Consider the following 55,410-nt stretch of genomic DNA (forward strand, 5'->3'; position numbering starts at 1 on the left):
ATATAGAGTTGCTCTTTTTTATTATATCATCATTTCATCAAATCTCATCACAGCTCCTCACCATTACTCCTTCCCAATCAGCCTTGTCAGAGTCGTCTGCCCGTCCGATTTCCTCCTACAATTCTAAAAATAAAAAGAACCCTATCACTAGAATAGGGCTCCTTTAAACAAAAAACTAAAGGATATATAAAGATCCAGAAGAAAGATCCAGAAGAAACATCTATTCAAATAGTTGAAGATACAAAAGGTAACTATTTTAGGATAGAAGAAGCCAGTAATACAGACTACTTAACAGAAAAAATACTTCATTTAATAGTGTTAGCTATTGACTATAAAACAGGAATCTTTTTCTTTTTTTGAAATTATAAGGTAAGGGGTAATATTCCAGACGTGTTGTTAAAGAAGAGCTGTTACGTACTATGATATAGAGAGAAACTCTATCTTTCTTGGATGGGTTCGATGAAAAAGTCTTTTTTTATTTTTCTGTTGGGTTGTTTTCCTCAAGAAAGGTGGTAGATAGTAGGTTGTATGTTAGGAGCTGATATTCTCACTCTGCAATCTCCTTTAAAGAAAAGTTTATAATAACCTTCATCATTGGTTTTAACGTCGTACTTTATAGTGTCAGGAGTGGTTTCTATATATTCAATAGAAAGTTTATAATTTTTTATAATATTCTTCTGTTTATCATATACTGTCCCCTCTATAGTTCTTCCGCAAGGGGCTTCATATACAAATAAATAATAACTATAGGCTGCTACTATCACAAGAAAAATGATATAGAAGAAGAAAGAAATCTTAATTATTTTGTTGATTATATGATTCATAACTGATTGTATAAGATAGTGCAATTGGTGCTTTTTTGAGGGATTTCCTGAGAGTAAAGAAAAGTGTGGCTATTAGTTGAGTATATTGATATGCTTGCGCTTTTAAAATACCCCTTGTTGTTCGTTCTAATGGTGTAGGTTGTTTCACCTTCTTTATAGGATGTATTCTCTAACAGAAACTCACAATTCGTTATGGGATTATGTTTTTTATCATATACATATATTTCTATTGTTGCATCGCGAACATCCCTATCCATATAAAAGTAAACAAGATTAAAACCCACTATAAAAAACATAGAGAGTAGATAGATAGCTATTTTAATTATGTTAATCAAGGTGTTTTTCATTTTTTCTTCAATACCTAAATTCCTCCCAACCATATTGCCAATATTCAGGATTAGGACTAAAATCTCCATCTCCTAAATCAAAATCTCCAGAGCAGGGAATACGATATTCTCCCCAAGAGGCTACCGAAGTTTTTTTAGTAGTATAACTCGTCCAAGTGCCAAAAAATTGGTAGTTTCTTTCACCATCATCGTGGAAAGGAATATAATAAACGGGAGCTGCATTTACTTTTTTAAACCACATTACAATCATCTTTCCTTTAAAAATGCCAGTAGCTGTAAGATTTTCGTCTTCTGTTAATTGGTATGAAAAAGTTGAAAAACCTTCTACTTCTCCCTTTTTAGGGAGAGGAGGATCATCGTCAGCTGGTTTGGTAAATTTGTAGTGAGAAAGTAAAGAAAAAGTTCCTTTGAAAGTTCGTTTGTTTTTATTCATCACAGTGCTAAAGCCCTCTACCTCATATACATTCTTGTTTTCTTCACTCTTCTTTATGGAAGTGAAAGTGATGCGCAAGCGTTTATAATTAGCTCCTATAAATCCTAAGAAATTATCTTTTTTACCATTTAAAACTTTCTTCATATCAAGAGGAGCGGTATATTTTTTATAAGGGACATCATAAGTTGTTTCCTTTACAACATCCTCAAAAGTACAAGGTTGCGCATATATCGCGCTACATAGCAACACTAATGTATAACAAAACCATCTGTTTAGTAATTTCTTCATATTTTTCATTTTCTTTATTTTTCACTAAAAGATTTTAGATCAAATGAGGGTGTCCGAAAAGTTTTATTTATGTGGGCGTTTGCAAAACGCCCGTACATAACATACTCTAAAAGTAATTGATTATCAGTTTTATAGACTTTGTCAAAGTCCAAGGACTTTGACAAAGTGTTGTGACGCAAAAGTGATTTTGAGACTTTTTGAAAAGTGCCTGTGTAGCGATGGGGAATTTTACCTCTTTTTAATTCTACTCTTGTGAATATAGCCTATTTCATTGTCTTTTGTCATTACTTGCCACCAATTTCCTGTGGTATCCAGTACTCTTATGGGTAGTCCTGAATCTACTGTAGCTATAATTTTAGAAGAAGTACTCTTACCTTCTCTTACATTGGTATAACCATCTGGGTCAGAGATATAGTATTCATAAAATTCTAAGTATACTTCAATATCTTCCTTGTCAGATTTTGATCTTTTAGGGTCTTTAAGAATCTTTAATATAATCTCTTTTACCTCTAAATCCCCTCTAAGCACAAGGTATTCAAGAACAGGACCATCAACATAATGAAATTGTTGATAGGTATATTTGACATCCCATAACGCAGATTTGTATGACAAAATACGAGCTTCCTCTAATTCTTTTAACTTTTGATTGAGATTTTTGTCATTTTTAAATAGCATCTTCATTTTTTGTTTTAAAGTATTATTACTCAAATCCCATTCAGACAATTCATCAAAATAGTCATCAGGATCGGCTTTAATTTTATTAGAATTCTTGTATAAAAACTCTAAAAATTCCTTTTCAGTATCAAAATCTCTATGATGCTGTGCTCTGCATTGAAATATGCAACTAATTAATAGTATTAATAGTATTTTTTTCATTTTATTTTCAATTCTTTTTAATACCTAAACTCCTCCCAACCATATTGCCAATATTTAGAATCTGGATAGAATGTTCCATCACCTCCATCAAAATCTCCAGAGCAGGGAATACGATCTTCTCCCCAAGAGGCTACCGAAGTTTTTTTAGTTTTATAACTTGTCCAAGTGCCAAAAAATTGGTAATTTCTACTTCCGTCACTCTGAATAAATAGTTCAGTATATACAGGTTTTTTATTTATTTCCTTGTACCAAAGAACAAGCATTTCTCCCTTAAAAACACCTGTAGCTGTAAGATTCTCGTCTTCTTTTAGCGTATATGAAAAAGTGGAAAAACCTTCTGCTTCTCCCTTTTTTAGAGGCTCATCCTCATCAAAAGCGGGTTCTGTAAGTCTGTAATGAGACTGCAAAGAGAAAGTTCCTTTGAAAGTTCGTTTGTTTTTGTTCATCACAGTGCTAAAACCCTCTACTTCATAGACATCTTTGTTTTCTTCACTCTTTTTTATAGAGGTGAAAGTGATGCGCAAGCGTTTGCGATTTACCCCTATGAATCCTAAAAAGTCATCTTTTTTACCATTTAAAACTTGCAACATATCAAGATGAATGTTGTATTTTTCATAAGATACATTATGTGTTGTTCTCTCTATGACATCTTTGAATGTACAAGGTTGTGCATACATTGTGCTACATAGCAACACTAATGTATAACAAAACCATCTGTTTAGTAATTTCTTCATATTTTTCATTTTCTTTATTTTTCTTAAAAAAGAGAATTTATATATTTTTTACTTGACAAGTGAGAGTCGTCTTCTGCATTTTTTACCTTCTTTTCAAATAGAAACTGCCATTTTCCACTCTTCTTTTGATAATATTTTCCTATAAAAGGGAATGAGATGCTAAATTCATCATCACTATCTACTCTTACATATTTCATAGGTACAAAAAAACCTATTATCCCCCAATTTTTCTCATTTTTTATCATTTCTTTCAGTATTTTGTCAATTTTCTTATTATCAGTGTCTGAAAAATAGTGGTAATCATACAATTCATTATATAATGGCTTTAGTTGGTTATTTTTCTCAAAATTCTTCAAATAATCAATATCTGATTTTAATCTTGGTATATAATAAATTGTAAAATGTCCTACTTTTGGAATCATATAAGATGACATAGGTATTTTATCAGATATATCAAAATAGATTTTTTCTTCTTTATTGAAGTATCTTGTTATACTATTGTTATTTTCTTGTGCTCTACAAGAAAATAATATGAAAAATATACAGCTTACTAAAAAATATTTTGTTTTCATTTTCTTTATTTTTATAATAAAAGATTTAAAATCATAGACTTTGCCAAAGGTCGTAGCACGACAAGCAATTAAAACTTTAGCAAAGTGTTGTGATGCAAATTTTGCAATCTAATTCTGATTGACTGTAATTTTATTCCCGAAATCGATACTCTTCTACTAAACTATCGATATATCTATCTTGTAACCTATGGATTTCTTGTTCTATTTCATCTGTAATAGTATATGTTTTTCTTATTGACCATTTGCCATTTTCTAAAACATAAGCATCTTCCTTATAAGGATATTTAGGATTATAAGATGTCTCTAAATGTGGTGTGTATTTCAAATATTTTTTACCTATAATGAAGATAACTGCATTGAAATGTTTGTTGAGCTCTTCTATCGATAACGATGATATTTCTTGTCTTACTTTTTCCCAACAAGGCTCATTATCACTGCATTTAGATGTAATGGCATAGGTATCAAACCTTTTTGTCTTGGGAATTAGAATGACATTCGCATTTCCTAATTCATTCCCTTTGTAAGGACAACCATAATACGGAATTTGATAATAGCCCTCTCTGGGATAAAACTCATCATATTTAAAGATTTTATATAACTCTTTTCTATTTATATTGGTTGTATCATTTTTATTTTCTATAAATGCTTGGTAATCCAGATTTATTTCAGGAGTATTTTCCTGAGGATTTTCTTCAGAGATGATATCCTCATTTAGCGGAACTTGCTCCTCAAGAGGCGCGTCTGCTTTATTATTTTGTTGAGAATTACGGCAAGCCACCGCAATTATTAAAATTAGTATAATGATTTTTTTCATCTTTAGGGAGTTTATTTAATTCTCTTATTTCTTAATTGTTCCAATCGGAATTCTTTAAAATTCTTGTAGAAAACGAAATCTTCAGGGAGCAGTTGGTATTTAATATTCCATACAATAGTATCTTTCTGCCTAAAAAGAAGGAAACGTTCATAGCTGCGATTATAACTATTTTTAAAATTTAGAAAAGGATATACTTTAGCATTATTGAGAAATGCTTCAGGTATTGATGAAAAAAGACTATCTGCATTGAAAGGGATATCCACTATAATAGAATTTTTAAGCTGAACGCCCTCATTATAATTTTCTTTATAGATTAAATATCTATTTTTAGTAATTTCAACTCTCTCTAATGCTACTTTACCAACATTTATAGGAATGTCAGGTTTCACATAAAAATATTTAATTTTCAGAATTTCATTTTCATTGGATTTTTGTGCTTTCTCTATGGTATTTTTGTTGCTTTTCTGTTGTTGGGTAGAGCAAAAAAAGAATGAAAAAGCGATTAGTAACAAGTAAAATCTCATCTGTTTAGGAATTTAAAAGCTAATATGCTGACAAAGGTAATGATTTTTTAGTGGAAATCAAAAAAAATTAATGTGAAGAGCTAATTCAATTAACAATTGACAAGTAAGAATTAACATAAGATGGTGCGGAGGGATTGGCGGCTGGCGCTGCTGGGTTTTGTGGATTGTGAGGCTAAATAGGGGTAATTTATAGAGATAAGCTCCCACAAAGCCAGCGAGCTGGCGCAGCTGGGTATGTGAAACACGAATTTTCACGAAATTGGGGGTGTATAGAACTCTTTGCTTTGTATTATCTCACGAATTTTTACCTGACGGTGAATTAAAAGTCTTAATCAACTTTGCCAAAGGTCGTAGCACGACAAGCAATTAAAACTTTGGCAAAGTGTTGTGACGCAAATTTTGTAATCGAATTTGGTAATTGTCATTTACTTTTTGAGTTTGCTCAGTGGGAATTTCATTGGGATTTTGTTTTCTTCTCTCCTTAAACATTCGTTGATTGGGTATGGTGTATAGAGAAAATTCACAAAAAAAGCTTATTAGAGAGAGAATTAGCAATACAATTATCTTTTTCCATCCCATTTTCATAAAAAATATAGAAAATAGAAGAATGAAAGGATACACTAATATTATCCAAAAAAAACAAGCGAACAATACTGTCATTATAGCTGAAAATAGATAATCAAAACTGAAAGAAAAATTTTCATACCACATTCTATTGAAAAAGCGATGTGCTTGTGGATAGTTGTAATATACAGCAGTTAGAAATATAAATACCAGAAATAACACTACTTGTGCTTTGTATATATTGTGACTGTATTTTCTTAAAAACATAAATACTCAGAAATTATTTGAATGAAAAAGCTGCTAAAATTCAGGGAGTTTGGGCAAAGATACAAAAATAAATGGATTATTTGCTTTTTTGTATGGGAATAGGTAGTATGCGGAATTTTAACGGCTGAGGCTGTCCGAAAGGTTTTATTTGTGTAGGTGTTGCAGCACATACTTAGCTATCGCTGACTTTCCTACATAACATAATTCAAAAACAACTGATTATCAAGGTGTGAATTATGATGAATTGAACAAATAGAGAATACTATTAGGATAATAATAAAACACCCCAAGGCATTGTGCTTTGGGGTGTTTTATTATTCCTATAAATCAGTAGTAGTTTCAGCCTTTAGGAATTTATCAATAGTAGTGTAACGATAAACCCCCATTGTATAAGCTTTTCCTCTACCTTCTCCTTTGTGAATGATATTAATTTGAGGAAGTTCTTTTTTTCCTATATCTTCTGGGATGACTTTTCTTAGGAGATAAAACTTGCGTCTATCCCCTCTATAAGTAGTATCTCGTTCTTTAAGATATTGAGCTACTTTTTCATTGTTTTTTGCCTCTTCATTCAAGTCTGTATTGTCTTTTACATTTTCTATTTTGAATAGGCTTTTGATTGCTTTTTTATGATAGAAAGCTAAATAACCACTTTCTTTGCTACTTCTTTCATTTTGACAAGCATAAAAAAGGTATTTTTCTGCAATGTTTTCACCAAAACCACCTGCAGCTATTTGTACCCTTTCTTCAGGTTTATCAAGTAAGTTAAATTCTTCAAGCAGTTTTTCAAATTCAGTGATAAGAAAAGATAGTACTTCTGACTCTGGTTTTACTATTTCATTCTTGAGAATGTCATTTACTCGTTTCCAATTGATCCAAAAGAGTCGCTCTACATCATTAACTTTGTCCTTTAAAATTTGAGGTTTTTTACTATCGGAAGTGATGTAGATAATGTAGGTTTTTGGGTGTAATTGGGCATTTTGAATGAGTCCATTAAGTTGTTTTTTATCAACTTTGTTATTTCCTATTTTACTTTCAATGAATATTCTGAAAGAAAAGTCGCACTCTAACAAACCATCATATACATTATTTTCCTCACCTGTTTGAGTAGTAATGTTGATTTCCTTTGATGGAAATTCAACTTCTTCGATACTTGCTATAAAATCGGAAATGAACTCTGTGCCGCCTATTTTTAAGATTTGTAAAAGGGCAGCAGTTACTCTATTTTCGTTTTGGGAGTAACTTCCAAAAATAGAATGATTTTCTATTTTACTCATACTATTATTGTTTTAGTTATTACTTTATGTTTGATTGTGCAAATATACTGATTTATTATATATCTGCATTCATATAATTTTGTTTACCAATAATTTTCCAGAAGAATTTTAAAACCCACCAAATTACTTTGAAAGGGAATAAAAGAATCCGTAACAAAATTGATGTTTTCTTTTTAGGAGGTGCATTCTCATCCCTCCTTTGAAGCGTTTTTTCGTGTGCATCTCTACATCTTGAAGAGCAATAGACGTTATCACTTGCTATCCATTCAATGACATTTTCTCTTGAAGATCTTACAATCCTCCCATCTTTTAAAGGTTTTCCACACCATTTACAATGTAACATAATTAAATATAGTTTTTAGTGAGTGCCTACTCTAAATGGTTTTCGGCTTCCCCAATGTTTTACAAAAATAGTTTGCGGGCATCCCGTTTTACTTAGCTCGTTGCCCGACCAAAGGCATAGTGTAAAGCAAAAGGAACGCCCGCATACGCGAACGCTTCCGTCTTTACTTTCTGTACACTATTGAAAAATTGGTCGTATTTCGAGCTTAGAAAATAAAAGCGAAACGCTACTAATATGTTTATTTTGTGTTTATCTAGTTTTTACTATAAAATATGTTTTATGAGTTTCTGCCAGCAAATATACAAAATAAAATGATAAGTACGTCCTTTTGCCTTGTTTTTTTAGCTATGAGGTAAGAGTTAAGAGGTAAGAATGCTTTGTTTGTACTTGATGATATGTAGCTCTTTTTCAATCTTTTTGGCTTTTTTAATGCTGTCGTTAGTGCCTTTTGACTGTCCGTCCCAGAAGGCAAAAACCACTTCAGCATTTTCAATAATTTGGGTGTTGCGCACAAGGGTAGCCCCACGCCCATACTTTCGATAGTCGGGTTTGAAAACGAGGAGAGGAATACCCATCTCGGCAGCAAATTGTGCGGCGAGAGTGTCGGCTCCTTTAGCACCACCCGATACGATATTTTCGGGTTTTTCGTGCGTGTTGATATACGCTAAAATACTTTCTTTCAGTAGGGTGTAATCGCTAAAATCACGTCCCCCAACAATGGCTATATTCATATAAATCGTTATTTGTTGGGGCAAAAGTCGATAGCAAGGGCGACAAAAACTGTCGCTTGAAGAAAAAAGTTTGTATATTTGCAAAAAAATAATAAAATGAAGAAGTTTTTAAGACACCGTTTTATTGTGGAACGCCTGCGTATGAAGCCTCATTCGTATGAAGATTTGATAAGAGCTTTACAAAAAAGTGACGAATATTGCGATCTTGAGATGTTTACTGATCGTACTTTTCTCCGTGATAAACAAGATATTGAGAAAATCTACCACATAAAAATTGAGTATAACAACTCTCTTAAAGCATACGAAATCACAGAAGATAACGACCTCTATACTCAGAATTTATTAGAAGCGTTTGATGTGTTTAGAGCGTTGCAGAATTATGGCAATCTTTCTGAGGTTATTCAGTTTGAAAAGCGATTGCCTGCGGGTACGGAATATTTGTCGCCGCTGCTTAGGGCTATCAAAGAAAAGCGACAGGTAGCGTTGCATTACTATAAGTTTTGGGATAAAAACAAACAGCCGGTGGTGCGCACGATAGAGCCTTATTTGCTGAAAGAAGCGCAAAGACGTTGGTATGTATTAGCGTGGGATGTGGAGAAAGAAGCGTTGCGGGTGTTTGGCTTGGATAGAATTAAGCACTTAGACGATGAGCGGGGGGTGAAGTTTCAGCATCCTGTACCGGAGGGCGTAGAGCACTTTTTTGACGATAGTTTTGGGGCGTGGATAGACAACGAGCGTACGCAAGCGGAAGAGGTGGTGCTCGCCTTTAAAAAGTTACCTACCGACTCGCTTTTTGTGCCTAACCCCGCTGAATACCTCAAAGCGATGCCTTTGCACTCTTCGCAAGAGGTGATGAGTGAAACTGAAGATGAAATTGTGCTCAAACTGCACTTGAAAATTACTCCCGATTTTGTGAAGGAAATACAATCGTACGGCAGTAGGGTAGAGTGGAGGTAAACAATTGTACGAGTGGCTCAAACTGCCAAAATGGCACTGTTTTTGTAAATGGCAAATTGTTTGCTATCAAAATACGAAATAAATCTAATAAGAATCATTATGAGTACTGAAGATATTAACAAAGACGATTTTGAATTTGAACAAGACCCTGTGGATTACACTCCTGAAGAGGATATGTACGAAACAGTAGAAATTCCTGAAGATGAGGACTTTTATGACTCCGATGAGGACGAGATGCCTTTTGACTTAGAAGACGACGACGACTCTTTTGAAGAAGAAGAAGAACCTGAAACAGAAGAAGAATCGGAAGAGCCTGAAGCAGGAGAAGAGGAAGAACCTGAAGAAGAGGAAGAGCCAGAAGAAGAGGAAGAACCTGAAGAAGAGGAAGAAGAGTCTGAGGAGCCTTTTGAAAAAGAAGAGTCTGAAGAAGAGGAAGAAGAGTCTGAAACAGAGGAAGAAGAGCCTGAAACAGAGGAAGAAGCGCCTATAGAGCAACCTCCGGTAGAGGAAGATCCTGTTCCAGTAGAGGAAGAACCTATTGAACAGCCTCCATTAGAAGAAGAACCTGCTCATACTTCAGAACCTACTGATGAAGAGCAGATTATGTATAAAGACCCCAACGAACCTGAAAAAACGGATGAGTATTTCAACAAGGAAAGAGATCGCTATTTGCGTTTGTTTGCCGAGTTTGACAACTACCGCCGTAGAACTATTAAGGAACGTGAGGAGTTAATCGCTACTGCAGGAAAGGACATTTTGTCAGCTATGTTGCCTATAGTAGATGATTTTGACCGTGCTTTGGTGGAACTCTCTAAAACAGCAGATGAGAATACGCTACAAGGGGTGAAACTCATCTACAACAAACTTATCAATACACTAAAATCTAAAGGTTTAGAGCGTATGGACGTTGCTCCAAACGATGTATTCGACAGTGAAATTCACGAGGCAATTACGCTCATTCCTGCACCATCGCCTGAATATAAAGGCAGAATAGTGGATGTAGTGCAAGCAGGCTACAAATTAGGTGATAAAATAATACGTTTTCCTAAAGTAGTAGTAGCACAATAAGAAGGTTAAAATGAAAAGAGATTACTACGAGATATTAGAAGTACAGAAAACAGCTACGGCTGCCGAAATAAAAAAAGCATACCGCAAACAAGCATTAAAATATCACCCTGACAAGAATCCTGGAGACAAACAAGCTGAAGAGAATTTTAAATTAGCTGCTGAAGCCTACGAGGTGCTCAGCGATGAGAACAAACGCGCTCAGTACGACCGCTTTGGTCACGCTGCCTTTGAAGGTGGTATGGGAGGCGGTGGTTTCTCAATGGACGATATATTCAGTCAGTTTGGCGATATATTTGGCGGTCATTTTTCAGGGAATTTTGGTGGTTTTAGCGGTTTTGGAGGCAGCAGTCAGCAGGTATATGTGAAAGGTGAAAACTTGCGTATACGTGTGAAAGTTACCTTAGAAGACGTTGTAAAAGGTACTGAGAAGAAAATAAAAGTACGCCGCAAAGTAAAAGCTGAAGATACAACTTACAAAACTTGCCCAACGTGTAATGGTCGCGGACAGGTGGTGCGACAAGTGAATACAATGCTTGGTATGATGCAAACGGCATCTACTTGTACTGCTTGTGGCGGCACTGGTGAGGTGATTGATAAACGCGGTGCTGATACTGATTCACAAGGTTTGAAAACGGTTGAAGAGACTATCTCTATCAATATCCCAGCAGGGGTGATGGAGGGCATTCAGCTCAGTATGAGTGGCAAGGGGAATGAAGCTCCTGTGAAGAATAGTGTGCCTGGTGACCTTCTGATTCTCATTGAAGAACAAGAACACGAAACCCTTAAACGCGAAGGGGATAACTTGCATTACGATTTGTATATCAGTTTTCCTGAAGCTGTTTTAGGAGCTACTAAGGAAATAGAAACGGTAACAGGCAAGGTGCGCATCAAATTAGAAGAGGGCATACAATCGGGGAAAATACTGCGTTTGCGCGGTAAAGGTATCCCTAACTTGCAAGGACGCGCAACAGGTGATTTGATTGTTCACGTGAATGTATGGACTCCTAAACACTTGAACGACGAGCAAAAAGATTTCTTTAAAAAGATGCAAGAGGATGAGCATTTCAGTCCTAAACCTGATAAGAACGACAAGTCGTTCTTTGAGAAAGTAAAAGAAATGTTTTCGTGAAAATGAATGACGAGAGACGAGAGACGAATGACGAGAGACGAATGACGAGAGACGAATGACGAGAGACGAGGGAGGGAAAATCTCAGAGAGACTTGGAGGATCTCGGAGGGGGATTAGAAAATTAGATGTAATGAATAAAAATGAGGCTATCTATTGTTAGATAACCTCATTTTATTTTTATAAACTTTTTAGAAAGTTTCTTCTATAAAAAAATTATTAAATTCTTAGAAGAAGTAACGTTTGAAAGCTTCGATAGCGGCATAGTCGGCGAAGCCTAAATTGCGGTAACGACGAGCGGTTTCGCTGTTACGAGCTTCGGCGCGTTGCCAGAATTCGCGCAAGTCGTCTCCTTGGAACATAGCACCATCTTTTTGAGATTGATGGAAGAAGATGGCTTGACGTTTTTTGAGTACTTGTGTGGGACTCATAGGGACTGCCATTTCGATTTCGTGGATATCCCATTCGTGCCAAGCTCCACGGTATAACCATACCCAGCAGTCTTTCATATAATCTTTGTGTTTTAAGTTTTTCAAAGCAGCAAAGATAGCGTCAAGACATACTTTGTGAGTACCGTGAGGGTCGGCGAGGTCACCAGCGGCATAGATTTGGTGAGGTTTTACTTCTTCAATCAAATCCATAATGATTTTGATATCGGCTTCACCTATAGGGTTCTTTTTCACGCCACCTGTTTCATAGAAAGGCAAGTTGAGGAAGTGTACGTGTTTATCAGGAACTCCTTCGTAGCGTGTAGCAGCCAATGATTCGTGGCGACGGATGTTGCCTTTGAGTTGGCGTACGAGGAGGCTATCGATTTCGTTGGATTTTTTGTTGGTGATGTTGCTAATAATCTCGTTGATTACGGCTACTTCGGCTTTGTTTTCTTTGGCTATATCTTTGAATACTTCGGCGAATTTAAGTGCTTCGTGGTCGGATACGGCAAAGTTACCGGAAGTTTGGTAAGCGACGTGTACTTCGTGACCTTGAGAGACTAAGCGGTCGAAAGTACCACCCATAGAAATCACGTCGTCGTCGGGGTGAGGGCTGAAGATGATTACGCGTTTTTTGTGAGGATGTTCGCGTTCAGGGCGGTTTGTATCGTCGGCATTAGGTTTACCTCCTGGCCATCCAGTAATGGTGTGTTGCAAGCGGTTGAACATAGCGATGTTCAAATCGTAAGCAGGACCTGATTCAGCCAAGAGTTTGGACATACCGTACTCGTTGTAATCGGAATCGGTGAGTTTGAGGATTGTTTTATTAAGGTGTTCGCAAAGCCAAACGATAGCTTTCGCTTTGAGGTCTTCGTTCCACTGTACATCGGTAACGAGCCAAGGGGTTTTGATACGGATGAGGTCGGAAGAAGCTTCTTCGTCTAATACAAAAGTAGTGTTTTCGTGGAGTTGTAGGTAGCTTGAAGGTACTTCGGGGGTGATATCGCCTTCGACGGCTTTGGCTACGATAGATGCTTTACTACTACCCCAAGCAAGCAATACGATGCGATGAGCTTTTAACACGGTGCGTATACCCATTGTAATGGCTTGACGAGGTACATTGTCGATACCGTGGAAGGTTTCGGCGGCGTCGGCGCGTGTGATATGGTCGAGGGTGATGATGCGGGTACCGGAGTTGCGGTTAGAACCAGGTTCGTTGAAGCCGATGTGGCCTGTACGACCGATACCGAGGAGTTGGAAATCGATTCCGCCGCAATCTTGGATTTTTTTATCGTAATTAGCGCAGTAGGCTTCTAACTCGTCGTGAGATACGGTTCCGTTAGGGATATTGATATTTTCTTTTGGGATATCAATATGGTTGAAGAGGTGTTCGTGCATAAAGTACCAATAACTTTGTATATCCTGTTTTTCCATTGGATAATACTCGTCTAAGTTGAAGGTAATTACGTTTTTGAAGCTAAGGCCTTCTTCTTTGTGCATACGCACAAGTTCGTCGTAAACTTTTACTGGAGAGGATCCAGTGGCTAAGCCTAATACGCATTTTTTGCCTTCGGCTTGTTTCTTTTTGATAAGGTCGGCGATTTCGTGTGCGACACTAATTGAAGCGGTTACTGAGTTCGAGAAGATGATGTTGTGGATTTTCTCGAAACGAGTTTCCTCAACGGAGCCGGCGGGCTGATGAGCGATTGATGAAACTTCTTTTCTGATATGTGTTCTCATTTTTTATTGATAAATGATGTTATAATAATTTCAGATTTGACCCTGCAAAGGTATATCTTTTTTATGATTTATACAAAAAAAATTAACATTTTATTATAATGATGAGGGACGAATGACGAGGGACGAATGACGAGGGGCGAATGACGAGGGACGAATGACGAGGGACGAATGACGAGAGACGAGGGCCCCCGAACCCCCGAAGGGGGACAAGCCGGAAAGGGGGGTGGTGGGAGGAATGGGAGTAGTGGGAGTAGTGGGAGCGGTGGGAGCAGTGGGAAAGGTGGGAATGGTGAGAGGGGTGGGAGGGGTGGGAGCAGTGATTTTGAGGGTTTTTGGATTGCTTTGTGATGTGAGATAAAAGAAGGTGTCCGAAAAGTTTTATTTATGTGGGCGTTTGCAAAACGCCCCTACATAACATACTTCAAAAATTATTGATAATCAGAGTAGTCAACTTTGGCAAAGGTGCGAGCCGCACGGGCAGGGGATTGACGATGCAAATTTTGTAAAGCAATTCTGATTGACTATAATTTTGATTATAAGTGAGGAATGGGGGACTTTAGCACTGAGATTTATTCTTGTTTGGGGTGATCGGCGGGGGCATTGTAGCAGTTTTGTTGGCATACTCCCCAATAATCGATGTAGAATTCACCATAAATTACCCCCAAAACTTTACTGCTATTTGTGGTTACTTTTATAAAATTGTTATCGTGACTTATGATTCTGTCATAGCGAGGGGGTATTTCCGATCCATCTGGTCTCACAAAACCCCACCTGCCACCTACAAAAAAAGGTATAATCTGGTTAATACCCAACCCTGAGTTAAAATCCATTGTTTCATTGGATAGGACATCGTATTTCAAAGAAGTAATGGCTTTTCCGTTTTTATCGATGAGCTGCCACTTATTTTTCTTTCGCACGGCAAGATATTTTTGCCACGCCCTTTTTTGGGTGTTGAAAGTAATTTTTTGTGTAGCATAATTGATACTTCCTTTTTCGTATCCAGTTTTTATTTTATCTTCATTAATTTTTTTGATATCATCGTATATAGGCGGCAATATTTCTTTTCCTTCAAGGTTGATAATACCATAGCTATTCCCTACTTTTACGACACTAAGTCCGCCGTAACTGTGGCTTATTTCATCGTATTTTATAGGAGTAAGTTCTTTTCCTTGGTTGTTTACCCAACCGTATTTGTTATTTTTCTTTACTGTAAAAATTTGGTAATAGGTTTCATCAAAAAAGGTGTACTCAAAGGTGTCTTCATTTTCACCTTCGGATGTTTCATATCCTACATTTAATCCTTCTATTGCATCGTAAATAGGTTTGGTGAGGGATTTTCCAGTTATTTCGTTGATGATTTGCCATTTTCCTGCTGTTTTAGCAAAAGCAAACCCTTGAAAATCTCTTTTTAAATCGTCGTACAGTGGAGTTATGAGGATATTTTTGTCGGTTATAAGTCCTTTTTTACCATTTTTTGTTATTAAGAATCGATGATGAGCGCAATGTCCTAACGAATCGTACTCAAAGGGTATCACTACTTGTTGTTTGCGATTGATAGCACCCCACTTTCCTTGTTTTTTTACACTTGCGCAATTGTTGATGAAATAAAGGGCTTCCTCATATATAGGATTGATGAGCACTTTGTACGTGATGGCATCGGCATAGCCTTGTTTGCCGTTTTTCCACAGTTTTAGTAGCTCATAATTTTCGATTGTTTGTATGCTATCGTAAATGGGAGGGAGTAACACTTCTTTTGTAAAGGTTTTTACAATGCCCCATTTGTTTTTTTGTTTTACAAAAAAGGCTTCATTATCATCGTCTTCAGAAAATCCATAGAAAAAATCTTTGATATCTTCATATTTTGGTGGCAAAGCCATTTTTCCTTCACAGGTGAGCAATCCCCATTGATTATCTTTTTTCACCTTTCTGTAATAATGATTATCGAGGTTATTTACAATAGCTTCGTATACAAACGGAATGGCAATATTCCCGTCGGTATCAATGGCACCCCATTTATTTTGTAGGCGTGCTATGGCTATTGCTTTTTCCTCACCAAAATCTTGAAATGTTCCGAGTGTATCGTATTTTATAGGGATATATTCTTCGCCTTTGGTATTGAGGTAGCCCCATTTGTTGTTTTTCTTGACGCGAGCACATTCGTAATACTCATCATAGGCATCAAACAGCTCGTATTCATTAGGAATGCTATCTTGGGTTTTGAGGTTGAAAGCTCCCCACTTATCATTGTGCATAAAAGGAATGATACCGCAATTAGGGTCGGCAGGCTTTTCTTCAGAACTGATAAACTCGGTTCCCCACCAATTATATACCTCCCAATGATGGTTCAAATAGCCATACAACAAAGTATCTTTAATTATAAGATCTTCGTACAAAGGAGTTAATAATTCTGTACCTTCCAGATTAAAAAGGCTAAAATAATTCTTTTCATTTCGTGCAATTATGATGCCTAAACGGTCAGAATCATTCACAGACGACTGAAAGTTATAAGCAAAAGGAGCCATCTCAGTTTTATCACAATTGTGGTAATGATCACAATTTGATGGCCAAACCCTATACAAAGCTTCTTTGCCGTTAAGAGTAAGGATTGCAATTACCGGATTGATAATATTTTCAACTTTTTTGTATTTAGCAACTGTAATATGTATATTATCGTACTTAGGAGGAAATATTACCTTGCCATCATACCTTGCTAAGCCCCATTTATCACCTTTGTTTATATAGACAAGTTGCTCATCTTCATCGGCTATTCTTATTTCATCGTATTGAGCACCCCAATCGTTGATGGTAAATTCGGATTGAGGTGTGTTGCTGTTGGAAGGGTGGCAAGCCCAAGCTAAGGTAAGTAAAAATAGAGCAAAGAGTTTCATTTTTTTTAGAAATTTGGTTTTAGTTGTTGTTTGTTGAAATAGAAGTCTTCGATGACTTTAATGACTTGGTCTTCGGTGTCTACCAAATGGAACAAATCTAAGTCTTCGGGACTGATGTTGTTGAATTTTTCTAACAATATTGTTTTTATCCACTCTACAAGTCCGCTCCAATAGTCTGTGCCTACTAAAATGATAGGGATTTTGTCGATTTTATGGGTTTGTACGAGGGTGAGAGTTTCGAAAAGTTCGTCGAGGGTGCCAAAGCCACCTGGCATAGCGATGAAGGCTTTGGAGTATTTCACAAACATTACTTTGCGCGCAAAGAAATAGTTGAATTTGATGTTCTTGTCGTGGTCAATATAAGGGTTGTTGGTTTGCTCGAAGGGCAGGTCGATATTGAGTCCGGCAGATACGCCTTTGTTGAGGTGAGCGCCTTTGTTTCCGGCTTCCATAATGCCGGGGCCTCCGCCAGTGATGATGCCAAAGCCTTCGTCGACTATTTTTTGGGCAATACGCACGGTGAGGTCGTAGTAGGGGGTTCCGGGATTGATGCGTGCAGATCCGAAGATGCATACGCAGGGGCCTATGGAGCTCATTTGTTCATAACCGTGAACAAATTCACCCATTATTTTAAAAATAGACCAAGAGTCGTGTGTTTTGGTTTCGTTCCAAACTTTAGAATGTTTTTTCATTTGAATTTTGAATTAAGTGTTAAAAGTTAAAAGATGGCCCCCCACATACTCTGCTCTCGCAGACTTCCCCGAAGGGGGACTAGCCGCAAAAAGTTATTGAATATCAGTGTAATCAATGGAGTTTTCAGAGAAACTCTGAAAATTTCCGAGTGACGAATGCCGAGTGATGTTGGGCAGCTGGCGCTGCAAGAGTTTTTTTGCCCACGAATTTCACGAATTTACACGAATTTTCGCCTGACGGCGAAGGGAGTGAGAAGTGAAAAATCTGAGGTCTCTGAGGGGCTCTGAGGGGCTCGGAGAGACGCTGCGAGAAATTAGTAAATTAGCAAATTGGGGAATTAGCAAATTAGCAAATTAGTTTATAGTTTCATTGTTTTTACTTTCAAATTTTTTGAGGTCGTTGCCTTTGAGGGCGTTTTCGACGAGCTCGGGGAGGCGATCGGGGGTGCAGGCGAAACAAGCGATGCCGAGTTTGCTGATTTCCTTGCCGAGTTTTTCGTCGTAATCGGGACGACCACTATCGGAAAGAGCTAAGAGTACCAATACTTTTACGCCGTCCTGATGCATCTCGTTTAGACGACGTAGTAGTCCGGAGCGCACTCCACCTTCATAGAGGTCGGATATGAGGATGAACATCGTTTTGCGGGGGTTCTCAATGAGTGTTTGGCAATAGGCTACAGACTTATTAATGTCGGTTCCTCCACCCAATTGCACGCCAAAGAGCATATCGACGGGGTCTTGACGGCAGGCTTCGGTGAGGTCGGTTATTTCGGTGTCGAACACTACTACGTGAGTATCGAGGGCGGGCATACTTGCAAAGATGGAGCCCATTACCGATGAGTAGATAATGGAATCGCACATAGACCCACTTTGGTCGATGTCGAGGATTACCGTCCAGTTTTTCTGTTTTTGAGTGCGCTCAAAGAAATAGAATTTTTCGGGGATGATACGCTTGGTGGCGGTGTCGTAGTTTTTGAGGTTGCGCTGGATGGTTCGTTTCCAATCGGTTGATGAGAAATTGGCGATGGGGGTATGTGCTTTTTTGTTGAGAGCGCCCGTAACGGCACGGCGCAGGTCTTGCTCCATACGTTTCATTATCTCATTGACGACTTCTTTGACTAACTCGCGGGCGGTATCTTTGGATTTGGCGGGAATCTGGTCTTTGAGTGCCATTAGAGTGCCGACCATAGAGATGTCGGGCTTTACGTTTTTGAGGGTTTCGGGTTCAAAGAGTAGTTTGGTGAGACCTTTGCGTTCGATAGCATCGGTTTGAATGACGCTCACTACATCGGGGGGGAAGAAGGAACGTACATCGGTGAGCCACTTGGCTAAGTTAGGGGCGGAGTTGCCCAAACCTGCCGAGCGTTTGCCGCCGCCGTTGCCATTGCCGTCGGTATCGTCGTAGAGGGCGGCAAGGGTAGCGTCCATCAGTGATTGCTGTTCGTTGAGTGATACTTCACCCAAAGCATTTGCATCTTGACCCAAGATGAGTCGCCAGCGTGTGATATTTTTGTCCATTAGAGTATATAAAAGATGAGACCTATTTGTAATACATTAGAACTGAGGCTTGTGCCATCGGTGGTTTTTGCGTCCTTTAGCAAAGGTGAGAGGTTGTACTGCACGAAGAAATTCAGAGCATTATAACCAAAAGCGGCAAAGGTTTTTAGTTGGAATTTTCTAACGATGTCGGGGTTTTGGAAGGAGGTGTCGATATCGTTGGCGGTGTACAGGCTTCTGCCGCCTAAGAGATAGGCGATGCGCATTCCTGCGTATACTCTCCAGAATTTGTGAGATGTGGGGGTGGAGGTACGGAATCGGAATTCTAAAGGCATTTCGATGGCGTGGGTTTTGAAATAGTTTTTGCTGATGTTCAAATCGCGGAAATGTTCGACTATTTCGTAACTGACACCTGTTGCGGTTTTGTTGGCTACCATATTGTTATACACCACATCGTAAGCATAACCTAATCCGATGCCAAAGCCGAGATTTCGTTTTTGGTTGATGGGAAGGTCGCGGATGAAGCCTAAGTGGATGCCGTGGGAGAGGTTGTGCTGCACGACACTGCTGGCTTTGCCGGCGAGATAATCGTAGGTGAGACCGACATAGAATTGGTCTTCGAGATAATGAGTATCGACCGTTGAGGGGTTGGCAGTTGAGCTTTGTGTAGAGCCAATCAAGCCGTCGTCACTATTTTCTTGAGCATAAGTGAAGAGGGAGAAGTGAAGGGTAAGGAGTAATAGGATGATATTTAGTTTATTCATTTTTTTTCTTTGGGTTTATTAACTTCGTTTTCTCGAAATTCATTGACATAATTTTCTAAAAGAGTTATATCAATACTTTCAAAATCAGATTTATCATAAATAGAGACAAAAAGTACAGATTTTGTATCATTTTCTTCTTTAATACTGATAATTATTTCGTGAGTGATAACTCTTGCTCCCCCACTTTTTCCTTTGTTTTTAGAAGAAATATTCAAACGTAACTTTTTGTATCCACCTCCTAAATTCACGCCTAAGAGGGGGTTTGTTTCTATTTCTGTTTGGAGTTTCAGCAAGTCTTTGGATAGACTTTTATATTTTTTTAATAAAGCTTTAGCTTCTTTTTCAAAACTTTTTAGTACATAAAAATTATAGTCCATTGATAAAACTTTCAAAAGGGATGGCTTCTTTTTTTCCAGCACGTACATCTTCAGCCTCTTGCATTGCATCAAAAAGTTTTTTCTTAAAGGCCTTTTGCTCTTTGATCACAGCTTTCTCTGATGTAATAGTTTCTGTATTTTGTTTTTTTACTTCAAAAATTTCGACGAAATCGAGACTTTCTATGAAGTTTAAAAAAGCATTCAATTTTGAACCTTGTGCCCTAATATTTATTATGTATTCCATAGTGTTCTTGTTATTTTGAGGCAAAGATAAGAAATAATTACGAATTACGAAATACGAATGACGAAATATGAGGGAAGAATGACGAGAGACGAATGACGAGAGACGAATGACGGTGCGAGCCGCACGGGCAGAGAATGACGAGAGACAAATTACGAATGACGAATGACGAGAGACGAGGGTGGGGATAGTGGGAGAGGTGGGATGGCCCCCGACTCACTTACTCGGCAATTGCCGACAACCCCGAAGGGGGACAAGCCGCAAAAGTGATTGCTATTTGTTTTAGTGAGAATAAATGAGGAAAGACTAGGAGGGAGTATCTAGGAGGTGCTCTGAAGGTCTCGGAGGGGGCAGAGAATGACGAGAGACAAATTACGAATGACGAGAGACGAGAGACGATGCGAGCCGCACGGGCGATTAGTGGGAGCGGTGGGAATAATGGGAGGGGTGGGAGTACTGGGAGGGGTGGGAGGTGTGAGCCGTACGGGCGGGGGATGGGAGGGATGAGAATAATGGAGAGACTCCCACAAAGCCAGCGAGTTGGCGCAGCTGGGTATGTGAACACGAATTGACACGAAAAGGGGATTGTATAGAGTAGTTGGTATTAGATTATCTCACGAATTTTCACCTGACGGTGGTTTGTTTTGTGAGTATATTGTGATATGTTGTTGGGAGTTAATGTTTTGTTATAAGGGACTGGGGTTGAGGTAATGATTTTTGGAAAGGTGTTCTTTTAGGGCTTGTTCATTATTACCTATTCTCATTGTGAATTCTTGGAAGCTCTCAGTTTCTTGAGGAATATGCAATCCTATTTTTTCTAAAATTCTATTTTCGGCATTCCCGTCTATATAGAGTTCTTCAGAAAAAAAAGGTTCGTCGCTATCTATTTTGCTACAAGGATAAAGTAGAAAACCTCTATTTGTTTCAAAACGGTACATATACGTAATCGTTTTGTAGTAGATGCTCGTCGCTTTTTCTGAATCGTCCTCGTAAAATTTGTGTCTATCTAAAGGTATATATTTAGCATCTCCTACAAGTTTTGGAGAGCCACTTCTGCTGATAAAATCGGGGTAGATAGGTTGTTTGCTATTTTTAAAAAGGTATTTTTTTCCTTTACCTGTGAGATTTTCAGGATGTTCAAAACCTTCGTTTAAAAAAGTGTTTAGGTATTCTTCCCACAGCCAAGCGCCGTCAAAAAGGAGTCCGTGTATTTTATCTTTTTCTTCGCCGAATGTCAGTTTTTCGTGGTTTAGGATGTTCAAACATATTTTTTGCAGAGGAGCATACTCTGTAAAATAAGGATGTACAAAGGGCTTGGCATTTGCCATTATCACTTTACGCCGAGCATTTTTGTTATAGGTGTTTTGAGTGTGAAAAACAAATTGGCTAACCATAGTTCGCATTTCGGCATCTGTATTCAGCAAGGTATTGCCTATAGGATGTGTTTTTAGGTACTCAATAGTATGGCGGATGAGTTGCGATAGAGGATTATCGTAGCTATGTTCTTTGGTTGTATAAGCTATTTTGCCTGCAAAAGGTAGGTTTTTAAGTAGATGACGTTTTACATCTATAGTTCCTTTTACATTTGTATCATTATATTGCTTGCGTTGGTAAGCTTTATAAAGCCCTTGTGCATAAGCTTTTTTTAAGCAAAAAGGAAATAAGTAGAGCCAAAAATCCCAAATAGTTTCTTCGTTGTTAGGGCTCTGTTCAAAATTAAAGATGTTAGTAGCTAATACTTTTTGCAACATATAGTGCAAAAAGAAATCATTCTTATCATCTTTTGCAAAACGGGAAGTGATAGTAATCTTACTTGTGTTACGCCCTACAAATCCCATTATGTTGTTAGTATACAACTTGTCTCCTTCAATCTTGAAAATAGGTTTGTTGAGATATTTTTCCAAAGACTGAGGGAAAACTAACAAATTAGGATTTTCACTCAGTAAGTGTGTTATACTATGATTGGCAATAGGGGTTAGGTGCGCTATATACTGAGAATTAAGCTCTTTTCCTTTATAATTATTGTCCGTTATCCTCATTACCAAAGAAAGCATTTTTTAATTTTTCTAACTCGTTTTTTCCATTAGGCATACCACGTAAATATTCCTTTAGTAAAGGTTCTATGCGATAGTCCCATACATTTTCTAATTCTTCATCTTGAATACAATTGCCATCAGTATCAAGAAAATAAGCACCCCCTATATGGTAGGCACTGCTGAAGCCTGCTATATTTTCGATAGCCTCATTGAGTTTTTTCATAGCTTTTGTTATTGGTTCAGTCAGTCCCATATTTATAGCGCTTTCTTCGGCAGTAACTTCTATCCAAGTGAAGCGGCGGCGCATAGCAAAATCAAAACTTTCGACACTTCGGTCGATATCATTCATACAGCCGATGATATAGACGTTTTCGGGCACGTAGAAAAACACATCATCACCTTGCATATTTGCATATTGAGTTTTGACGGCTCCTTTTACACCTCTGTAAGTAGGGTCGATACTAAAAAAGAGCTCTCCAAAAATTTTAGAGATTTCACCTCTGTTGATTTCGTCGATTACAAAAACGTAGTTTTTATCATTTCCTATTTTTTCGGGTTTGAAATTATAAGTATTTTTGAAATACTCTGCTACCGATACTAAATAAGGTTTCCAATCTCTTATCACACCATTGTAAAGATAGGCTGCTATCATTTCTTTGGTGATTGATAGACGTGTACCAACTTCTGTTTGAGGAATAGCCACACAAGAGTTTTTACTATTAGCTTCTAAGGTAAAAGGCTTTTTTTGGGTTGGTGTAGAAAGTGTTATAGGATTTTGTAATAAATCGTCTATAAAGTTGTTATACAACACATCAAAGTTATCTTTCTTTTTATTAGCTTGTTGGCAGAATTTTTTGAAAATGCCGTCTTTTAATTCAAAGCCAACATTTCCATTGTCGTTATTAGTAGGGCGGAGGCCTTCTACAAAATCGGTATAGTCATAAGAAGGGTGAAATTGTACAAAGCCAAACTGAGGGTTTTTTGCTAAGGCTTCATCGTCTTCCCCTATCATTTGTTTAGCTATTTCTTTAGCTAAAAAAGTTTTACCAGTACCAGGGGCACCTGTAAGAATGATGTTTTTAGAGCTTTTCAGTTTTTGAACGTATATCTCATATTTATTAGCTTTTTCAGTTGTTTCTGGCTTTAGCTTGATATATAGACTGTAATATTTATCAAAAAAATGTTGAAGTTTTTCATTAGGTTCTTTGTCATCAAAGAGTCCTATATCTTCAATAGGTTCACTTATCTTTAAGTCTTCCCAACTTCCTTTTTCATCAGCTTTTCTCTGGTATTTTTCTATAGCAAGAGTAATTATTTTGTCTGCAGATTCATTCCAACGGGCTATAATATTTAATCCTGTTCCTTCCCAATGTAAATAGTTTCCTGCGCCTGTATAAGAAGGAGGGTATGTACTTATAGCAATTTTCCCATTAGTATAATTTTCCCAGTTTTTTATCTGATTTTGTATCAAGTTTCCGTTATAGCCTTGCCCACTCTTTTTAAAGCTACCACTTTCTTCAAAAGGTTTGATGTATTTATCATAGCCTCTATTGTGTTTGTTATTTGTAACGCAATACTCTAAGTGCGCTACAAAATACTCTAATAATTGCTTGAAATTTTTGTAATCGTTATTCATATTTGAGTTGTTTAATTTTTTCTAAGTTGTTTTTTCTTCTAAACGAAAAGTCTTTGCTGATGGCATCTACATATTTGATGATGTGGACGGTTTTCTGTAGGATTGCGGGCTCGTTACTGGATTGGAGGAGCAATTCGGAGATGATTTCTAACGCCTCGGCATCGTTTTCGTATTCTGAAAGGAGGGTTTCGGTGGGGGTGTTGAAGAAGTACGTGAGATGGTGCTGAGTGTATTTTTCAGTCAGCAGCTCTAATTGTTTGCGTTCTTCTTCTTTGGCTGCCTTGGGGTTTAGTAGGGCAGTGAGTTCCTCAAAGAAACGGTCGATTTGGCGTTTGAGATAGTCTTTTTCAATCATAACAGGGGAATTACGATGATGGTAGGAGGTGCGAGCCGCACGGGCAAGGAATGGGAGCGGTGGGATGGCCCCCGAACCCCCGAAGGGGGACAAGCCGCAAAAGTGATTGCTATTTGTTTTAGTGAGGGGTGAATGACGGTGCGAGCCGCACGGGCGATTAAGGACTTTGACAAAGTGTAGCGATAGTAAGTGAATGGTTATTTAGGGCAAAGATAGGGATAAAATGTTAATTGGCAAAATAAAAGGAGTTAAAGAATGTTGGGATTCTTTAACTCCTATTTTTTATTTTCTGATTTCTATTTTTAACGTAAGTTCGATATAAGTAATTTTTTGATAGTCATTAAAATATTTTAAACTCCCACAAAGCCAGCGAGTTGGCGCAGCTGGGTATGTGAAACACGAATTTTCACCTGACGGTGAATTATTTTATGAGTATATTGTGATACAAAGTTGTAAATCAATATTCTGTTATATTGAACTGACGTTATTTTATTAATAGAATGAACTTAGGTTTTCTTTGATGGTGGCGCTGTTTTCCAACGATTTGAGGATGCTTTGTGCAGCACGCTCGGTACGGAGATTTTCAACGGTTTCAGCTTGGGTTCTGTAATCGGTGATTGCAGGGGCTATAGTCGCTGAGGTGAGTTGGATTACATATACGGCGTTTTCACCATCGATGGGTTTAGAGATTTGACCTTGTTTGAGTCCGAAGGCGGCTCCTACGACTTTGGGTTCGCGACCTTCACCTATAATAGTTGGGTTTTTCATCACGAGACCTGTAGCGCTTTTTACTTCAGTTTTGTTAGCTGAAGCGATGGCTTGGAGGCTGTTGCCTTTGGCTTTTTCTTTTAAAATAGCGGCTTTCTTTTCGCGGATGAGGATAGGTTTTACGATAGGAGCGGCATCTTGTACAGAGCTAAGTCCTTCTTCACCTTGTTTTACTAATTGAGCGACGATGTTGTTGCTTCCGGCGTTGAATCGCTTGATGTCACCTACTTTGGTGTCCTTATTGAACAACCATTGTACGATGGCGCGGTTGCTACCTAAACCGATGATTTGGTCGTCGTTTTTATGGAGGTTATCGGCGCGGAGTACTGAAAGGTCGGATTTTTTGGCGATGCTTGCAAATTCTTTTGGATTTTGAGAAGCTTTCATTTCAAAGTTAGAAACTTTAGAGAAAATCTCGCTTACAGTGGCTTCAGAAGGTTCTACTGCACGGCTGATAGTGGCGATGTTTACGGCTTCGGCTTTGTCTGTAACTTTTACAACGTGGAACCCAAAGTCGGTTTCAACAAGCCCTATGTTGCCAACGGGATTAGCGAAAGCAAATTCTTCAAAAGGTTTTACCATTGCGCCTTTTCCAAAGAATCCGAGGTCTCCACCGCTATAGGCAGCACCAGGTTCTTCAGAGTTTTCGCGAGCGAGTTCGGCGAAATCAGTTCCTGCTGTTTTGGCTTTTGCCAAGAGTTCTTCGGCTTTAGCCTTAGCTTCTTCCTTAGTACGAGTGGTATTAGGAGTAGCGGCTTGGCTTCCTTGGTAGGCGATGAGGATGTGGCTTGCTTTCACGGCTCCGGCGGGCTCTTTGGCAACCATACGGCTGAGTTTGATGTTGCCGTCTTCTTCGTAAGGACCGAATACTTTACCTACGGGAAGAGCGTAAAGAGTATCGGCGTAAGCAGAGCGGATATTGTCTTTATTTACGAAAGTGCTATCGTAAGGTACGTTAGAGTTGCGATCGACGAACTCTTTGATATTCTTAGTTTTAGCAAATCCAGGGAGGGTGTCGTTGCTATTGGTTTTGCTGTTGTACACGACTTCGGGTTGTAAGAGTTTGAGCAAGCTTTGTTTTTCAGCTTCCATATCTTTAGCTGAAGGTTTTTCGGCAGCGACGATGTATTGGATGTTGCGGTAAGCTTCTTGTTTGAATTGTTTTTCGTGTTTTTTGATGTAATCTTGAATCTCGCCATCGGTAACGGTAATATTTTTATCGTCGATGCTGCTGTATTGGAGGGCAACATAGTTGATATCGGCGAGGTCTTTTTCTTGGTGGTATTCCATTTCGGCTTCGGTATTGGTAACGCCGAGTCCAGCGCGGATGAGGCTGAAGTACATTTGTTGTTTAGCGCCCTCTACGATAGCGTCTTCTTGCATTTTCCACTGAGCATAGGCTTCGGGGTTGGTGCTTTTGAGGGTCGCTAAGTAGGAAGTGAATTTATGGGGGTCGAACACGCCGAGTTCATTCACGAATTGAGGGTTTTGCGCTAGAGGGGTTTTAGCGAGGATAGCCAAGATTTGGTCTTTTTCGACACTAAGGCCGAGTTTTTCGATTTGTTGGTTGAGGAGGATTTCTTGGACTTTTTGTTCCCACACGTATTTAGCGGCTTCGATGCTGCTTACTTGTCCGTTAGCTTGACGAGTAGCGTTTTCGACTTGAGCGCGGAAGGCGTCGATAGAGACATCTTCGCCGTTTACGGTACCTATTTCGTTAGGCATGTGGTTGCTAAAGCGCCCTTTACCGATGAAATCGGAGATGATGAAAGCGAAGAGGGCGAGCCCTATAATCGCGATAAGGAATACGGTTTTACTTCTAATCTTTTCGAGTACTGCCATTGTTTATATTCGTTTATAAAAGTATAAAATTGTTTGGTGTTATTAATCAAACGGCAAAAGTAATACTTTTTGTGGAAATGCAAAAATATTTTTAAGATTTTTTTATAAGATAAGAGGTAAGAGGTAAAAGGTAAGAAATTGTTGTTGAGTGGGGTAGGGGTGATTTTATGTTTTTTTGATGTAGTTTTTTGTAAGTAGGGAGGGGTTCGTTGTGTCTTCGTTACGTGTTCGTTGTGTGTTCGAATGAGGTGCTTTTTTTGCTATTTGGCAATTATTTTGTACTTTTGCCCTTTGATATATAAAGATATGAAGACTACGACTCTTTATAAATACTTGTTTATAGTATTGTTTTTCGGCGTACGACTTGTGTTGGCTCAGCAAGGTGTTGAAGCGCTTTTCATCAAGGAAGGGGTTTTACTCAAGTGTGAAGATGCTAAGATACCTTCAGATGGCTATATAGCGTTGCCTCATACGGTGAAAGCAATTGCAAATGAAGCATTTAAAGGTTGTACGCGCTTGCAACGGATTAGCGTCTCGGGTGGGGTAACCACTATTGGGGATCGCGCTTTTGCGGGGTGTAATCATCTTACTAAAGTGGAGATGCTGCCTAACTCGGTGACGGCTATTGGGGTACAAGCGTTTGCTTTTTGCGTTAAGCTGAAGGATATTAACTTACCTAATACGGTAGCGACGATAGGGGAGGAGGCTTTTAGAGGTTGTTTTGCTCTGGAACGCATTGAAATACCCGAGTCTATGAGTCTTATTGGCAGCAGTGCTTTTATGGATTGTTCGGGGCTCAAGCAGGTGAGTTTTTTAGGTAGCGCTCTTAGTGTGATTCCGTCGCAGTTGTTTTACCAGTGTAAGGCGCTTGTGCAGGTGACTTTGCCGCCGAGTTTAAGGCATATTAAGAGCAGTGCTTTTGCGTATTGTGAGTCTCTTCCTGAATTGGTGTTGCCTGAAGGATTAGAGAGTATAGGCGACGATGCTTTTGAGTATTGTAAATCGCTTAAGGGGATAAGTATTCCTGATAGTGTGTTTTTTATTGGAGCAAGTGCTTTTCATAGTTGTAGTGCTTTGGCAACGCTGAAATTGCCTTATGGTTTGCGACATATATTAAACGATACTTTTTTAGATTGTACGAGTTTGAGTTCGGTGGTAATTCCGGATACGGTGGAGAAAATCAATATGCAGGCGTTCAGGAATTGTAGTTCGTTGATTGCTGTGCAAATGCCTTTGGCTCTTACTGATATTTTCTATGGAGCTTTCTATGGGTGTAAGAATTTACAGTATATTGATTTACCTGAAAATGTTAAATATATAGGTGTGTTTGCTTTTGCTGAATGTGTTAGCTTGCAAACAATAGAGTTGCCTCGTGCAGTGGTAGATGTTGCTGCTAAGGTTTTTTATAATTGCGCCAATCTTACTGAAGTAAACTTGTCTAAATTTACTACTTCTATAGGGGTGCAATCATTTTATGGGTGTGCAAACTTAAAAGAGTTAAAATTGCCTAATACAGTAGAAAAGATAGATTTGGCAGCCTTTGAAAATAGTGGTCTTGCTGAATTGCATTGCCGTGCACTCACTCCGCCAGTAGTGAATCGCAGTTTTGGATATAAGGGGAAAGTGGTAGTGCCATATCGTTCATTAGAGCTCTATAAACAAGCTGAAGTATGGAAAGATTGTATTTTGGAATAAAAAATATTCTAAAAAGTTTGGTAGATTAAAAAAATCACCGTACTTTTGCCACCCAAAAGCGCACATAATAGGGCGTAATATTATTCATTAATAATACTAATAAGTTATGATTCAATACGTTAAAGAGTCTTATGAAGAGCTAACAAACCATGTTACGTGGCCTAATATTTCAGATGCACAGAAGGAAATGTTGGTAGTAGTGGTATTTTCTATTCTATTTTCTTTAGTAATTTGGGGAATGGATTCTTCATTTGAATACCTCATAGGTAAGTATTTTGAATTTATGAAATAAAAACAGCAAGAATGTCTGGATTAATAGAAAAAAAATGGTATGTAATTAAAACCGTTACCGGTCAGGAGAACAAAATAAAGAACTACATAGAGAACGAGACCTCACGATTGGGGTATGCTGACTATGTAGAGGAAGTGTTAGTGCCTACTGAAAAGGTGGTTCAAGTGCGTAATGGCAAGAAAATCACCAAGGATAGAGTGCATATGCCTGGCTATGTAATGGTGAAAGTTCACTTAGCAGGTGAGGTGGTGCATATCATTAAGTCTATCCCAGGGGTAGTAGGTTTCTTGAGTGAAACCAAAGGAGGTGACCCGCTGCCATTGCGCAAAGCTGATGTAAACCGTATGCTTGGTCAAGTAGATGAATTAGCTGAAACAGTAGAAACAGTAGCTATTCCGTTTGAAGTAGGTGAGATGGTAAAACTTATTGATGGTCCTTTCAATGGTTTTAATGGTACTATAGAACGTGTGAATGAAGAGAAACGCAAACTTGAAGTGATGGTAAAAATCTTTGGGCGTAAAACACCTTTAGAACTCAGCTACACCCAAGTAGAAAAATTGTAACAAAGTCCTCGTAAAAGAGGTATTTAAATAAATTATTAATTATAAACAATGGCAAAAGAAATTAGTAAAGTAGTTAAACTACAAGCTCGGGGAGGTCAAGCGAATCCTTCGCCACCAATTGGACCCGCATTAGGTGCTGCCGGTGTTAATATTATGGAGTTCTGCAAGCAGTTTAATGCTCGAACACAGGACAAACAAGGAAAAGTAATTCCTGTAGTTATCACCGTTTACAAAGACAAGTCTTTCGACTTTGTTATCAAAACTGCACCTGCTGCTGTTCAGCTGTTGGAAGCCGCTAAGGTTAAAGGAGGTTCCGGAGAGCCAAACCGTAAGAAAGTAGCAAGTATCACTTGGGAACAAGTGAAAGCAATTGCAGAAGACAAAATGCCTGATTTGAATGCATTTACAATCGAGTCTGCAATGAGTATGGTTGCTGGTACGGCACGTTCAATGGGTATATCAGTAACAGGAGAAAAACCTTTTTAATCGCAAAGCAATATGGCAAAATTAACAAAGAAACACAAAGAAGCTCTTGCTAAAGTTGATAGAAATAAGCTCTATTCACTCAAAGAGGCTTCAGCATTATTGAAAGAAATCACTTACACTAAATTTGATGCTTCTGTAGATATTGCAGTGCGTTTAGGCGTAGACCCACGTAAAGCAAACCAAATGGTACGCGGTGTAGTTACACTTCCTCACGGGACTGGTAAAGACGTTCGTGTACTTGCCTTAGTAACTCCAGAGAAAGAAGCTGAAGCTAAAGCAGCTGGCGCCGACTATGTAGGGCTTGATGAGTATCTACAAAAAATCAAAGACGGCTGGACTGATGTAGACGTAATCGTTACGATGCCTGCTGTAATGGGTAAATTAGGTCCTTTAGGGCGTGTGCTTGGTCCTCGTGGCTTGATGCCAAACCCTAAAACTGGTACTGTTACTATGGAAATAGGTAAAGCTGTACAAGAAGTGAAATCTGGTAAAATCGATTTCCGTGTAGATAAAACTGGTATCGTACACGCTTCTATCGGTAAAGTATCATTTACTGCTGATAAGATTGTAGACAACGCCAACGAGTTGATTCAAACATTAATAAAAATGAAACCTACCGCTGCTAAAGGTACGTATATGAAATCAATTTATCTTTCATCTACTATGAGCCCAAGTGTAGCTGTAGATCCTAAAACAGTTTAATTTGTAGTTAAAAACCGAAATTATGACAAGAGAAGAAAAATCATTAGTAATAGATAATTTAACTGCACAGTTAGCTGATAATAATGTTATTTATGTAACAGATTTAACTGGTTTGAACGCTCAAGATACAACGGCTTTACGTCGTGCTTGTTTCAAAGCGAATATCAAATTAGCAGTTGTGAAAAATACCTTGCTTGCTAAAGCAATGGAAGCTTCAGAAAAAGAATTTGGTGAATTGCCAAATATCCTTAAAGGAAACACTTCATTGATGTATGCTGAAGTAGGAAATGTACCTGCAAAACTCATCAAAGAATTCCGCAAAAAATCAGAAAAACCTATTCTAAAGGGAGCTTATGTAGATGCGGCTGTATTTATTGGCGACAATCAATTAGATGCCTTAGCAGCTCTTAAATCTAAGAATGAAGTTATTGGTGAAATCATTGGCTTGCTCCAATCACCTGCCCAAAACGTTGTTTCAGCTCTCAAATCAGGTGGCGGCAAATTGGCTGGTATCATCAAAACTTTATCTGAAAAGTAAAACAGAACACACAGAATTTATTTTTAAACAATTAAACAAAAACGATAGAAAAAATGGCAGATTTAAAAAATTTCGCAGAACAATTAGTAAACTTAACCGTTAAAGAAGTAAACGAGCTTGCTCAAATCTTGAAAGAAGAGTATGGTATCGAGCCAGCTGCAGCAGCAGTAGCAGTAGCAGCAGGTCCAGCTGCAGGTGGTGCTGGTGAAGCAGCCGCTGAAAAAACAGAATTTGATGTATTCTTGAAATCAGCAGGTGCTAACAAATTAGCGGTTGTTAAATTAGTAAAAGACTTGACTGGTCTTGGACTTAAAGAAGCTAAAGAAGTAGTAGACGGCGCTCCTTCAAAAGTAAAAGAAGGTGTTTCTAAAGAAGAAGCTGAAGGGCTTAAAAAATCTTTAGAAGAAGCTGGTGCTGAAGTAGAATTGAAATAATTTTACTTATAAACCCTATAAGGTTTAGGTCTTTTTCAATGGCAAAAAGGCCTAAACCATTTTGTAATTTAAGGCAACAATACAACAACGATATTATGGTAGAGAATAGATATTCTTGCCAAATATAAACATAAAAACAAAATGAGCAAACATCTTGAACGTTTAAATAACATCTATTGGAGTTTCTCTAAGAAATATTACAACACTGTAGAAGAGTTTAAAAAGGATATCGAAGAGTATAATCTTAGCTGTGAAAATGAAAAAGAATGGCGATTGGACGAGCTTGTAGTTGATGAACCTAAGATTGAAATGCAATATATGGCTTGGGTAGATCCAGAACACATACTGCCTAACGAGGAACTGATGGAAGATGATGATATCTTTGAAGAAGAACCAGATGATGATGAGTATGGTTATCAGGTAGAATTAGCAGCAACTTTGCTTCCTGATAATGGCAAGAGCTTTTTGGGGTATGAACTCTTAATGAAAGTACATAACCAACAGGCAAATAAAGAATTAGGAGACCACGTATTTTATGAAGGTACAGAGATAGAAAGAGGAGAAAATGGAATAGCTATATTGCCTATCTACTGTGGTAGCTAATGACTAAAGATAAATAAAGAACAACTTACTACTAACACACTAAATAATAATATTAAAGTAAAGAAAATGCTTACGAATCAAACCGCAAGAGTCAATTTTGCTTCTGTGAAACACGTTCCTGAATATCCTGACTTTTTGGATATTCAAATCAAATCGTTTCAAGAGTTCTTTCAGATGGAAACCAAGTCGGAAGACCGAGTTCACGAGGGATTGTACCATACCTTTAAGGAAAACTTCCCTATATCCGATACTCGTAACCAATTCGTATTGGAGTTTCTCGACTATTTCGTAGACCCTCCTCGCTACTCTATACAAGAGTGTATTGAGCGTGGTCTTACCTATAGTGTGCCTCTGAAAGCCCGATTGAAGCTCTATTGCACCGACCCTGAGCACGAAGATTTTGAAACTATCGTACAAGATGTGTACTTGGGAACTGTGCCTTATATGACTTCCAGCGGAACTTTCGTTATCAACGGTGCTGAGCGCGTGGTAGTTTCTCAATTGCACCGTTCTCCTGGGGTATTCTTCGGTCAGTCATTTCACGCTAATGGTACTAAACTCTATTCTGCACGTATCATTCCTTTCAAAGGTTCGTGGATTGAGTTTGCTACCGACATCAACAATGTGATGTACGCTTATATCGACCGTAAAAAGAAATTGCCCGTAACTACACTTTTCCGTGCGATTGGTTTTGAACGCGATAAAGATATATTAGAAATATTCGACCTTGCCGAAGAAATCAAAGTTTCTAAAACAGGGCTTAAAAAATACATCGGTCGTCGTTTGGCTGCTCGTGTACTTAACACTTGGCACGAGGACTTCGTAGATGAAGATACCGGAGAGGTCGTATCTATTGAGCGTAATGAGATTATCCTCGACCGCGATACTGTACTCGATGAGGATAACATTCAAGAAATCTTAGATGCTGATGTAAAAACTATTCTTCTTCACAAAGAAGATAGTCAGGCTACAGACTATACCATTATCCACAATACTTTACAAAAAGACCCTACCAACTCTGAAAAAGAAGCGGTAGAACACATTTACCGACAATTGCGTAACGCCGAACCACCCGATGAAGAAACTGCTCGTGGTATTATCGACAAGTTGTTCTTCTCAGATCAACGTTATAATTTGGGAGATGTAGGGCGTTACCGTATCAACAAGAAATTGGGCTTGGATACTCCTATGGAAAAACAAGTGCTTACCAAAGAGGATATCATCACCATTGTAAAATATTTAATTGAGCTTATCAACTCTAAAGCAGAGGTAGATGATATCGACCACTTGTCTAACCGCCGTGTGCGCACGGTAGGAGAGCAGTTGGCAGCTCAGTTTGGTGTAGGTCTTTCTCGTATGTCACGCACTATCCGCGAACGTATGAACGTACGTGATAACGAGGTATTTACACCTATCGATTTGATTAACGCTAAGACTCTTTCATCTGTAATCAACTCGTTCTTTGGTACAAACCAATTATCTCAGTTTATGGATCAAACGAACCCATTAGCCGAGATTACTCACAAACGCCGTTTATCAGCTTTAGGACCTGGAGGTTTATCACGTGAACGTGCAGGTTTTGAGGTACGTGACGTACACTATACTCACTATGGACGCTTGTGCCCAATTGAAACCCCTGAGGGACCAAACATCGGTTTGATTTCATCATTAGCGGTATTTTCTAAAGTAAACGGTATGGGCTTTATAGAAACGCCTTATCACAAAGTTACTAATGGGAAGGTAGATCTTAAAGATATGACCTACCTCACTGCCGAAGACGAAGAAGGACTCAAAATTGGTATGGCAAATATTGCATTAGACGATAAAGCTAATATCATTGAGGAAAAAGTGGTTGTAAAAGAAGATGGTGACTTCCCTGTAATCGAACCTAACGAAGTACAATATATAGACGTGGCGCCTAACCAAATCGCTTCTATTTCAGCTTCTCTTATTCCGTTCTTGGAACACGACGACGCGAACCGTGCGTTGATGGGCTCGAATATGATGCGCCAAGCAGTGCCTTTGTTGAAACCAGAAGCTCCTATTGTAGGTACAGGTTTGGAACGCCGTATAGCATCGGATGCTCGTGTGCTTATGAATGCTGAACGCGATGGGGTAGTAGATTACGTGGATGCTGAAAAAATCATCATTACTTACGATCGTACTGACGAAGAAAAACTCGTGAGCTTCGACCCTGATGAAACAGTATACAACCTTATCAAATTCCAAAAAACTAACCAAGGTACTTGTATCAACCTTAAGCCAATTGTAGAAAAAGGCGAACGTGTGAAAAAAGGACAAGTGCTTTGTGAAGGTTATGCTACTGAAAACGGAGAGTTAGCACTTGGTCGCAATATGAAAGTAGCGTTTATGCCTTGGAAAGGGTATAACTTCGAGGATGCGATTGTAATCTCAGAACGTGCTGTACGCGACGATATTTTCACCTCTATCCATATTGATGAGTATGCACTTGAAGTGCGTGATACTAAGTTAGGTGCTGAAGAACTTACCAATGATATTCCTAACGTATCAGAAGATGCTACTAAGGATTTGGATGAAAACGGTATGATTCGCATTGGTGCTGAAGTACGCCCTGGTGATATTCTTATAGGTAAGATTACTCCAAAAGGTGAATCTGACCCTACTCCAGAAGAAAAACTCCTCCGCGCTATCTTTGGTGATAAAGCAGGTGATGTGAAAGACGCATCTCTAAAAGCCTCTCCATCACTTTACGGGGTAGTAATCGACAAGAAATTGTTCTCTCGTGCAGTAAAAGATAAACGCAAACGCAGTAAAGATAAAGAAGATGTAGCGCAATTAGAAGCCGACTACAATGCTAAATTTGAAGCACTTCGTACTAAATTATTAGAAAAATTATTTAGTTTAGTAGCTGAAAAAACTTCAGAAGGGGTAGTAAACGACCTTGGAGAAGAAATTGTACCTAAAGGTAAAAAATATACCAAAAAAGTACTCGAAGGTATTGAAGATTATGCTCATCTTACTTCTGCAGGATGGACTAATGATAAACATATCAACGGACTTATAGATGACCTCTTGCACAACTACCGCATTCGCGAAAACGACTTACAAGGTATGTTGCGCCGTGATAAATTTACCATCGCTGTGGGTGACGAATTACCTGCAGGTATCCTTAAATTAGCTAAGATTTATGTGGCTAAGAAACGTAAGTTAAAAGTAGGGGATAAGATGGCAGGTCGCCACGGTAACAAGGGTATCGTAGCACGTATCGTTCGCGATGAGGATATGCCATTCCTTGAAGACGGAACTCCGGTAGACATCGTGTTGAACCCACTTGGGGTACCTTCACGTATGAACATCGGTCAGATATATGAAACTGTATTGGGTTGGGCAGGACAAAAACTCGGTAAGAAGTTTGCAACTCCTATCTTCGACGGGGCATCGTTAGAGCAAATCAATGAGCTTACCGATGAAGCAGGCGTACCGCGTTTCGGTCATACTTACCTATACGATGGTGGTACTGGTGAACGTTTTGACCAAAAAGCCACTGTAGGTGTGATTTATATGATCAAACTCGGACATATGATTGACGATAAGATGCACGCGCGTTCTATCGGTCCGTACTCACTCATCACACAACAGCCATTGGGAGGTAAAGCCCAATTTGGTGGTCAGCGTTTTGGAGAGATGGAGGTATGGGCTTTAGAGGCTTATGGAGCATCTAGTACCTTACGCGAAATCTTAACAGTAAAATCCGATGACGTGGTAGGTCGTGCTAAAACTTACGAAGCGATTGTAAAAGGTGAGACAATGCCAGAACCAGGCTTGCCAGAATCTTTCAACGTATTGATGCACGAGCTTAAAGGTCTTGGATTGGATATTAGACTTGAAGAGTAATGATTAATTATTAATGGTTAATAATTAATTGTTGAAATTATAATAAAATTCCAAACTATTGAATATTCAGTAGTTTGGAATTTTTGTTTTTATAGGAGTTAGGGAAAAGGGATGGTGATTTAGAACTCTATTATATTGTAGTTTACTCCTAATCCTATATAAGGACTTAAGCCGTTTTTAGATAATCCATAACCAGCGTTTACTCCTAAACCAAATTTCTTTTGTTTTGGTAGTTTTACTACTTTTTTTTCATATTCTATAACAGAATATGGATTTTCATTAGAAATATATAAAATTAAATTATTTTTTTCTTTGTGAGTAACTACATTAAACCTATCTATTGTGTGTAATTCTAATGCTGTAGAATCTTTCTGCATCTTTATAGAACCATAAACTTGTAATTTATTTGTACCACCATATAACATAAAATCTGATCGATACACAGGTAACAAAGTGTCATTTACAACTATAGTATCTGTTTTAATAATTTCTTTAATTTCTGTTTTTTGAGTTGGCTGAGGGCTTTTATATTTCTCTAAAAGTTTTTGTAACTCTTGTATTTTAGCATTTTTGCTATTTAGTTCGGTTTGTGAGATACAAGTTTTATTAGAGTTAGTTTTAGAATGCAAAACGTTATACTTGTCTTTGTAATAAGACAAGGAATCGTTTAATGAGCTAATAAGTTGCTGTTTGTCATTTTGTTGTTGCTTGTATTGGATGCCCAACAAAAGAATGGCACAGCTTGTAATGCCAAAAGTTAGTAATTTTTTCTTCATTGTATGTTAGTTTGTAAGATTTTGTTTTTTTATGTTTTCATTTAAAAGTCTTAAATTATGTTGGGCTTTGGTATCTCCTTGCTCAGCGGCTTTTTCATACCAATAGGCCGCTTTAGAGAGAGATTGTTCAACACCTTCTCCTTTTCGATAACAGAGAGCTAAATTAAATTGAGCTCGGGGTAGACCTTGTTCAGCCGCTTTTTCATACCAGTAGGCAGCTTTAGAGTAACATTGTTCTACTCCTTTTCCATTATTATAACAGAAAGCTATATCAAGTTGAGCCATAGCATCTCCTTGTTCAGCAGCTTTTTCTAAAAGTTCTATTTCTGTTGGTGTGTTTTCCATTGTGTGTGTTATGAGGAAAAACTTTGCCAAAGAATCTAATAAATATTTTCTTTGGCAAAGAGATGTTATTTCATTTTTATTTTATAGTCTCCTCTCTTAATACTATTTATGTCATTACAAGCTTCATCAAAAAAGTTATCACAAGCTTTTCTAAACCAATATAAAGCTTGTTCTTCTGAACGTTCTACTCCCCGTCCCCATCGATAAGCATTTCCTAAAGCCCAACAAGCAAAATTATCTCCTTGTTCAGCAGCCTTTTCATACCAATAGATTGCTTCAGAATAGGATTGTTCAACTCCACTACCTTGATTATAATGAGAACCTAAACTACTTTGAGCTCTAGCTAATCCTTGTTCAGCAGCTTTTTTAGTCCAATAAAATGATTTAGAATCAGATTTGTCAACTCCTAATCCCCATTGATAACATAGAGCCATCTTGTATTGTGCCTCTGCATATCCTTGATTTGCAGCTTTTTCATACCAGTATGCGGCTTTTGGATTCTTTTGATTCCAATAATAATCTCCTAATTCTGTTTGAGCTTTAACATTTCCAGATTTAGCTTTTGCTGTAAGGTTTTTGATGTTTTGTGTATATCCAATAGAAAAGAGCGATATACATAAAAATAAGAATACTTTTTTCATTGTTATAATATTTTATTTAGAATTTCACAAGCTTTATCTTCAAAGTTATCACAAGCTTTTCTAAGCCAATACAAAGCTTGAGATTTAGATCTTTCAACTCCTTTGCCCTCATAATAAGCTAAGCCGACCATTGTCTGAGCTTTTTTGTTTCCATGATAGGCAGCTTTTGAAGCCCAATAAAAGGCTTTTGAATAAGATACTTCAACCCCTCTTCCAGAAGAATATAGCATAGCTAATATAATTTGAGAATCTTCATCTTCTTGCAAAGCAGCTTTTTCAAACCAATAAGCAGCCATAAAATCTGATTGCTCTGTTCCTTTGCCATAGAAATATAATGTAGCTAAATTGTGTTGTGCTTTTGCTAAACCTTGTTGAGCAGCCTTCTCAAACCAATAAAAAGCATTGTAAAAAGACTGTATGCTTGCTGTCCCATTAGTGTAGCAATTTCCTAATATAAATTGAGCTAAATCATTACCTTTTTTAGCTGCGACTGTATACCATTTAACAGCTTCTGAATTAGATTGTTCAACACCTTTACCTTCTAAGTAACAATTTCCTAAAGCTAATTGTGCATTGGTATCTCCTTGATTAGCTGCTTTTGTGTACCAATAAACTGCTTTTTCAAAAGATTGTTCTACATTTTCTCCATTCTCATAACAACTTCCTAAAAAGCTTTGTGCTTCGGAAATTCCTTGATTAGCGAGAGTTATTGCTTTTCTAATATTTAACTCTTGTGCATATCCTATAGAGCCAAATGATATACATAAAAACAAGAATACTTTTTTCATTTTCAAAACTTATTTAATAACGGTTTGATGTATATAACCTTCATAATAATCACCTAAAATGTAGCATGATATATAATACCAGCTTCTTTCTTTTTTCTTTATATAAATTTGTGTTTCCTTTGGAATTTGGATAATAATAGGAGCTTGTAGAGAAGGATATTCTCTGAGATTTATTACCTTTTTAATATAAAGAGCTGTAGAGATTTCATTGCTGTAGTAGCTGTTATAGTAAGTTTTCTTTTTAATACCTGCACATACTCCACAGCTTCCTCCACTATTACAATAATTGCAACTATTACAATTTCTACAAGCTCTACAATAAGCAGAGCCTATACACCTTCCTCCACAGCAAGCTTCATCTACTTCATTTGCTTCTGAGTGTTTTGCATTTACCTCTGTACAACTTATCAAAAAAATTACGAAAAAAAGTTGTAAGGATAGTAATAAAATAATTTTTCTACACATATTATAGTTTTTTAATTATATTCTGAATTATTGCAAGCTTTTTTTTAGCTACTAAATAGCCTTAGGATATGATCTTTCAATGCCTTTCCCATCATAGTATAAAATACCTAAATTAAGTTGAGCTTTAGGATGTTCTTGATTAGCAACTTCTTCATACCAAAAAGCAGCCCTTTCATCAGACCGTTCTATAAAACTTCCTGATGTATACATCATTCCTAAAGAACATTGCGCATAAGGTTCTCCTTGTTCAGCAGCTTTTTGATAGTAAAAAAAATCTTTTTCAAGAAATTTTATAGCACCTCCTCTTCCTACTTCATAGCGTCCTGCTAATTCAGTTTGAGCTTTAGCGTTACCTTTGTCAGCTTTTTCTTTAACAGAATAGAAATCTTCTTGTTCTATTTGTCCAAAACTAATGATGCTTAATGATAAAAATAAAATAGTAAAAACCTTTTTCATTGTTTTTCTCATTAATTTACATAATACTTGTTCATGCTAATTTTTCATATATATTGTAAGAAAGTTTTCTGAAATCTTATAATTGTTCTTGTCAAATTTTATATGATTAGTACATTTTACAGTTTCCTCTTGAGTTTCATATTTATAAATTTCTATCATTTTCAAAAACTCTCCTTTTTTGTCTAAGATTGTTTTTTCCAAAAAATCTATATAAAAAACTTTTATCTCTTTAGCTTCTTTATCATACTCAAAGATTATCTTATAAAAGTCAAATTCTTTTTCATATTTACCCATTTGAATTAAAGAATCAATATCTTTTTTATTAAGAGTAGCATCTTTAAATATTTCTTCTGTTTTGTTATTTTCATAAATAGGTATAGAAATAGGTTTTATCTCTATTACATTGGAATCATTTTCTTGAAATAGCCGCAAAGCTAATTGATGTCTAATATTCATTGTTTTTAAAAATTATTATTTATTAAAGGTTTTTAAAAAAGATGTCTTTATAACATACAGTTGGATTTTCTATATAATTTTTAGGTGTATTTAACACTGTTTTAAGCTTTCTAAAAATAAAATATATTATTCTTGCTAAAAAGAAAGTCCCATTCCTATTAATAGATTACTATTTCTGATATTTTTATCTCTGTATTTCACTAAATCTACAAAACCTTGACGATAGACAATATCTAATATGGCGTTTCCTAATCTAAATTCTATCCCAATATTAGCACCTATATCAAATTGAGAAAGTTTTTTTAGAGGATACTCATAATATTTTTCATCTCTTTCATCAAAAACACTTACGATATTATCATCAATTCCTTGAATTTTGGAGTAGTAAAAACCAGCTTTAGGAACAATAATATTTTCTGTTTTTGCTATTTTATATTTAACGTTTAAAGGTAAAATAAATTGTTCTATTTCTCTTTCTTCCTTCTCTAAAATCATCCGTCCTTTGTGATGAGTTAAACCAGCTTCTAAAAAAAATTGTTTTTTAATTTTGACTTCGAAAAGAAAAGAAAAACTAGGCTTTTTTATTTTTTTAGGAGTTAAATTAGCGTCTACTTTTACGAGGAAGTGAACTTTTACATCAGGATCTTCTCCTCTAAAAATAGCGTCAAACAAATCCCATCCTCCTCCATGATAACCATCGTTAGAATAGTAACCACCGCCTCCGTAATAACCACCACCTCTTGAAAAATCAGGATTATAAATAGTTCCTTCTAAAAATTCAGGTTGGGCAGTCTGATAACGTTGTCTTGTTGATGCACTATTAGAGTCCTCACTTCTTCCTGCATCTAATCCCATTTGAAAACCTCTATTATAACCATCAGTATAGCTATTCAAAGATTCTCCTATTGGAGGGATTGGAGGAATTGGAGGGATTGGAGGAATACAACCAAAATCTTTATTATGACACCATCCTTTTTTATATCCAGCTTCAAATCCTTTTGTGTAGTCATTTTGAGCAGATAAATTGCTGTAAATAAATAGTGTTATAACTATAAAAAATACTCTTTTCATTATTTAAAAAAATAAAATTTTACCTACTCTTTTCAGGCTTTTCGGTTGCCGCCTATTTGTTTTTCATTCACTTCAAAGCATAAAAAAACGCGGTGCATTCCTTGTTTACTCATCACAGAAGCCCGACCAAAGGCACACTACAAAGTAAAAAGGAATGCCCACGTAAACGTAGGCACTTCCACTTCACTTTCCTGTAGTGTAAAGAAAAATTGGTCGTATTTCTGTAAAGGAAAATGTAAAGCGAAACGCTAATATCTTTTTATGTCTTTAAATGGCTATTTAACCTCAGTTAAATAGTGTTTAAATTGTTCTCGGTTGTCTAATTTTGGTGCATAGTTACGGTGAATTTTTATACTATGCAAATTTTTTAACATTTATTTTTTAGATGTATTTTGTAAGACGCTAAAAATCAAATGAATTTAAATTATTGTTAATGTGTAAAACTGACCTTTGTTTTTGTGAATATGTTGATTTTTACTATCTTTGTCGCCTAAAATTAAACATTATGGCTACCTACAAATTACCCTATTTCGGGAAGGTTACCCTTTCTGAAGATGACGATTACCACGAAATAGAAGATGTGGATATCAACGGCTCCTCAGTGTCAATCACTATTGATTGTATGGGAGAAACACCCTCTAAAGCTCAGGGGACAGCTATACAGCAATTGTTAGAACACTTGCCTGAACTCGACCAGCAGATTCGCAACGAATTTATAAAAGTCTATCGCTCTGGCGAGGAATCTATGGTGAAAGATTATGTGCAAATAGTAGAAGAAATGGCTGATGAGCAGGGGGAAGAATTGCTCACAGCACTTGAGCTTACTAATCTCAATATCTCCCTTTTTGCGACAGAGTTTGCGGGTTTCGACTATACTTTACCAGAAGTTACCGATGAAATTCTTGTAGTAATGGTAGATGAAGACAGAAAAATCATACGCTTTACGATTGAATCGTAAGTTATTAGCACGTGCGGCTCGCACCTTTACAAAAGGTGCGAGCCGCATGTACAAAAAACTTTTGATAAAGTTTAAATTGTTAGTTGCTTCTTGTTACCTGTTTATTGTAAATATACAATGATGCCGCTGCAAATACCCCCAAAGCACAAATCACATACCAGAGTTTTGCAGGTTCATAAGTATCCCATAACAATTGAGTGATTTGCGACTGACTGAGTCCTAATTTCTGACTTGCCAACTCAAAATATTGAGTTTTAGTGAGATTTTCAGGCATTTCAATAGCGCGTTTGGCTAATTCTTTTTTTAGTAAACCGTATTTATCAGACCATTCAGTATACAAATGTCCTGAAAAGAAACCTGTGAGGTAATTTCCTGCAGCTACTGGCAAAAACACCGTACCTTGATAGAGCGCCTCTTTGCCTTTAGGTGTAATTTGAGCCACAAAAGCCGATAAGGTAGGGCTGGAAGCCATTTCACCTATCGAGAAAATCACGGTGCCTATAATGGTGAACCACGGATTGTTGAACATAAAAGTAAGCGTTACCCCTAAAGTAGCGATAACTGTCCCCCTAATCATAGCGCTCACGTGGCTCATTTTGGTCACAAAATACGATACAAGCACTTGAAAGAAGATAATCATAAACGAATCTATGTTGATAAACCACTCGGCTTTCACCTGTCCTTCAGAGGTGAGGATAGTGCCCAAAAAAGTTGATTTTTCATTAATCCACGCACTCAATGCCGATGAGTCTACCCAATCTTCAATAAAGTTAGGCAGGGTGTAAAACAGCTGGTTGAACATCGTCCAAAAACCTACCATCAAAAGCAATAGTACGGTAAGTCGGCGGTCTTTCAAAGCCTCAACGATATGCATCAGTGATTCTTTGATTTCGGTGAGTAAAGGCTTTCTAATTTTTTGAGCGAGTTTGGGTTCTTTATAGAGGAATAAAGCTACTAACACATTGATAGTCATCACTACAGCTCCTTGTATAAAGATAATGCGCCAACCGTATTCGGTGCGGAGGTAGGACGACATTGCAGGACCTAAAAAGCCCCCTATGTTCACCATCATATAGAAAATTCCAAACCCCATAGTGCTGGTGGTCTCATCGGTATTACGCGCTACAATACCATTGACTACAGGCTTAAAGAATCCTGCTCCAACAGCCGATAAGAGAAATATAGAGTACACCGCTGCATAATCGGTAACTTCTCCCATCAAAAAATAGCCTACCGCTGTAATAGCACACGAAATTACTAACGAAAGTTTATAGCCAATACGGTCGGCAATCACTCCAAAAATAGGAGGCAAAAGGTAGAGTATAGCCGAAACGTTTGCCATTATACTCGCTTTTTGCAAGTGGTCAAACCCAAGTCCGCCCTTATCAGTAGAGGCAACTAAATAAAGCCCCAAAAGCGTAAAAATACCGTAATAAGCCCAGCGTTCCATCAGCTGAAGGAAGCTCGCTACCCAAAAAGTAGGAGAAAATTTATTTAACATAGTTCGTAAGTTATAAGTCGTCCGACATTAGATTTTGAGTGCAAAGGTAGCTAATATCTCATCTTCAGAAAAATAAATACGCATTTTCTACAAAGGATAAATATTTTGTTGTAAATATAACAAAGTATTTGCCATTTTTCTTTTACCCTATTTAGAATTATTTCACACTTTTATTTAGAATTGTTTTATGCAATTCAAAAAAAGTATTACCTTTGCCCCCGATTTTAAAGAGTGTGAAAAGTGAAAAGTGAAAGAATACATTGTCCTCTCTATTACTTTCCTAATATTTTTATTGGGATATTCTTTTTATTCTCTTTTTTCTACCCAACACTTTACGCTCAAACAGCTACCACCACGGTTACTGCTACTACCCAAGCTATTCAGTTAGAGGAAGTAGTGGTAACTGCTAAAGAACTTCCTGCACCTACTTCTACTTCGCTTATTGATCGCAAGGCTATGCGACACCTCCAGCCGTCCAGCTTTACCGATTTGGTGAGTTTGCTCCCTGGTCGGCAAGTTACTACTCCCTCACTGAACTATGCCAATACGCTCACTCTCAGGCAGACAGGAACGCCTATGGACGGCTATAGTATTTCCTCTTTAGGCGTAGGCTTCAATATCGATGGTGTTCCCTTAGATGTAAATAACAATATGCAATCTACGGTAGGTACCGGAATGATTATCACCCCTCAATCGAATTACGCCGATAAGAAGCGCAACACTACCCGCTCGGGGGTGGATATGCGCACCATCGCTACCGATGATATTGAAACAGTGGAGATTATACGCGGAATCCCATCGGTGAAATTTGGTGATATCAGCAGTGGGGTAGTAACAATTCACCGCAAAAAAGGCTATACTCCCCTTAGGGCACGCGCCAAAGCCGATGGTTTTAGCAAACTTTTCTATATAGGTAAAGGTTTCAGTTTTTTTGAAAATAGCCTCAAACTCAACTTTAGTTTGGATTATATGAATGCCCAACCCGACCCGCGTAACAGCTTTGAAAACTACAAGCGTTATACTGCTTCAGCACGTGCTGAAAAACGCTTTGATACCGAAAATCCGCTTACGTGGAATTTTAGCATTGACTATACGGGTACTATCGATAAGGAAAAGCGCGACCCCGATGTGGGCTTCGATCGCTATGACGCTTATCAATCTACTTACAATAATATCCGCATTGCCAATGGGCTGAGTTGGGAGTTCCCTAAAACATTCTTCAAAGCATTGGCACTCAAAACTAGTTACTCACAGAGTTTCGACCGTATTGAGCAAGATAAATGGGTGCAAATCACCAATGCACGCCCCGTTTTCACAAACACAGAAGCTGGTGAATTTTACGGGGTATTCTCCGATCCTCACTATGTGTCGCACTTGCTCGTCGATGGCAAACCGCTACACCTCTATGCCGACCTCTCAACGACTTCTTATAAGCTATTCTCGGGCTATCGCAACGAATTGCTAATCGGACTTACTTACAACTACAACAAAAACAACGGTCTGGGGCAGGTATACGATTTAGCACACCCTCCATCACCCGAAATGGACACCCGTCCGCGTACTTTTAAGAGCATTCCTGCAATGCAAGATATGGCTTTTTACGTTGAAGAGCAGTTAGAAAAAACTTTTTGGCATACCCAATTTCTCGTGCGTGCTGGTTTGCGTGCCAACACCCTTTTGGGACTCGACTCGCGCTACGCATTGCATAACAAGTTGTGTTTTGACCCTCGTGTGAATATGAAAGTTACTTTCCCAAAAATTGAGTTTGCTAACCAAAATGCTCTCAGTATCAGTCTTACAGCAGGTTGGGGAAAACACAGCAAACTTCCCACTCAAGAAATGCTCTACCCTCAAGATAAATACGAAGATTTTGTACAGCTCAATTACTATCACACTCAAAAAGCTTACCGCCAATTACACTACAAAACTTACATTTTTCCGCAAGTGAACTACAGCATTATGCCTGCGGTGAATAACAAAACCGAAGTGCGCCTTGGGTTAGAATACAACCACCATTCGCTATTCATCACTTATTTTGATGAGCGTATGCAATCGGGTTTTCGAAAAATGAGCGATTATCATAAGGCATTCTATAAAAAATACGATGCTACAGGACTCAATCACAACACAATTACAGCTCCTCCTTTGGTGGAAAATCTGCCCTATACAGTGCAAAACGCTCTGATTCTCTCAGATATAGAGAGCAATGGATCAGCTATCGATAAACAAGGGGTTGAGTTTCAGTACAGCAGTAAGCGCCTCCAGTTGCTCAACACTCGTTTTACACTCAGTGGAGCGTGGTTTCACAGCTTGTATTACAACTCATTGCCCGTATATCGCCCTGCCGATAAAAATGTGATCAACAACCGCAAACATTACAATCTGGGGGTATACCCCGAAGTGGAGAAGTACGACCGCGAACAGCTGGAAACCAGTCTTATTGCCGATACTTACCTCCCCGAACTAAAACTCACAACCTCTGTGCGTTGCGACCTCACTTGGTATACTATTAGCACCAATCCGTCGCTTAGTCGTGTGCCCACTCACTACATCAGTGAAGATGGTGTACGTCACCCATATACAGCGGCAGAAGCTAATGACCCCGTACTGCAATGGCTCATACGCCCTACAACTGTAAGTCTCAGCGATAGAACCCCATTGTCAATGAACATACATCTAAAAATATCTAAAGATTTCTATAAGTACTTTACGCTCTCAATGTACGTAAACAATCTGTTTAACTTTTATGAAGATTACCGCGTGAACGGACAATATATCAACCGCCGCGGACTCATCAATCCCTATTTCGGAATGGAAATGAACGTTTCGTTGAAGTGAAAAGTAAAGTTAGGATAATTGGTTATATTTACATCATATTTTGTAGGAAAGCCAGCGATAGCTGGGTATGTGCTGCAAACGCCCTTACAAGACAAAACTTTTTCGGACAATCTTTTTATAAATTGACAAATTAATATGAAACACTTAAAACAATTTTTAGCTGTAGCACTTGGTTTAGTGCTCTTAAACGCTTGTAAAAAAGACGACAACAATGGAATCCCTACAGGGACTCTTTCTGTAACCTTTCATTTACAAGCCCCCGACAAGGTAGCTATCACTCAATATGCTACCCTCACCCTTACTCTTACCGAGCTCAACAAGAATGAGAAGGTAGAAAAGGTATATCACAATGTATCAAGTAGTGATTTTAAGTTGGAATTATCTGCAGGTAGTTATGAAGTACGTGCTGTAGGTAGCGTAAATTACACCCAAAGTGGCACCACCGCCACGGGTGAAGTAGCAGGATTTGTAAGTAAGATTGATATTCTTACAGCTACTACCTACACAGTACCCCTTAGCCTAAAACTCAGCCCCTCAGGAGATGGAGATTTTATCATTGAAGAAATTTTCTTTACAGGTACAGCCACTCCAGAAGGTAAACAGTATTTTGGTGATCAGTACATCAAATTGTATAACCCTACTAATAAAGTTCTCTATGCCGATGGTTTGGTTTTAGCAGATTCTGAGTTCCTAACAGTAAACAAAAGAGATTACACCCCCAATGTAATGGCAGAAGCCTTTACAGCAGGAAGTATGGTGCAGATTCCAGGTACAGGCACTCAATATCCTGTGCAACCAGGGAAGTCTATTGTAATTGCTGAACAAGGAATTAATCATAAAGAAAATAATCCTAATTCTATAGACCTTTCAAAAGCTGATTTTGAAAGCTTCTACCCTCCAAAAGTGAAAGACGTTGATGGGGTAGGAGTAACTAACAATATCAACTTATATGGTGTTTTTATAATTAATAATAGAGGCAATAGAAGTTATGTGATAGCACGTTTCCCTGAAGGTACTGCTACTTCTACACTTCAGTATAACTATGAATACAAAATAGGAACAAAATTAATGCAGAGACAGGCTTTGAAAATCCCTAATAATTGGATAGTAGATGCTGTAAATTTAAGTACTAAAAAAGGGTTCGAGTGGATAGTTACAGCTCCCTCTTTAGATGCTGGTTATACTTATGTAGCTAATGATGAAAAAGATACTTCTCGTTATGGCAAATCTGTACGCCGTAAAGTCCTCTCTCAAAATAACGGTAAAACCGTTTTTAAAGACACCAATAACTCTACCGACGATTTCGAGATACTCAATACACCCACACTTAAAAAGTGAAAAATGAAAAGTAAATAGTGAAAGTCGCTTTTGTATCGCAACACTTTGGCAAAGTTTCACACTTTGCCAAAGTTGATTGTAACTGCCCGTGCGGCTCGCACCAAATTAATTAGTATGAAACATTTAAAACAATTTTTAGCTGTAGTACTTGCTTTAGTACTCCTAAATGCTTGTAAGAAAGACGACAACAACGGTATCGCTACCGAACCTTTGAACATAACCCTTCATTTACAAGCCCCCGATAAAGTAACCATTACCCACTATGGTACCCTTACTCTTACCCTTACTGAGCTCAACAAGAATGAGAAGGTAGAAAAAGTATATCACAACACTACTACCAACGATTTCCAACTGAGTATTCCTGCGGGTAGCTATGAGGTACGTGCCACAGGTACTGTGAGTTACACCCAAAGTAGCACTACCTTTGCAGGTGAAGTTGTAGGTTTTATGAATAAACTCGATATCCTTACTGCTACGACTTATACGCTACCCCTTAGTCTGAAAATTACCTCCTCAGAAGATGGTGATTTCATTATCGAAGAAATCTACTTTACAGGTTCCTTAACCCCACAAGGCAAGCAGTATGAAGGCGATCAGTATATCAAACTCTACAACCCTACAAACAAAGTGCTCTATGCCGATGGTTTACTCATTGCCGACTCAAAGTTCCTTACAACAATGAAACCAAGAGTAGAACCTAACATTATCGATGAAGCTTTCTCTGTAGAAGGAATCGTGCAAATCCCTGGCAATGGTACTCAGTATCCCGTCGCTCCTGGTAAGTGGATAGTTATTGCCGATCAAGCTATCAATCACAAAGAGAACAACACTAATTCTCTCGATTTATCAAAAGCCGATTTTGAAATTTACTATGAACAGATAAAAGATGAGGACAACCCTAAGGTAACCAATGTACTCAACACCCATAGTTATGTAGCTTTTCACAATCGTGGATACAAAAGCTATGTGATAGCCCGATTGCCTAAAGGAATTACAATAGCATCCTATTTAACTGACTATAAGTATACTTATAAAATAATATTTCAAGAAGGTGAAACTTATAAAATTCCTAATTCGTGGATACTCGATGCTGTGAATGTAAGTGTAAAAGGAAAATTCCAATGGCTTCTAACCGCTCCTTCTTTAGATAGTGGATGGACGTATTGTGGCAAAAAAGATAATGATCCCGCACGTTACGGCAAATCCGTACGCCGTAAAGTCCTCTCTGAAAACAACGGTAAACCTATCTTTAAAGATACCAATAACTCTACTGAAGATTTTGATCCTGATGTAACACCATCACTTAAAAAGTGAAAAGTGAATAGTGAAGAGTGAAAAATCGCTTTTGTATCGCAACACTTTGGCAAAGTTTCACACTTTGCCAAAGTTGATTGTAATTGATTGTCCTGATAATCAATTACTTTTAGAGTATGTTATGTAGGGGCGTTTTGCAAACGCCCTTACAATATAAAAACTTTTTGCAAACGCCCCTACAATATAAAAACTTTTCAGACAATCTTTTTATAAATTAACAAACTGCCCGTGCGGCTCGCACCAAATTGGCATTAATATGAAACATTTAAAACAATTTTTAGCTGTAGTACTTGCTTTAGTACTCCTAAATGCTTGTAAGAAAGACGACAACAACGGTATCGCTACCGAACCTTTGAATATAACCCTTCATTTACAAGTCCCTGATAAAGTAAACATTACCCACTATGGTACCCTTACTCTTACCCTTACCGAGCTCAACAAGAATGAGAAGGTAGAAAAAGTATATCACAATGTATCGAGTAGTGATTTTCAGATCAAACTACCTGCAGGTAGTTATGAAGTACGTGCCACAGGTACTGTGAGTTACACCCAAAATAGCACTACCTTTGCAGGCGAAGTAACCACCTTAATACCTAAACTCGACATCCTCACAGCCACTACCTACAGTTTGCCTATTACCTTAAAAACAATTGTAAGTGATGAGGATAAAGATTTGCTTATTGAAGAGATTTTTATCACGGGTACAACTACTCCACAAGGCAAACAATACTTAGATGATGGTTATTTCAAGATTTACAACCCTACTTCCAGAATTCTTTATGCTGATGGTTTGCTCTTGGTGCAATCGGCGTTCCAAACAAATGACAAGCAAACCTATACGCCAAATATAATGAACCAAGCTTTTACAGCCAATGCGGTATACCAAATACCAGGGAATGGCAAGCAATACCCCGTAGCAGCAGGCGAGAGCATCATCATTGCCCTTACGGCTATCAATCACAAAGAACTCAACAGTAATTCAATAGATTTGAAGAAAGCTAATTTTGAAATCAAAGATGAAGCAGACGATGAAGACCCCGATAACGCTGCAGTGCCTAATATGTTCGTGAAGTTTGAAGATGCAGTAATCAATCGTCAAGCAATCAACGCTTTTGCACTTGCCAGAATGCCCAAGGGGGTTACAGAGTTAGAGAAGTATTCTTATACATACAAAGATGAATCAGGATTTGACTCAGGAGGTGATGCTGTAAAAATCCCCAATACGTGGGTTATCGATGCTGTAAATCTCGCACAAAAAGAAGACTTTCAATGGCTTGTAACCGATGTTTCTTTAGATAGTGGTTGGACTTACGCCTCCGAAAGTCAAGGAGATGTTTCTCGTTATAGCAAAGGAGTACGCCGCAAAGTAACGGGGCAGCAAAACGGGCATCGTGTGTTAAAAGACACCAATAACTCCACCGAAGATTTCGATGCACGTGTAACCCCATCACTTAAAAAGTGAAAAGTGAAAAGTATCACAACACTTTGGCAAAGTCCTTGGACTTTGACAAAGTCTATAATCCTGATAATCAATCACTTTTAGAGTTTGTTATGTAGGGGCGTTTTGCAAACGCCCTTATAGTATAAAAACTTTTTGCAAACGCCCTTATAGCATAAAAACTTTTTGCAAACGCCCTCACAGTATAAAAACTTTTCAGACAATCTTTTTATAAATTGACAAATTAACAAACTGCCCGTGCGGCTCACACCGGATCGCATTGGCTCGCACTAAATTGAAAAAACAACTAATTAACATATTATTTTTTGCTTTCCTCTACCAAATAGGCTGGGGGCAAAGCCCCGATACCCTCTTGCTAAAGCTGAAAGAACAACAAAGCATCTCTCGTTTTTACGAGGCTTATTTTCAGAATCCAGCTACGATGCCCAAGTGGGGAAAACATCGTTTTTCTACCGTACAAGTAGCTTATGAGAGGAGTGATAAGGAGGCTTATGCTCAGCAGTATCCTGAAGGGCATACCGCTTTTTCAGCAAAAGCAACCTCTTTCTTCCCTTATGATAGTACACGCACGCTTTGGGGCAATGCGTCCTATAAAAATCAAGAACTGCGAAAAGTGCGCTGGAATGAGTCGGTAGATAGTGATTTGCTCTATCCATACTTTACCGCCGATGCTGTAGGGGGCGACTTGCATAGCGAGCAATACGCCTTTATGGGTGGTTTTGCCAAACAATGGCAACGACTGCATTGGGGTATCAGTTTGGATTACAAAGCCGAATTAGCAAGTCGCAACAAAGACCCGCGTCCTAAAAATATCACTTCAAATCTGCAATTGCGCTCAGGATTTATGTGGAGGGTAGGGGAGTGGCAAGCAGGAATATATGCCTCTTTCCAGAAATATACTCAGTCTAACGAACTGAAATTTTTCAATGAATTGGGAAGTCCTTCAGTCTATCATCTCAATGGCTTAGGCTATTATAACCACCTGCTGAAAGGCAACAAACTCAGGGCTTTTTATGAAGGTTATGGATATGGTGGCGGACTGAATATCAGCAGGAAAAATAACCTTTTCCTCTCTGCTAATTACCAGCAATTGGCAATTGAAAAATATATGACAGAAGATAATGGTGTGATAGCTGTAACACTTACCAATCGCACACTTTATACTGAGCTGACAAAGCTGTTTCGCAAAGATACTTATCTCTATGGTTTCAAAGGACATTACTCTCTGCAAACCAAAAGTGGGGTAGAGCCTATTCTTTCGGGTCGTAATAGCAATTGGACGGAAGTAGTTGCTAAAAACGAGAATTATACTCTAAAAAAAGAGCACTACCAATTGGCAATGCTTTTCTGTAACAATAGTGATTTGCAATATCACATAACACCTTATGTAGGTTATGAAACTCACCGTGAGGATTATACCCTTGTGAGGAGTTTTCAGCATTTCGATTATATGAATGTAGGGATAAAAATGAGTGTTGTAGCGCCCTTAGAGAAGAAGAGTATAGGTATAGCAGGTTTGCATTACCAATATCGCAATACGTTAAAAGGCAATTATCTACTCCGCAGTGATAGTGAAGTATCCCTCAGCGAAATGCTTTTGCACAATGCTCGTCTCCTCGCCTCCGATGAACAAGTTTTCCAAGCACTTTTGCAGTACCATCACCCACTATCGTCCTCACTCAGTTATTTCGTGGGACTCAATACCCAAATAGGAGTTTTTACCCTCCAGAAAACGAATACTTTTCATCAATTAAGTGTAGGTTTAACATTCTAACCTCCTATCCTCTGACCCCTGACCCCTGACCCCTGACACCTATTCCCTATACTCTGGAAATTCTAATTTCAACTGTATGTACATCGGTTGTTTTACAGTTTCTTTTTCAGGTTCATTGTTGAGGTGAGAAACCGAAATGCCTAATAACCGTACCGATTCACTCAACCGTTCTTGGTAGAGCAATTCTTTGATGTGCAAAAGAATTTCCTCTTTACTGCTAATAAAATCTTTAAGGGTTTTGCTGCGTGTTTGTACAGTGAAGTCGCTGTATTTTATTTTCAGGGTGATAGTTTTACCTGCAACTTGCTGTTTTTCAAGGCGGCGGACGACATCTTCGGCTATACGTTCAAGTTCGCGTTCCATATACACCTCACTGGTGAGATTTTCGGCAAAAGTTTCTTCAGCACCCACCGATTTACGAATTCTAAAAGGCTGAACTTCGCTGCGGTGAATACCTCGTGAGAGTTCGTAGTAATAATGTCCGTTATTGCCGAAATTCCGTTCTAAGAACGCTAATGATTTCTCCCGCAAATCCTTCCCTTTAAAAATCCCTAACTGATACATCTTTTCAGCAGTTACTTTGCCTATGCCATAGAATTTGCGCACATCGAGTTTGTCTAAGAAATCTTGTACTTCAGCCTGAGTGATAGTAGTCTGTCCGTTAGGCTTGTGATAGTCGCTAGCAATTTTGGCAATAAACTTATTTATCGAAATGCCTGCTGAAGCCGTAAGTCCTGTTTCATTGAAAATGCGTTGTCTAATCTCTTGCGCAATGAGGGTAGCCGAAGGATTACCTTTTTTGTTTACTGTAACATCTAAGTAAGCCTCATCGAGGGAGAGAGGTTCAACCAAATCGGTATATTCGTGGAAGATAGCGCGTATTTGCATTGATATTTGCTTATAGCGCTCAAAGCGAGGTTTTACAAAGATGAGATGCGGACATAATTTGCGCGCCTGCGCCCCACTGATAGCACTGCGCACACCAAACTTGCGCGCCTCGTAGCTGGCTGTAGCCACCACACCGCGCGCTTCGCCTCCGCCTACCGCAATCGCTTTTCCTCTCAATTCAGGAAAATCCAATTGCTCTACCGAGGCGTAGAAAGCATCCATATCAATATGTATAATCTTCCTATTAATTGTTACCTGTTACTTGTTATTTAGCTTCAAACATTTTCCCTGGCAGTGGTTTTACCACTCCTTTCAATTCCATTTGGAAAAGTAAATTAGAAAGTTGGTAGATAGGTATTTGGCAGCCGAGAGCGAGTTCGTCTAAGGCTTGTTTGCCATTCTCTTTGAGGTAGTTTGCCACCAATTCTTCATCGGGACTGAGGTCTATAAAAAGTTCTTGTTGTACGGCCTTAGGGGCGGGAATATCCCAATTCAGTAGGTAAATGAGGTCTTTAGCTGAGGTGAGTATATTAGCTTTGCGGTTGCGTATCAGCTCATTGCAGCCTATGCTATAAGTATCTGTCGTACGACCTGGTACGGCAAATACCTCGCGGTTGTACGAAAAAGCAATATCGGCAGTAACCAAACTTCCCCCTTTTTTACCCGATTCAATCACTACAGTAGCTTCCGTAAGCCCTGCAATAATGCGATTGCGACTGAGGAAATTCTTCCGGTCAAACGGACTCTCACTGCCGAAATCGGTGATAAAACCGCCGTTCTCTTCCATTGCCTCACAGTATTTCGCGTGAGCAGCAGGGTAGATAAGGTTGAGTCCGTGAGCCAGGCAAGCTACTGTTTGCAAGCGGTGTTTCATTGCAGCCTTGTGAGCCGTGATATCCACCCCATAAGCATAACCACTTACAATCACCACATCAAGTGGGGCGAGTTCTTCTATCAGTTGTTCGCAAAATGCCGTGCCGTAAGTCGTGATATTGCGGGTACCTACAATGCTCAGCAGTCGTTTGTTTTGCAGGTTTATGTGTCCTTTTTGGTAGAAGAGTATAGGGCTATCCACACACTGTTTCAGTAGTTTAGGGTAGTGAGCGTCGGTATAGGTAATAATGCTAATACCGTGTTTTTCAGCAAAAAACAATTCGTTTTCAGCTTCTTGTAAGTACTGAGAACTGAGGATATTTTGGGTAATTTTAGAACCTATACCCATTACTTTTTCTAAGCTACTTCGTCGTTGTGCAAATATATTTTTAGCACTCCCAAAGTGCGCAATGAGTTTTTTGGCAGTTATATCGCCTACAAGCGGAATTTTCTTTAAGGCAATGAGGTATAACAAATCGTCGTTCATAGTTTGGTTTTGTTTCACGTTGCAAAAATAGCGATAATTACTAAATTAGCAAATTTGCTAATTAGCAAATTATTACTACCTTTGCCTCATTATTCGTCATTCGTAACTCGTCATTAAAATTATGTTTCAATTTCTCACTGACCTCGCTAAAAACAACAACAAAGAGTGGTTCGACGCTCATAAAGCAGATTATGAAAGCGCTAAATTGCAAGCAACAGAGCTTTTCAATCGTATTTATGCTGAAATTGCAGCGCACGACACCGTTGCCCCTCTCAAAATATACCGTATCTACCGCGATTTGCGCTTCTCTAAGGATAAAACGCCTTACAAAACCCACTTCGGTTGCTACATACAGCGCAAACAACCTCACTATCGTGGGGGATATTACGTGCATATCAGTCCGCAAGAAACTTTTATAGGGGGAGGATTCTTCGACCCCAATAAAGATGATTTGTTGCGTATGCGTCAAGAAATCTCTCTCAACCCCGATGATTTCCGAAAAGTAATGACCGATAAAGGCATTGTAAAAGAGTTTGGCGGAAAACTATGGGGCGACGAACTCAAAACAGCTCCCAAAGGCTTTGAAAAAGACGACCCTATGCTTGATTATCTGCGGAAAAAACAGTTCCTGCTCAAACACGACTACACTCAAAAAGAAGCTACTGCCGAAGATTTCGATAAAAAAGTAGTACAAGGACTCTTAGCTATGCGCCCCTTTTTCGACTTTATGACCGAAGCCCTCACCACCAATCTCAACGGTGAATCCCTATTTCCTAACCCCTAT

Annotated in this window: 52 protein-coding genes; 20 read left to right on the forward strand and 32 right to left on the reverse strand. The window is 38.3% G+C overall.

The window, feature by feature from the left end; genetic code table 11:
* Positions 1-500 precede the first annotated feature (500 nt).
* The 10 genes from JMN12_RS13800 to JMN12_RS13845 form a co-directional block, all read right to left on the reverse strand.
* Positions 501-824: a carboxypeptidase-like regulatory domain-containing protein gene (locus tag JMN12_RS13800; protein WP_203081786.1), complete on the reverse strand. Its 324-nt coding sequence runs from the start codon at positions 822-824 to the stop codon at positions 501-503.
* Positions 825-1,178: 354 nt separating this feature from the next.
* The gene (locus JMN12_RS13805) at positions 1,179-1,892 is read right to left on the reverse strand and encodes a hypothetical protein (RefSeq protein ID WP_238423923.1); all 714 of its coding nucleotides are present in this window, start codon (positions 1,890-1,892) and stop codon (positions 1,179-1,181) included.
* A 228-nt stretch (positions 1,893-2,120) separates the two neighbouring features.
* Positions 2,121-2,768 (reverse strand): SH3 domain-containing protein, encoded by a 648-nt coding sequence (locus JMN12_RS13810; protein WP_203139817.1) that lies wholly within the window; start codon positions 2,766-2,768, stop codon positions 2,121-2,123.
* 17 nt (positions 2,769-2,785) lie between these two features.
* On the reverse strand, positions 2,786-3,502 hold the full coding sequence (locus tag JMN12_RS13815; RefSeq protein ID WP_238423924.1) for a hypothetical protein: 717 nt from the start codon (positions 3,500-3,502) through the stop codon (positions 2,786-2,788).
* 23 nt (positions 3,503-3,525) lie between these two features.
* Positions 3,526-4,074, reverse strand: coding sequence for a hypothetical protein (locus tag JMN12_RS13820; protein ID WP_203139819.1), 549 nt, complete (start codon positions 4,072-4,074; stop codon positions 3,526-3,528).
* Positions 4,075-4,204: 130 nt separating this feature from the next.
* The gene (locus JMN12_RS13825; protein WP_238423925.1) at positions 4,205-4,888 is read right to left on the reverse strand and encodes a hypothetical protein; all 684 of its coding nucleotides are present in this window, start codon (positions 4,886-4,888) and stop codon (positions 4,205-4,207) included.
* Positions 4,889-4,899: 11 nt separating this feature from the next.
* On the reverse strand, positions 4,900-5,412 hold the full coding sequence (locus JMN12_RS13830; protein WP_088593702.1) for a hypothetical protein: 513 nt from the start codon (positions 5,410-5,412) through the stop codon (positions 4,900-4,902).
* A 1,151-nt stretch (positions 5,413-6,563) separates the two neighbouring features.
* A complete protein-coding gene (locus tag JMN12_RS13835; RefSeq protein ID WP_203139821.1) occupies positions 6,564-7,517 on the reverse strand; it encodes a hypothetical protein in 954 nt (317 codons plus the stop codon).
* Positions 7,518-7,572: 55 nt separating this feature from the next.
* Positions 7,573-7,860: a hypothetical protein gene (locus tag JMN12_RS13840; protein WP_203082326.1), complete on the reverse strand. Its 288-nt coding sequence runs from the start codon at positions 7,858-7,860 to the stop codon at positions 7,573-7,575.
* A 359-nt stretch (positions 7,861-8,219) separates the two neighbouring features.
* The gene (locus JMN12_RS13845; protein WP_198467733.1) at positions 8,220-8,591 is read right to left on the reverse strand and encodes a DUF2493 domain-containing protein; all 372 of its coding nucleotides are present in this window, start codon (positions 8,589-8,591) and stop codon (positions 8,220-8,222) included.
* A 96-nt stretch (positions 8,592-8,687) separates the two neighbouring features.
* On the opposite strand from JMN12_RS13845, the gene JMN12_RS13850 reads away from it, so the two are divergent.
* The 3 genes from JMN12_RS13850 to dnaJ all read left to right on the forward strand — a co-directional run bounded on the left by JMN12_RS13850 (position 8,688) and on the right by dnaJ (position 11,745).
* The gene (locus JMN12_RS13850; RefSeq protein WP_203139823.1) at positions 8,688-9,548 is read left to right on the forward strand and encodes a helix-turn-helix transcriptional regulator; all 861 of its coding nucleotides are present in this window, start codon (positions 8,688-8,690) and stop codon (positions 9,546-9,548) included.
* A 486-nt stretch (positions 9,549-10,034) separates the two neighbouring features.
* Complete coding sequence (locus JMN12_RS13855; RefSeq protein ID WP_410494250.1) at positions 10,035-10,616, forward strand: nucleotide exchange factor GrpE; 582 nt, start codon at positions 10,035-10,037, stop codon at positions 10,614-10,616.
* A 10-nt stretch (positions 10,617-10,626) separates the two neighbouring features.
* Positions 10,627-11,745 (forward strand): molecular chaperone DnaJ, encoded by a 1,119-nt coding sequence (dnaJ, locus tag JMN12_RS13860; RefSeq protein ID WP_203139827.1) that lies wholly within the window; start codon positions 10,627-10,629, stop codon positions 11,743-11,745.
* A 224-nt stretch (positions 11,746-11,969) separates the two neighbouring features.
* Here the strand turns inward: dnaJ and nagB are convergent, their stop codons facing one another.
* Positions 11,970-13,913, reverse strand: coding sequence for a glucosamine-6-phosphate deaminase (gene nagB / locus JMN12_RS13865; RefSeq protein WP_009414067.1), 1,944 nt, complete (start codon positions 13,911-13,913; stop codon positions 11,970-11,972).
* 235 nt (positions 13,914-14,148) lie between these two features.
* Between nagB and JMN12_RS15505 the strand changes: the two genes are divergently transcribed.
* Positions 14,149-14,271: a hypothetical protein gene (locus JMN12_RS15505; protein WP_262896526.1), complete on the forward strand. Its 123-nt coding sequence runs from the start codon at positions 14,149-14,151 to the stop codon at positions 14,269-14,271.
* 211 nt (positions 14,272-14,482) lie between these two features.
* Here JMN12_RS15505 and JMN12_RS13870 read toward each other — a convergent pair whose 3' ends face one another.
* The 10 genes from JMN12_RS13870 to JMN12_RS13915 form a co-directional block, all read right to left on the reverse strand.
* Entirely contained in the window at positions 14,483-16,801 is a 2,319-nt protein-coding gene (locus JMN12_RS13870) for a WG repeat-containing protein (protein ID WP_203139829.1), read from the reverse strand.
* Positions 16,802-16,806: 5 nt separating this feature from the next.
* Positions 16,807-17,493 (reverse strand): TIGR00730 family Rossman fold protein, encoded by a 687-nt coding sequence (locus JMN12_RS13875; RefSeq protein ID WP_009414064.1) that lies wholly within the window; start codon positions 17,491-17,493, stop codon positions 16,807-16,809.
* Between the two features lie 354 nt (positions 17,494-17,847).
* On the reverse strand, positions 17,848-19,011 hold the full coding sequence (locus JMN12_RS13880; RefSeq protein ID WP_203139831.1) for a VWA domain-containing protein: 1,164 nt from the start codon (positions 19,009-19,011) through the stop codon (positions 17,848-17,850).
* Positions 19,011-19,754, reverse strand: coding sequence for a porin family protein (locus JMN12_RS13885; RefSeq protein ID WP_198466593.1), 744 nt, complete (start codon positions 19,752-19,754; stop codon positions 19,011-19,013). The genes JMN12_RS13880 and JMN12_RS13885 overlap by 1 nt, the downstream gene beginning before the upstream one ends.
* On the reverse strand, positions 19,751-20,131 hold the full coding sequence (locus tag JMN12_RS13890; protein ID WP_203082395.1) for a toxin: 381 nt from the start codon (positions 20,129-20,131) through the stop codon (positions 19,751-19,753). Before JMN12_RS13890 ends, JMN12_RS13885 begins: the two co-directional genes overlap by 4 nt.
* Positions 20,121-20,375: a hypothetical protein gene (locus JMN12_RS13895; protein ID WP_203082396.1), complete on the reverse strand. Its 255-nt coding sequence runs from the start codon at positions 20,373-20,375 to the stop codon at positions 20,121-20,123. Before JMN12_RS13895 ends, JMN12_RS13890 begins: the two co-directional genes overlap by 11 nt.
* A gap of 683 nt (positions 20,376-21,058) precedes the next feature.
* The gene (locus JMN12_RS13900) at positions 21,059-22,426 is read right to left on the reverse strand and encodes an McrC family protein (protein ID WP_238423926.1); all 1,368 of its coding nucleotides are present in this window, start codon (positions 22,424-22,426) and stop codon (positions 21,059-21,061) included.
* Positions 22,392-24,044, reverse strand: coding sequence for an McrB family protein (locus JMN12_RS13905; protein WP_203139833.1), 1,653 nt, complete (start codon positions 24,042-24,044; stop codon positions 22,392-22,394). The genes JMN12_RS13900 and JMN12_RS13905 overlap by 35 nt, the downstream gene beginning before the upstream one ends.
* Positions 24,037-24,399: a hypothetical protein gene (locus JMN12_RS13910; protein ID WP_203139835.1), complete on the reverse strand. Its 363-nt coding sequence runs from the start codon at positions 24,397-24,399 to the stop codon at positions 24,037-24,039. The genes JMN12_RS13905 and JMN12_RS13910 overlap by 8 nt, the downstream gene beginning before the upstream one ends.
* Before the next feature lie 492 nt (positions 24,400-24,891).
* A complete protein-coding gene (locus JMN12_RS13915) occupies positions 24,892-27,009 on the reverse strand; it encodes a peptidylprolyl isomerase (RefSeq protein WP_203139837.1) in 2,118 nt (705 codons plus the stop codon).
* A 306-nt stretch (positions 27,010-27,315) separates the two neighbouring features.
* Here JMN12_RS13915 and JMN12_RS13920 point away from each other — a divergent pair, with 306 nt between their 5' ends.
* The 9 genes from JMN12_RS13920 to rpoB all read left to right on the forward strand — a co-directional run bounded on the left by JMN12_RS13920 (position 27,316) and on the right by rpoB (position 36,198).
* Entirely contained in the window at positions 27,316-28,704 is a 1,389-nt protein-coding gene (locus tag JMN12_RS13920) for a leucine-rich repeat domain-containing protein (protein WP_203139839.1), read from the forward strand.
* Between the two features lie 106 nt (positions 28,705-28,810).
* On the forward strand, positions 28,811-28,996 hold the full coding sequence (gene secE / locus JMN12_RS13925) for a preprotein translocase subunit SecE (RefSeq protein ID WP_088593740.1): 186 nt from the start codon (positions 28,811-28,813) through the stop codon (positions 28,994-28,996).
* A gap of 11 nt (positions 28,997-29,007) precedes the next feature.
* A complete protein-coding gene (gene nusG / locus JMN12_RS13930) occupies positions 29,008-29,559 on the forward strand; it encodes a transcription termination/antitermination protein NusG (protein WP_002679816.1) in 552 nt (183 codons plus the stop codon).
* Between the two features lie 48 nt (positions 29,560-29,607).
* Positions 29,608-30,045 carry a 50S ribosomal protein L11 gene (gene rplK, locus JMN12_RS13935; protein WP_002679988.1) on the forward strand — a complete coding sequence of 146 codons (438 nt, stop codon included), beginning with the start codon at positions 29,608-29,610 and terminating at the stop codon, positions 30,043-30,045.
* Between the two features lie 12 nt (positions 30,046-30,057).
* Entirely contained in the window at positions 30,058-30,747 is a 690-nt protein-coding gene (rplA, locus tag JMN12_RS13940; protein ID WP_088593741.1) for a 50S ribosomal protein L1, read from the forward strand.
* Positions 30,748-30,769: 22 nt separating this feature from the next.
* A complete protein-coding gene (gene rplJ, locus JMN12_RS13945; RefSeq protein WP_203081549.1) occupies positions 30,770-31,285 on the forward strand; it encodes a 50S ribosomal protein L10 in 516 nt (171 codons plus the stop codon).
* Between the two features lie 53 nt (positions 31,286-31,338).
* Positions 31,339-31,719 carry a 50S ribosomal protein L7/L12 gene (gene rplL, locus JMN12_RS13950; protein WP_002680017.1) on the forward strand — a complete coding sequence of 127 codons (381 nt, stop codon included), beginning with the start codon at positions 31,339-31,341 and terminating at the stop codon, positions 31,717-31,719.
* Between the two features lie 141 nt (positions 31,720-31,860).
* Complete coding sequence (locus JMN12_RS13955; protein WP_009413932.1) at positions 31,861-32,322, forward strand: hypothetical protein; 462 nt, start codon at positions 31,861-31,863, stop codon at positions 32,320-32,322.
* Positions 32,323-32,388: 66 nt separating this feature from the next.
* Complete coding sequence (rpoB, locus tag JMN12_RS13960; RefSeq protein WP_203081550.1) at positions 32,389-36,198, forward strand: DNA-directed RNA polymerase subunit beta; 3,810 nt, start codon at positions 32,389-32,391, stop codon at positions 36,196-36,198.
* Between the two features lie 119 nt (positions 36,199-36,317).
* Here rpoB and JMN12_RS13965 read toward each other — a convergent pair whose 3' ends face one another.
* From JMN12_RS13965 to JMN12_RS14000, 8 genes are all read right to left on the reverse strand, one after another.
* On the reverse strand, positions 36,318-36,974 hold the full coding sequence (locus JMN12_RS13965) for a DUF6808 domain-containing protein (protein ID WP_203139842.1): 657 nt from the start codon (positions 36,972-36,974) through the stop codon (positions 36,318-36,320).
* Positions 36,975-36,980: 6 nt separating this feature from the next.
* A complete protein-coding gene (locus tag JMN12_RS13970; protein ID WP_203139844.1) occupies positions 36,981-37,319 on the reverse strand; it encodes a tetratricopeptide repeat protein in 339 nt (112 codons plus the stop codon).
* A gap of 65 nt (positions 37,320-37,384) precedes the next feature.
* A complete protein-coding gene (locus tag JMN12_RS13975) occupies positions 37,385-37,960 on the reverse strand; it encodes a tetratricopeptide repeat protein (protein ID WP_203139845.1) in 576 nt (191 codons plus the stop codon).
* A gap of 2 nt (positions 37,961-37,962) precedes the next feature.
* Positions 37,963-38,748 carry a tetratricopeptide repeat protein gene (locus JMN12_RS13980; RefSeq protein ID WP_203139847.1) on the reverse strand — a complete coding sequence of 262 codons (786 nt, stop codon included), beginning with the start codon at positions 38,746-38,748 and terminating at the stop codon, positions 37,963-37,965.
* Between the two features lie 9 nt (positions 38,749-38,757).
* Positions 38,758-39,213, reverse strand: a complete 456-nt coding sequence (locus JMN12_RS13985; RefSeq protein WP_203139849.1) for an SH3 domain-containing protein — start codon at positions 39,211-39,213, stop codon at positions 38,758-38,760.
* 51 nt (positions 39,214-39,264) lie between these two features.
* Entirely contained in the window at positions 39,265-39,669 is a 405-nt protein-coding gene (locus tag JMN12_RS13990; protein WP_203139850.1) for a tetratricopeptide repeat protein, read from the reverse strand.
* 36 nt (positions 39,670-39,705) lie between these two features.
* The gene (locus tag JMN12_RS13995; RefSeq protein ID WP_203139852.1) at positions 39,706-40,125 is read right to left on the reverse strand and encodes a hypothetical protein; all 420 of its coding nucleotides are present in this window, start codon (positions 40,123-40,125) and stop codon (positions 39,706-39,708) included.
* Positions 40,126-40,260: 135 nt separating this feature from the next.
* Positions 40,261-41,196, reverse strand: a complete 936-nt coding sequence (locus tag JMN12_RS14000) for a hypothetical protein (protein ID WP_203139853.1) — start codon at positions 41,194-41,196, stop codon at positions 40,261-40,263.
* Positions 41,197-41,701: 505 nt separating this feature from the next.
* Here JMN12_RS14000 and JMN12_RS14005 point away from each other — a divergent pair.
* Entirely contained in the window at positions 41,702-42,154 is a 453-nt protein-coding gene (locus tag JMN12_RS14005; protein ID WP_203139855.1) for a DUF2004 domain-containing protein, read from the forward strand.
* A gap of 79 nt (positions 42,155-42,233) precedes the next feature.
* Here the strand turns inward: JMN12_RS14005 and JMN12_RS14010 are convergent, their stop codons facing one another.
* Positions 42,234-43,655, reverse strand: a complete 1,422-nt coding sequence (locus JMN12_RS14010) for an MFS transporter (RefSeq protein WP_088593748.1) — start codon at positions 43,653-43,655, stop codon at positions 42,234-42,236.
* A gap of 285 nt (positions 43,656-43,940) precedes the next feature.
* On the opposite strand from JMN12_RS14010, the gene JMN12_RS14015 reads away from it, so the two are divergent.
* The 5 genes from JMN12_RS14015 (at position 43,941) to JMN12_RS14035 (ending at position 52,378) form a co-directional block, all read left to right on the forward strand.
* Positions 43,941-46,493 carry a TonB-dependent receptor plug domain-containing protein gene (locus tag JMN12_RS14015; RefSeq protein WP_410494251.1) on the forward strand — a complete coding sequence of 851 codons (2,553 nt, stop codon included), beginning with the start codon at positions 43,941-43,943 and terminating at the stop codon, positions 46,491-46,493.
* Between the two features lie 135 nt (positions 46,494-46,628).
* Positions 46,629-47,831, forward strand: a complete 1,203-nt coding sequence (locus tag JMN12_RS14020; protein WP_203139858.1) for a DUF4876 domain-containing protein — start codon at positions 46,629-46,631, stop codon at positions 47,829-47,831.
* A gap of 114 nt (positions 47,832-47,945) precedes the next feature.
* On the forward strand, positions 47,946-49,145 hold the full coding sequence (locus tag JMN12_RS14025; RefSeq protein ID WP_203139860.1) for a DUF4876 domain-containing protein: 1,200 nt from the start codon (positions 47,946-47,948) through the stop codon (positions 49,143-49,145).
* Positions 49,146-49,401: 256 nt separating this feature from the next.
* Positions 49,402-50,607, forward strand: a complete 1,206-nt coding sequence (locus JMN12_RS14030) for a DUF4876 domain-containing protein (RefSeq protein ID WP_203139861.1) — start codon at positions 49,402-49,404, stop codon at positions 50,605-50,607.
* 271 nt (positions 50,608-50,878) lie between these two features.
* Positions 50,879-52,378, forward strand: a complete 1,500-nt coding sequence (locus tag JMN12_RS14035) for a DUF6850 family outer membrane beta-barrel protein (RefSeq protein WP_238423927.1) — start codon at positions 50,879-50,881, stop codon at positions 52,376-52,378.
* 39 nt (positions 52,379-52,417) lie between these two features.
* On the opposite strand, the gene dinB is transcribed toward JMN12_RS14035, so the two are convergent.
* Both dinB and dprA read right to left on the reverse strand, forming a co-directional pair.
* Positions 52,418-53,515: a DNA polymerase IV gene (dinB, locus tag JMN12_RS14040; RefSeq protein ID WP_203139883.1), complete on the reverse strand. Its 1,098-nt coding sequence runs from the start codon at positions 53,513-53,515 to the stop codon at positions 52,418-52,420.
* A 16-nt stretch (positions 53,516-53,531) separates the two neighbouring features.
* Complete coding sequence (gene dprA, locus JMN12_RS14045) at positions 53,532-54,626, reverse strand: DNA-processing protein DprA (RefSeq protein WP_203139869.1); 1,095 nt, start codon at positions 54,624-54,626, stop codon at positions 53,532-53,534.
* Between the two features lie 118 nt (positions 54,627-54,744).
* Here dprA and JMN12_RS14050 point away from each other — a divergent pair.
* Positions 54,745-55,410: DUF2461 domain-containing protein (locus JMN12_RS14050; protein WP_203139885.1), on the forward strand; the 666-nt coding region annotated here is incomplete at its 3' end.

It is taken from the genome of Capnocytophaga genosp. AHN8471, assembly GCF_016806945.1.
In the GTDB taxonomy this organism is placed as follows: Bacteria; Bacteroidota; Bacteroidia; order Flavobacteriales; family Flavobacteriaceae; genus Capnocytophaga; species Capnocytophaga periodontitidis.

What these genes read in the sequence shown, in the direction of transcription:
- rplA (WP_088593741.1), top strand. Translation starts at nt 30,058, where the DNA reads ATGGCAAAATTAACAAAGAAACACAAAGAAGCTCTTGCTAAAGTTGAT.
- dnaJ (WP_203139827.1), top strand. Translation starts at nt 10,627, where the DNA reads ATGAAAAGAGATTACTACGAGATATTAGAAGTACAGAAAACAGCTACG.
- JMN12_RS13850 (WP_203139823.1), top strand. Translation starts at nt 8,688, where the DNA reads ATGAAGAAGTTTTTAAGACACCGTTTTATTGTGGAACGCCTGCGTATG.
- JMN12_RS14010 (WP_088593748.1), bottom strand. Translation starts at nt 43,655, where the DNA reads ATGTTAAATAAATTTTCTCCTACTTTTTGGGTAGCGAGCTTCCTTCAG.
- JMN12_RS13980 (WP_203139847.1), bottom strand. Translation starts at nt 38,748, where the DNA reads ATGAAAAAAGTATTCTTGTTTTTATGTATATCATTTGGCTCTATAGGA.
- JMN12_RS13845 (WP_198467733.1), bottom strand. Translation starts at nt 8,591, where the DNA reads ATGAATATAGCCATTGTTGGGGGACGTGATTTTAGCGATTACACCCTA.
- JMN12_RS13890 (WP_203082395.1), bottom strand. Translation starts at nt 20,131, where the DNA reads ATGGACTATAATTTTTATGTACTAAAAAGTTTTGAAAAAGAAGCTAAA.
- rplL (WP_002680017.1), top strand. Translation starts at nt 31,339, where the DNA reads ATGGCAGATTTAAAAAATTTCGCAGAACAATTAGTAAACTTAACCGTT.
- JMN12_RS13815 (WP_238423924.1), bottom strand. Translation starts at nt 3,502, where the DNA reads ATGAAGAAATTACTAAACAGATGGTTTTGTTATACATTAGTGTTGCTA.
- JMN12_RS13995 (WP_203139852.1), bottom strand. Translation starts at nt 40,125, where the DNA reads ATGAATATTAGACATCAATTAGCTTTGCGGCTATTTCAAGAAAATGAT.
- JMN12_RS13895 (WP_203082396.1), bottom strand. Translation starts at nt 20,375, where the DNA reads ATGGAATACATAATAAATATTAGGGCACAAGGTTCAAAATTGAATGCT.
- JMN12_RS14030 (WP_203139861.1), top strand. Translation starts at nt 49,402, where the DNA reads ATGAAACATTTAAAACAATTTTTAGCTGTAGTACTTGCTTTAGTACTC.
- JMN12_RS14020 (WP_203139858.1), top strand. Translation starts at nt 46,629, where the DNA reads ATGAAACACTTAAAACAATTTTTAGCTGTAGCACTTGGTTTAGTGCTC.
- JMN12_RS13965 (WP_203139842.1), bottom strand. Translation starts at nt 36,974, where the DNA reads ATGAAGAAAAAATTACTAACTTTTGGCATTACAAGCTGTGCCATTCTT.
- nagB (WP_009414067.1), bottom strand. Translation starts at nt 13,913, where the DNA reads ATGAGAACACATATCAGAAAAGAAGTTTCATCAATCGCTCATCAGCCC.
- JMN12_RS13800 (WP_203081786.1), bottom strand. Translation starts at nt 824, where the DNA reads ATGAATCATATAATCAACAAAATAATTAAGATTTCTTTCTTCTTCTAT.
- nusG (WP_002679816.1), top strand. Translation starts at nt 29,008, where the DNA reads ATGTCTGGATTAATAGAAAAAAAATGGTATGTAATTAAAACCGTTACC.
- JMN12_RS13910 (WP_203139835.1), bottom strand. Translation starts at nt 24,399, where the DNA reads ATGATTGAAAAAGACTATCTCAAACGCCAAATCGACCGTTTCTTTGAG.
- JMN12_RS13905 (WP_203139833.1), bottom strand. Translation starts at nt 24,044, where the DNA reads ATGAATAACGATTACAAAAATTTCAAGCAATTATTAGAGTATTTTGTA.
- JMN12_RS13830 (WP_088593702.1), bottom strand. Translation starts at nt 5,412, where the DNA reads ATGAGATTTTACTTGTTACTAATCGCTTTTTCATTCTTTTTTTGCTCT.
- JMN12_RS13875 (WP_009414064.1), bottom strand. Translation starts at nt 17,493, where the DNA reads ATGAAAAAACATTCTAAAGTTTGGAACGAAACCAAAACACACGACTCT.
- JMN12_RS13820 (WP_203139819.1), bottom strand. Translation starts at nt 4,074, where the DNA reads ATGAAAACAAAATATTTTTTAGTAAGCTGTATATTTTTCATATTATTT.
- dprA (WP_203139869.1), bottom strand. Translation starts at nt 54,626, where the DNA reads ATGAACGACGATTTGTTATACCTCATTGCCTTAAAGAAAATTCCGCTT.
- JMN12_RS13835 (WP_203139821.1), bottom strand. Translation starts at nt 7,517, where the DNA reads ATGAGTAAAATAGAAAATCATTCTATTTTTGGAAGTTACTCCCAAAAC.
- JMN12_RS14000 (WP_203139853.1), bottom strand. Translation starts at nt 41,196, where the DNA reads ATGAAAAGAGTATTTTTTATAGTTATAACACTATTTATTTACAGCAAT.
- JMN12_RS13970 (WP_203139844.1), bottom strand. Translation starts at nt 37,319, where the DNA reads ATGGAAAACACACCAACAGAAATAGAACTTTTAGAAAAAGCTGCTGAA.
- rpoB (WP_203081550.1), top strand. Translation starts at nt 32,389, where the DNA reads ATGCTTACGAATCAAACCGCAAGAGTCAATTTTGCTTCTGTGAAACAC.
- rplK (WP_002679988.1), top strand. Translation starts at nt 29,608, where the DNA reads ATGGCAAAAGAAATTAGTAAAGTAGTTAAACTACAAGCTCGGGGAGGT.
- JMN12_RS13825 (WP_238423925.1), bottom strand. Translation starts at nt 4,888, where the DNA reads ATGAAAAAAATCATTATACTAATTTTAATAATTGCGGTGGCTTGCCGT.
- JMN12_RS13880 (WP_203139831.1), bottom strand. Translation starts at nt 19,011, where the DNA reads ATGGACAAAAATATCACACGCTGGCGACTCATCTTGGGTCAAGATGCA.
- JMN12_RS13885 (WP_198466593.1), bottom strand. Translation starts at nt 19,754, where the DNA reads ATGAATAAACTAAATATCATCCTATTACTCCTTACCCTTCACTTCTCC.
- JMN12_RS13805 (WP_238423923.1), bottom strand. Translation starts at nt 1,892, where the DNA reads ATGAAGAAATTACTAAACAGATGGTTTTGTTATACATTAGTGTTGCTA.
- JMN12_RS14005 (WP_203139855.1), top strand. Translation starts at nt 41,702, where the DNA reads ATGGCTACCTACAAATTACCCTATTTCGGGAAGGTTACCCTTTCTGAA.
- JMN12_RS13985 (WP_203139849.1), bottom strand. Translation starts at nt 39,213, where the DNA reads ATGTGTAGAAAAATTATTTTATTACTATCCTTACAACTTTTTTTCGTA.
- secE (WP_088593740.1), top strand. Translation starts at nt 28,811, where the DNA reads ATGATTCAATACGTTAAAGAGTCTTATGAAGAGCTAACAAACCATGTT.
- JMN12_RS13915 (WP_203139837.1), bottom strand. Translation starts at nt 27,009, where the DNA reads ATGGCAGTACTCGAAAAGATTAGAAGTAAAACCGTATTCCTTATCGCG.
- JMN12_RS13810 (WP_203139817.1), bottom strand. Translation starts at nt 2,768, where the DNA reads ATGAAAAAAATACTATTAATACTATTAATTAGTTGCATATTTCAATGC.
- JMN12_RS13920 (WP_203139839.1), top strand. Translation starts at nt 27,316, where the DNA reads ATGAAGACTACGACTCTTTATAAATACTTGTTTATAGTATTGTTTTTC.
- JMN12_RS13955 (WP_009413932.1), top strand. Translation starts at nt 31,861, where the DNA reads ATGAGCAAACATCTTGAACGTTTAAATAACATCTATTGGAGTTTCTCT.
- JMN12_RS13975 (WP_203139845.1), bottom strand. Translation starts at nt 37,960, where the DNA reads ATGAAAAAAGTATTCTTATTTTTATGTATATCGCTCTTTTCTATTGGA.
- JMN12_RS13870 (WP_203139829.1), bottom strand. Translation starts at nt 16,801, where the DNA reads ATGAAACTCTTTGCTCTATTTTTACTTACCTTAGCTTGGGCTTGCCAC.
- JMN12_RS13840 (WP_203082326.1), bottom strand. Translation starts at nt 7,860, where the DNA reads ATGTTACATTGTAAATGGTGTGGAAAACCTTTAAAAGATGGGAGGATT.
- JMN12_RS13900 (WP_238423926.1), bottom strand. Translation starts at nt 22,426, where the DNA reads ATGCTTTCTTTGGTAATGAGGATAACGGACAATAATTATAAAGGAAAA.
- JMN12_RS15505 (WP_262896526.1), top strand. Translation starts at nt 14,149, where the DNA reads ATGGGAGTAGTGGGAGTAGTGGGAGCGGTGGGAGCAGTGGGAAAGGTG.
- rplJ (WP_203081549.1), top strand. Translation starts at nt 30,770, where the DNA reads ATGACAAGAGAAGAAAAATCATTAGTAATAGATAATTTAACTGCACAG.
- JMN12_RS14025 (WP_203139860.1), top strand. Translation starts at nt 47,946, where the DNA reads ATGAAACATTTAAAACAATTTTTAGCTGTAGTACTTGCTTTAGTACTC.
- JMN12_RS13990 (WP_203139850.1), bottom strand. Translation starts at nt 39,669, where the DNA reads ATGAAAAAGGTTTTTACTATTTTATTTTTATCATTAAGCATCATTAGT.